Consider the following 57671-nt stretch of genomic DNA (forward strand, 5'->3'; position numbering starts at 1 on the left):
CAAATAAAGTGATTGCGCAAATTCCACAAGCTTCAAAGGAGGAAGTGGAAGAAACCATAGAGATGGCGCATCAAAAAAGAACAGCGATGGCTCGTTTGACTGCCTACGAGCGTGCAGAAATATTAGAAGAGCTTGTTCTATTATTTAAGGAAAATCGACAAAAAGCTGCTGAAATCATTTCTTTAGAATCAGCGAAACCATTGAAATTCTCACTAGGTGAAATTGACCGTACGATTGAGACATATAAATTCGCGGCTGAGGAAGCAAAACGCTTAACAGGTGAAATGATTCCGATGGACGCAGCTAAAAACGGGGCTAACCGATTCGGTTATACAATCGAGGAACCGATTGGCGTAATTGGTGCCATTACACCATTTAATTTTCCACAAAATTTAGTAGCACATAAAGTGGGACCAGCGATTGCCTCTGGAAACCCGATTGTATTAAAACCAGCATCGCAAACACCATTATCTGCTCTATTTCTTGCTGAACTCCTTGACCAAACTTCTTTACCTAAGGGTGCATTTAACGTAGTTACTGGCAGTGGTCGTATTGTCGGAGATGCCCTTGTCGAGAATCCGCTTGTGAAAATGATTACTTTCACTGGTAGCCCAGCCGTTGGTATTGGTATTCGCAATAAAGCAGGACTAAAGAAAGTTGCTTTAGAACTCGGCTCTAATGCAGGACTGATTATTGATAGAAACGTAGACTTAGAAGAAATCGTAGCTAAATGTGTAACAGGTGCCTTTTCTAACCAAGGGCAAGTCTGTATTTCTCTGCAACGCACTTACGTACTAGAAGAGATTTTTCCTGCGTTCGTTGAAAAGTTTGCCGAAGCTACTCAGGCATTAACAATCGGAGATCCAATGCATGCAACAACTGACCTATCAGCGATGATTCATCCAGCTGAACAGGAGCGAGCATTGAGTTGGGTTGATGAAGCAGTCTCCTTAGGAGCAGAGATTATTACAGGCGGAAAAATTGAAAATGGCGTATTTTTACCAACCATCTTAACGAATGTCGATGCGACTGCAAAGGTTTCTTGCCAAGAAGTGTTTGCCCCTATTGTTATTGTTAACCGTATCTCTTCAATTGAAGATGGTATTATTGCAATCAATGATTCTGACTATGGTTTGCAGGCTGGTATTTTCACTAATGATATTCAAACTGCCTTCCATGCTTCTAAAGCACTTGAAGTGGGCGGCGTGATGATTAATGATATTCCGACCTATCGTGTAGACCAAATGCCATATGGCGGAGTGAAAGAAAGCGGTACGGGCAAAGAAGGTTTGAAATACGCGATTCACGAAATGACTGAAACTAAATTAATTGTTTGGAACCAAAATTAATTAGAGGAGTGACCATCATGTCTGAGAAAATCACCTTTACACCTATAAGCTACACAGGCTGGGATGCTCTTTCCCACCTCGTTGAAGAAGTAGAAAAGTTTAACGTTAAAAAAATCCTTGTGATTACTGACCCTTTTTTAAAAGAAATTGGCTTAACGGATAAAGTGACGCATCCACTTAATGAGGCAGGATATATCACTGATGTTTACACTGATGTTGTTCCTGAACCACCACTTGCCGTTGGGGAAAAACTGGTCTCCTATACGCGCGAACACGCTTTTGATATGGTCATCGGCATCGGTGGCGGAAGTGCACTTGACTTAACAAAATTAGCTGGCGTTATCGCTGTTCATGAAGGTGATGTAGCTGATTATTTAAATCTAACCGGCACAAAATCGATTACAAAAAAAGGATTACCGAGTATCTTAATTCCAACTACATCTGGAACAGGATCAGAAGTAACAAATATCTCCGTCCTTTCATTGGAAACAACAAAAGATGTCGTCACGCATGATTATTTACTTGCAGATGTAGCTATTGTTGACCCAGCACTCACAATGTCTCTTCCTGCAAAGGTAACAGCTGCTACTGGGATCGATGCCCTTACACATGCGATTGAAGCATATGTGTCTAAAAATGCTAGCCCAGTCACGGACGCTTTAGCACTACAGGCCATTCGCCTAATCAGTCAATCCATCCGCACAGCTGTTCATCATGGCGACAATAAACAAGCACGCATTGACTTGAGCTATGGTAGTTATTTAGCTGGTATTGCTTTCTTTAACGCAGGTGTAGCTGGGGTTCATGCACTTGCTTATCCATTAGGCGGGCAATTCCATATTGCCCATGGTGATTCAAACGCTGTTCTTCTGCCATATGTGATGGGCTATATTCGTTCTGCATGTGAAAAAAGGATGAAGGATATTCTCGATACAATGGGCTTTAGCTCTACCCATCTTTCACAAGAAGAAGCTTCCCACCGTTGTGTAAAAGAATTAAAACGCTTAGTCGAAGATGTTGGCATCCCGACTTCTTTAAAAGGCTTTAACATTGGCCATAATGCACTTGATTCGTTAACAGAAGATGCGACAAAACAAACTCGTTTACTCGCGCGAAGTCCAATGGAATTGTGTAAAGAGGATATATATACAATTTATGAAGCCGCCTTTGAGGGTAAAGTAGTTGATCAAACGCTAGTAAAAGCATGATGATAAAAAGGGGTGCAATTAAATTACTTGCATCCCTTTTTTATTAGATAAGAAAGTATAAAATTTTTCAATGAGTTTTCATGTCTAGCTCCAGGCGCCATCGGCTCGAGGTCATAAGCCGATAGGCAGGCGCCTTGCGCTTTTCTTATTAATCTGTTTTCAATTCATAATGAGCTACTCGATTCTCTTTAAATGTAATGATTAGCCATTCACTATCAATACTAATGATACTCCTTTCATTACCCAAATAATAAACGATGTTATTGTCACTCTTAAAATACGTGTTTTCTGTTGGTGTTCCTAGTTTTTCAATTACTTCGTTATAATGTCTATTTTTTAAATCATACGTATTTAACAAATCGTCTATCATTCCCACTCGTTTGTGTGGATTATTTCTCCAATCCATTTCATTAAATTTGGCATGAACGCCATTAAAAACTAGTAGGCTAATCAATGCGATTGGCAATACCAATGCTAAAGAAAACAACCAAAGTTGCTTGGGCTTCTCCCTCCTATTTGGACGTAAGCGTTTTATCGCAAACCACACACATAAAAAATACAATACACTTGGTAAAATGGCATATAGCACCGTATGAAGATTCATATTAACATCAGCCAGCGAAAACAAAATGAACAGTAGAAGATTAACCATCAAGTACAATATCGTTACGATAACTAGAAGAGGTAAAACTGCTTGAGTGAACTTCATAAATTAGAATAAGCTCCTTTTATTCATTTGGTATTATTATACATTCATTTAAGTTGATATTGGTAGTTATCTAGAGTGATTGTTTTCACACGGTCAGGGGAGGCGAACATGGCATTCTGGTGGCTATTAAAATTATTCTCCTAGAAGGCAGTGACTGCTCCTTTGCGGCGCTCTTTAATTACATTCAACTGTCAGTGTCAAGCTAGCGATGTACATATTTGATTATTTCAGTAAGTACAAAATGAAATATATGATGTGGGGTTTTATGGGAGTTGCCAACACATCTTGGCGGGTTTTCATCTTTTGTGTACGCATTTTCCTTTTGCCTATACATCTTGGCAGTTATCTCATGAAAGTGTACCATTCCTTGATTATGTCAGGTGATTCTCGTTTCTATGCTCCCCCCATCCCCCATTGATGGATTTCCTTTAAACAATGATTTCTTCTTTTGTAAATTTTTCACATGACAGGATTCTATCAAAAATAGCTTGATTGCCTTAATCCTTCACCGATAAAGTTATTATAAATTTCCGAAAATGATTGACTTCTACTCTAGGTAATTATACACTGAATGAGAATGATTATCGTTATTAAATTACTACATACGATTGTCACAGTTTAATAGAAGAGAAGGGGAAAAAAATGAAAGCAAAGAAGTCGTTCTTATTACTACTATTACTTGTATCTACCGCCATGTTTGCCTTAATTGGTTGCTCAAATAATGAATCAACCGCTTCTGAAGATGAAAAAGATAAAGAGGCGGAAACAACTACAGATCAATCATCCGAAACAGAATATCCAATTACGATTGAACATGCTTTTGGTGAAACAGTGATAGAAGAAAAACCTGAAAGAGTAGCAACAATTCAATGGGCGAACCATGATGTTGTACTAGCCCTTGGCGTTGAGCCTGTCGGTTTTTCTGCAGCAAACTATGGTGTAGAAGATGGTAGTGGCTTACTTCCATGGACTACGAAGAAACTTGAAGAACTTGATATTAAAGATCCTAATATTTATCAAGATACAGATGGTCTTGATTTTGAAGCGATTGCAGACTCCAACCCTGATGTTATCCTTGCTGGTTACTCTGGAATTACACAAGAAGATTACGATTTATTAACACAAATTGCACCAGTTGTCGCATATCCAACTACTCCTTGGACAACAACATGGCGTGAACAAGTGCTTCTTAATGCCAAAGGGATGGGTATGGAGAAAGAAGGAGAACAACTCATTAAAGATACAGAGGATTTAGTTGCGGAAAAAGTTGCAGAGTATCCTGAATTAAAGGGGAAAAAAGTAGTTTGGGCTAACTTCTCAGCAAACGATTTGTCTCAGTTCCACCTCTATACACCTGCTGATCCACGTGTGGCATTCCTAAAGGAAATGGGATTAGAAACACCTGAGAGTATTACCAATCTAATCCAAGATGAAAATGCATTCTCTTTATCTTTAAGTGCTGAAAATGCTGATGTACTTAATGATGCTGATATTATCATCGGTTATAATGATGAAAGCACATATGACGCAGTAAAAGCAGACGCTCGTCTTGGCAAAATTAAAGCTATAGAAAGAGGATCGGTTGTCTTTATTGGTAACAACACACCACTTGCAGCTTCCGGGAACCCTAACCCGCTTTCTATCGAATATACAATCGATGAATACTTAGAATTAATCGCAGATGCGGTTGAGAAAGTTGATGAATAATTTAATTGAAAAGCAAGTCCCAAAAAGGCATCTACCAAAGCATTTGATAATTGTGCTCGTCGCATCTATCATTCTACTATGCTTATGTGTTGTTGCCTCTTTGGCATTTGGCGCAAGGTTTGTATCATGGAATGAGTTACTTACCGGTCTATTTCACCCAGAAATAGAATCATTTAGTTCAAGTGTTGTGCAAGAACGCATCCCTCGTACGATTTTTAGTTTATTATGCGGTGCTGCTCTTGGTGTTTCCGGTGCACTCATGCAATCTGTAACAAGAAATCCAATTGCTGACCCTAGTATTCTTGGCGTAAATACAGGGGCAGCGCTTTTTGTCGTCTGTGGGATAGCTTTTTTTCAAATTAGCAGTGCAGCTGAATATATTTGGTTTGCGATTGTTGGAGCTATGCTAACAGCGATTTTTGTATATGGAATTGGTTCAATGGGGAGTTCAGGTGCGACCCCACTTAAGCTCGTCTTAGCTGGGGCAGCAACAAGTGCCGCTCTCTCTTCCCTCGTTAGTGCCATTATGCTATCTCGTACATATGTCATGGATCAATTTAGATTTTGGCAAGTAGGTAGTGTAGGATCTGCTAACTGGAACTTAATCCTCACTTTTTTACCTTTTTTAGTTGCAGGGATTTTGCTTGCGATCATGACTGCTTCTGCTTTGAATGCATTAGCACTCGGTGACGAAGTGGCTACCGGACAAGGTGTCAGAACCGGTATGATTCGTTTAATCGCTGCATTTGCAGGGGTCATTTTATGTGGTGCCGCAACTGCGCTAGCCGGTCCAATTGGCTTTGTCGGTTTATTAGCGATGCATTTGATGCGACTCATTCTAGGTGCTGATCTTAGATTCACCATTCCCATGTCGGCAATATCAGGTGCAGTCATTTTAACAATCGCAGATATCGCTGGTCGTATCATCGGTAGCCCAGGGGAGTTAGAAGCTGGAGTTGTTACAGCCTTTATTGGAGCGCCTTTATTAATATTTTTAGCGATTAGAATGAAGGTGCGTTCACTATGAGACATCCATTATTAACCGTTATTAAACAAGGACGAATAAAAAGAAGACAGCGCTGGTTACTGATTAATAGCATACTCTTTGCTACAGCCTTAGCATTATGCTGTGCCATGCTCATGTTTGGTAACTCCTATTATCCGCCACAAGAGATTTGGAGTGCACTAACAGGGAATGCTGCTGGCGGTGCTTCCTTTGCCGTCAATACAATCCGTTTCCCGAGAATGTTAGCTGGTTTTTTTGCTGGTATTGCTTTCGGCATAGCAGGGAATACATTTCAAACGATGCTAAGGAACCCGCTTGCTAACCCCGATATTCTGGGTATTACTGCTGGTTCAAGTGTGGCTGCTCTAATTTGTATTCTTATTTTCCATACAAGTAACACGGTCGTATCTATTGCATCTGTCATTGCCGGATTATTAACGGTTTTCCTTATTTTTATTTTATCTAAAGGAAAATCTTTTTCCATCGGACGATTAATACTAGTCGGTATTGGTATTCAAGCTATGTTGAGTGCAGCCATTTCTTTTCTATTAATGCGAGGGGCGCAAGAAGATATACCTACTGCCTTACGATGGTTAAACGGCAGCTTGAATGGTGCTCAGCTAGATTCAACGATTCCATTAATGATTACTGTCATCCTATGCGCGCCTATTGTTGCCATTTTGGGTAGACAGCTCGGCATTCTTGAATTAGGTGAAGAATCGGCGACATCGCTCGGACTCAATACGAATCAAACAAGAATACTCCTTGTACTAACTTCGGTTGCCATGCTAGCCATTGCCACCGCAACGACCGGACCGATTGCTTTCGTTGCCTTTTTAGCTGGACCGATTGCCAAAAGACTAGTTGGTGTCGGGTATTCTAATGTCATTCCTGCAGGTCTCGTTGGTGTGAATCTTGTTTTAGCAGCTGACTTGATTGGTCAGTTTGCTTTTACAACTAGATATCCTGTTGGTATTATTACTGGATTACTCGGGGCACCATATCTAATTTACTTACTTATCCGTATGAATCGAAAGGGTAGTTTATAATGAAAACAATACACCAATTTGAAACGAAGGAAGTCATAGCCGGTTATGATCAGAAAACGATTCTCCATGGGTTGGATGTGGAGATTCCAAGCAATAAAATAAATGTCATTATCGGGGCAAATGCTTGTGGAAAATCGACTTTGTTAAAAACGATGGCGAGGCTAATCAAACCACAGTCCGGTCAGGTTATTCTTGATGGGAAATCAATTGATCAAATTCCACCGAAGCAACTCGCTCGGGTACTCGGTATTTTACCACAGTCCCCTATTGTTCCAGAGGGAATTACAGTAACTGATCTCGTTGGTAGAGGGCGTTATCCTCACCAGAAAATGTTCAGTGGTTGGTCTAAGAAGGATTATGAAGCGGTAGCTGAAGCAATGGAAATTATGAATATCGTAGAACTTGCCGATCGTAATATTGACGAACTATCTGGTGGTCAGAGACAACGAGTATGGATCGCCATGGCACTGACACAACAAACAGATATTTTATTTTTAGACGAGCCGACTACGTTTTTGGACATTGCCTATCAAGTAGAAATTTTAGATTTATTAACCGATCTCAATCGTAAATACGGGACAACTATCGTCATGGTTTTGCATGACATTAACTTATCTGCACGTTACGCAGATTACATTTTCGCATTAGAAAAAGGGCAGCTCATCGCAGAAGGTGAACCTTCTCAAGTCATCACAACTGATCTTGTGAAACAAGTCTTTGGTCTAGATTGCACTGTCATCAATGACCCTGTCTCCCTCTCACCTATGGTTGTACCTAGGGGCAGATACCATGTACAAGTAAATGAATCGTTATAAGAACAAGAAACTCGCTTCTGTAAAATGAGCGAGTTTCTTTTTTTTACAGTAAATAACACCTTCCTGTATTTGCTAATATCATTGATAAATGGTATGATGAATATAATTATTTTTGTTCGGTGTAAAATTGAGAGAGAGGAAATCTCTTCTAAGGAATTTTTTGTCTTAAAATCGTATGTTTGAACAAGGGTAGTAATACATTTGTGGTAACCCCACAACAGGAGACGATAACATGGAAACAGGTACAGTAAAATGGTTTAACGCAGAAAAAGGTTTTGGATTTATCGAGCAAGAAGGCGGAGAAGATGTATTCGTACATTTCAGCGCAATTCAAAGCGAAGGCTTCAAATCTTTAGACGAAGGTCAAAAAGTTACATTTGACATCGAACAAGGTCAACGTGGTCTTCAAGCAGCTAACGTTAACAAAGCATAATTACTATAGAAAAAAAGACTCCATCTAGGAGTCTTTTTTTCATTAACGGTAAGGACACATTATCTTCACTAATGAAAGGGATTGAGATTATGAGCGTAGAAATGTTTCGTATCGGGGAAATGGTAAATATAAAAAGGACGAAAGAGCAAGTGATTATATCAAAAAGCCAGTATGTAAAAAATATGAAAAGATACTCTTATGTCGTTAATAAATATCCTGGTACATTTTTCTTTGAAGAAGAATTGATAAAGCGCGAAAAGAATTAAGTTCTTGCATCTGTAATCAGTGATTCTATTTTTATGCTAAAATTATAGTATCAATCAATTTTGGAGAGATGTTCGATGATCAGTAAAGTAAAGGATAAAACAGTTTACCAATCACTAGTGGATACGTCTACTAAATTATTTGAGTTGTTAACTAAAAACTTAGATGTCAATTCTGCATATATAGCCAAAAAAGTAGGCAATAAAATGACTGTTATTAATTCCTATAATAAAGTGGAATTTATCATACCAGACGATATTGCTGTTGATTATCAAGAATCGAATTGCAAACTTGTATTAGAAAATAATGAACCTGTGAAAACCGTGATGAATTTAATGGCTAATGAAGAAACAAAAAAGCGAAAAATCACCGATGAGCTTGGTGTGAAAGCCTTTATTGGGGTTCCGTTAAATCGCACAGATGGATCAAACTTCGGCACGCTCTGTTTAATGGATAAAGATGAAAAAAACTTTACCAATGAACAAGTGGAAATGGTCCAGTCCATTGCCGATGTCCTCTCCTATATTATTGAACTCGATGACCTTTATGAAGATATTGATTTACTCAGCGTACCCATTATTCCGATATCAAAAGGGATTGCTATCTTGGCACTACAAGGCAACGTCAACGATAAAAGGGAAAGAAAAATTCTTGAAGATACATTAAATTATACATTAAGCCATAAAATTTCTTCTTTTCTCATTGACTTATCTGAAATGCAAATCTCTAATTATGAATTTTCTGATGCACTTAATCGATTAGTCTCGGCTCTTAAACTTATGGGCGTGAAGGTAATGCTTTCTGGTATTCCAACAGCACTTGCTAGCTCAACAAGAATGAGAGACCAATTCCAATATCTAGAAGTAACATTTGTCAGAAGTATTGAAGATGGACTAAAAAAATTAGGTTATCAAATTGTGGAACGTGAAGAAGAGCAGTAACTCCTACTGCTCTTCTTCACGTTCCCATGTCTTAACCTTCCTATTAGACGAAAGTCTCCTCTTCTCTCTTTGACAGCATAGTCATTCCCGCTTTTATAAGCTAAATATCTCCATACCTCTTTAATGGCCTTGTTTAGAATCTACCTCTTCCTACTAACCTTCCTTGTGCGAATCAATCAAATGGTTAAAAAGTAGTTTAAGTGTACAAGCACTAAATGCATCCTTTGCATAAAACTATTAGAAAAGGAGGTATTTTCATATGGTAAAAATATATATCGATCCTGGTCATGGTGGTACTGACCCTGGAGCAGTAGGTAATGGTTTACAGGAAAAGAACCTTACACTACAAATAGCTACAAAGGTAAGAGATTTATTATTAGGATATAGTAATGCTGAGGTACGAATGAGTCGAACAGGTGACCAAACCGTTTCTCTTGCCCAAAGGACAAACGATGCCAACGCTTGGGGGGCCAATTACTTCTTATCCATTCATATTAATGCCGGTGGCGGTACTGGCTATGAGGATTATATCTATCCTGGATCCGGCACACCTACAACAACCTATCAAAATATCATCCATGAAGAAATAATGAAAGTCGTTAACTACGCCGATCGTGGCAGAAAGCAAGCCAATTTTCACGTATTAAGAGAAAGCAATATGCCTGCTATTTTAACAGAGAACGGTTTTATTGACACAGTTGCTGATGCCAACAAATTAAAACAAGCGTCATTTATTCAAGCCATTGCCCAGGGACATGTAAATGGACTCGTACGTGCCTTCAACCTGGTTCCATCAGGAGGAGCTATCTATCATACAGTTGTCAGCGGAGATACTGTCTACGCCTTATCTCAAAGGTATGGAAGCACAATTGCACAAATTCGAAGCTGGAATGGATTAGACGCTAATTATACGATTTATCCTGGGCAAGTTTTGCGGGTGAAATAAAGCAACTATTTTATATTAAAAGTTAAAGTCGGGCTGCCCCTTAAACATAACAAGCCCGACTTCCTCTTTCGAATATAAACTTTCTTATGCTTTCTGACTTTCTTTCCATTGTACAATCGATTTAGCTAACTTTTTTGGCGTATTTTTAAAAGCGTCTATTGTGCTCCCAGCTAAATGTGCAGTAATTGTTACATTATCAAGATCTAAAAACGGACTAGCCTCTCCTAAAGGTTCATGGTCAAAAGTATCAATCGCTGCACCAGCAATTTGTTTCTCATTTAATGCTCGAATAAGATCTTCTTCACATACTAGTCCTGATCTAGCTGTATTGATAAGAACAGCAGTACTTTTCATCATCGCTAACTGTTCATACCCGATAAGATGCTTCGTTTCCTCCGTTAATCTCCCATGTAGAGTCACAACATCTGAATCTGACAATATAGTTTCTAAATCTACTTGTTCAAAAGCCGTTTCCCCCTGAAAATAGGGATCATAGAAAATAATTCTAGTATCAAACCCACTTAGAAATTTGCCAACAAGTTGCCCAATATGACCATAGCCAATGATTCCTATTGTTCTATCTTCTAATTCTGGTACGAAATCAGCATTACTAAAATCTTTGCGCCAATCTCCTTGTTTTAAGGCAGCATGTGAACGGGCAATATTTCGAATTTCAGATAGAATCATCCCCACCGTAAATTCAGCTACACTTCTTGCATTTCTACCGGGTGTATTAATCACTTCTACCCCTCTTGCTTTAGCCTCATTAATGTGAATATTTTCTACACCTCCACGTAAAACCCCTATCAATTTAAGATTTGTGGCTTTCTCGATCACTTTTTGACCAATTGGTGCAAATTGTGTAATAATCACCTCATACTGATCGATATCGTCATATAAGTTTTCTGGTAAACATACTGCTTCACTACCTTGTTGCTCAATAGCAAGATTATCCTTTTGCAACGCTTCTAAATTCTCATGTCGCCATTCTCGAATCGCCAGCTCGATACCGTTATCTATTAAAGTTTTTAATCCTTGTTCCATCATTTCCTTCGTAATAAATAAATCCGCAATTGCTAAGCATTTCATCTGTGCTTCTCTCCTTATCTCATTAACATTCCACCAGTAGCATCAACTGTCGCCCCGGTCATATACTTAGATTTTTCTGATACTAAAAAAGCTGCAATATCTGCCATTTCTTCTGGTTTTGCTACTCTCCCAACTGGAATTCGATTGACATAATAATCACCTTTTTGCTGCAAGGAATCTTTAATCATATCGGTTTCTACAATACCGAGTGCCAAGTTATTAACTGTAATATCATCCTTTGCATGTTCTCTAGCAAGTGAAATCGCAAACGCAATCATCCCAGACTTACTAGCTGCATAGTGTGAATGACCTGTTGTTGAGCCATAAAACGCTGCCTGTGACGTAATATTGAGGATACGACCACTTTTCTTATGAAATAAACAGTGTTTTATAAACCCTTGTGAAGTTAGAAACACACTATCAAGATTAATTCCGATTGTCTTCTGCCATTCTTGTAAGGACATATCTTTAATATAATTGGTTGGCCATACTGCAGCATTATTCACTAAAATATCAATCGATTCCTCTATCCGTTCACTTGCCTTTTCCATTAACTCTGCTACTGCTTTCTCATTCGAAAGGTCGAGTTGAATGGCCACTGATTTTTGTCCATATCCTTGTATCTCTTTAACTACTGCCTCTGCTTGTTCTCTGTTCCCTTGGTAAGTAAGGACCACATTCGCCCCCTCTTTACCGATGGTTCTAGCAATCTCTTTGCCTACGCCACGAGAGGCGCCGGTCACAACAGCTGTTTTTCCTCTTAAGCCTAAATCCATTCTTATATCCCTACCTTCCATACCTCTTCCATTTTCGCTAGTGTCTGTTTATATTGTTGATATTTTTTTTCATAGATTGCCTTGTTCTCAGGGCGAGGTTGAATAATACGATTCACTTTCACCATTGCTTCAGCCGCTTCTTTAATTGATTCGTAGTCCCCATTCATAACGGCTGCACACATCGCAGTTCCCAGCGTTCCATGTTCTTTTACTTCAACAATTTCTAATGGTATTTGCAAGCTATCAGCAAATATCTGTAACCACACATCAGATTTTGTCACACCGCCAGCTATTCTAGAGGCTTCAGGTTTTTCAATATATTTTAATAATCTTTCAATATGATAGATATGTCCAAAAACAATCCCCTCATAAACAGCTTGAATAAAATGTTTCTTTTCATGCCAACTATTCATTCCAATAAAGCATGATGTCGCATGTGGCACTGTATTCGAACCGAATAAAAACGGAAAGAATACAAGCTGACTCTCCTCTGGTGTCGTTTCTTCCACCAACTCATTGCAAATATCATAAATCGATTGTCCTGTCAGTGCACATTGTTGTTTTTCCTCTATCATAAAATGATCAATAAACCACTCCAGGTTACTTGCTGAGGTTGGGCTTGCTTCCGTGGTTAGCCAATAGTCATCCAAGCAGTAAATCGATGTCATAAATAGTTCACAATCAATAACTGGTTTTTTCGTAATATATTCATTTATACTCCATGTACCTGCAACAATCGCTAATCGGTCTTCTTTTACCAAACCAGAGGCAACTGCCGAAGCTGCAATATCAAAAATCCCACCTGCTACAGGCGTCCCTTCCTGTAACCCTGTCATTTCAGCAATCTCTTTAGTAATGGCCCCACAATAATCTGTTGACTGTTTAAGTGGTGGCAATTTATCAATGAGATCGTCGATACCAAAAAAGGATAATAATTGTTGATCATAACAGCGGTCACGGACATTTAACAAATTTGTTCCTGAGACATCTGTTAGTTCTAAAAAAGCTTCGCCCGTTAATTTAAAACGTACATAATCTTTCACTGTAAATATATAATCTGCTTCTTCTATAACAGATGGTTGGTAATCCTTTAACCATCGCAGTAATGCTACAGGCTGACCCGCCCAAACAGATTGCATTGTCTTTGGTAGCACCTTTTCTTCAAAATTACTATCGCCGTACCATTCTTCTATATATTTCTTGGCACGATTATCTGTTGAGATAATCCCGTTATATACTGGCTCTCCTTTTTTATCTGAAAGATATAAACCATTCCCATGTCCAGTAATCGCAAGACCAACAATTTTACTTGTATCAATTGAACAATGATTAATTAACTCTCGAATGACTGCTAGATTCGCTTCCCATAACTCATACATATCACGCTCTGTATGATAGGGTTTTGGCATAATCATTTTTGTCTTCTTAGATGCTATGCCAACTTCTTTGCCACCCAAAGTATATAATGCTGCTTTTGTGATCGTACCTCCATTATCGATTCCCATAATATACTTCTCCATTGTTCTACCCCCTAAGATAATAATCCAGCAATCTTAATAATTATCCACCCTAACGGTGTGGTCGCTCCCCCAACAAGATTAGCAAGCTCGGTCTCTTTATGAAAACTACTAGGTAAAGCGACATTAGATAGGTTAGCAGCTTCTGTAAATCCAGCAGCTATATCGGTCCCTATATAGAGCACTAATGTCATAATCGCTATTCCGGTTATATATAATCTCACCATATTTTGTTTAAGGTAGGGCGCACACATGGCAAACAGAAATGAAAGCGATGCCAAATCAGTGAATGGCAATAAACGATTACCTGGTAAAATAACAGCAAGTAATAATGTCGTTGGTATCATTAGTAAACCCGTAGCTAACACCGACGGTCTTGCAATCAATAATGCCGTGTCCATCGCAATATAAAACTCTCGATCTGGGAACCTTCTTTTTAAAAACGTCTCGGCAGCTTCTCTAATAATATTTAATCCTTCAACAAGCACATCGACCATTTTAGGTAGTAGAACCATTACTGCCGCAACCGTTATACCAAGAGTCAGGACAGCAGCTACATCGAAACCAGCTAAAATCCCCAATAATGTTCCAATTAATGCGCCCAATGTCATGGGCTCTCCAAATATCCCAAACTTCTTTGTAACCGTTTCAGGATCTGCCTTTACATCCCTTAAACCTGGAATTCTTTCTATGATCCAATTAATCGCTATACCTACAGGAACAAAAATGGCTGTGGTCCCATGCGGAAATGAAATCCCTTTTAATTGATAATCTTCTTGTATACGTGAAGCCGTCTTATCAGCGATATAGAGTGTTACCAGAAAATGGACAATCGATGCTATAACTCCTAACCAAATATTCCCTGATAGAGTGTAAACAATTGCACCAACAATCATAAAAATCCAAAAATTAAAGATATCAATATTCACTGTTTTTGTTGCCTTCAAGAAAAGCAAAATTATATTTACTAGTATAAGCCCAAAAACAGCGAATGGCACTATTGGTGACCCCCAACCAATTGCTGCAGCTACTGGCCAGCCTGGGTCTATAATCGTTAAGTTCAAATTAAAACGCTCAACCATAGATTCTGCTGCTGGTCCAATGCTTTCAAGCAATAAGGTAATAATGAGATTAATACCCACAAAACCAATCCCAACTAGCATGGCTGCTTTAAACGCTTTACCAATAGGTACCCTAAAGCATAGTGCCAATAGAAAGAAAATAATCGGCATCATGACAGATGGACCTAAATCAATAACCCAATTTATAAGCTCCATAACGCTCCCCCTAAACTTTTTTTAAATAAAAAATCCCCCACAAAGAAACGGTACTAGACATACCAATTCCTTATGGGGGTTATTTCTCATGGACACTGAACCCTCAAATCTATTTTGTTGTCAAAATAACCATAAAGAAGATTGACTAGTTGTTACAGCCAAAAAGCCAGCTTTAAAAACAGAATCAAGTTGTTCTTTTTGATCAATAAATCCACCTGCCAACAAAGGTGTATGTGGTAAAACCTCTCTAATACGTTTAATATACTGTGTTGCAAATGGACCTGGTAAGACTTCTACTGCATCGAATTGCGATCCATTTAAAGCACTGAGAGATTGTTCAAAAGAACGTGAATCCAATAGAAAAATTCGATAGATTGCTATTAATCCTATCTTCCTCGCTTGTTGAAGTACACGCTGATTAGGTGAAATGACCCCATCCACTTTAAATAAATCCTTCAACCACTTTACTCCTTTTGCATCCTTTGTTAACCCTTCGACTAAATCAATATGAACAAGTACCTTTTTATTATGTTCATGGCATCTTTTTGTTAATTGACCTAAGTTCCCAATATGAACATCAGATAACAATATAAATGGTGACTGACTCTTTAAAGCATCATCTAAATATTTTAACTGTCGAATGGATGGGATAACTGTTTTTTCATTAAACATATGACACCTTCTATTTTTTGATAATTTTATCGTAAAACGCTTACATAATAGTGTCAATCTGTTTTACTTCAAGTCTATGATCCTATCTTTGGCTTAATGCCTTATAATCCTGATAGGCATCGGCAACAGTGCCACCTTTATGAATAATCGTATGGAGTGCCGCTATAGCAGCAACAGGATGATCATTTTGCGTTACGTTTCTCCCTACCGCTACTCCTTTCGCTCCCACACTCATACAATGATGAACAAATTCAAGATATTCTTGAAAATCATTTGTTTTAGGCCCGCCTAATGCTAATACAGGCCGTTTAGCAGCTTGAATAATTAACTGATCATCTTTTGTACCAGTAAATCTAGTTTTTATAATATCTGCACCTAGTTCCGTTCCTAGTCTAGCAGCAGTAGCAATAACGTCAGGACTTTTGGAAGCCTCATTTGTTACAGCATAACCATAAGGTAATGTTTCACACATATAAGGCATCTGCCAGTGATCTGCTTCTTTCGCTAATTTCAAAGCAATATCATGAGCTACTTCCTCATTTTCAGCACCAGGGAAAGTCATAGAAATGACCCCATCTGCTCCTAAGCGCACTGCATCTTCAACTGAAAAAGCAGCTTGTGTATACGGTACACTTGGATCATAAATTTTACTCGACATATCCACTCGCAAAAGCATCCCTACATCTGGAAACTCTTCCTCATAGATATTGGCCATTCCGTAAGTAACTAATATGGCATCTAAACCTTGGTTTACCATTTGAGGTAACACATGAATGGCCCTATCAATCCCCTCTGTTTTGTTAGAAAAGTAATAGCCATCTAGGGCAAGCACTAATGCTTTACCGTCTTCAGCAAATATTCGACGCATTCTTCTCTTCTTAGACATCCAATCTCTCCTTTTCAAATAAAAAAGACCTCATAAATACCCATTAACTAAACATTAGCTAATGTATTTATGAGGTCTCACGTCAACACATGACCGTAATTTTTTATATATTTTGTTTTAACATATTTATATTATCAGAAAAAACAATAAGTAGTCAAAGTTAATTTTCATTTATTAATTATTTACATCTAAAGTCTTTTATATTAATATTGTTATCGAAAACCGATATCGTTATTAGAAAACAAAGGGAGTCCTTATGGTTGGAAAACAATAAGATATTAAGAAAGTTATTTTTGGGCTTTATCCATATTCATATTTTACATCATGCCAAAGAGCATCCCATATATGGAAGCTGGATGTTAGACGAATTAAGAGAACATGGTTATACCATTAGTGCAGGTACACTATACCCTATATTCCACGGAATGGAAGCTGATGGTTTGTTGCTAAAAGAAGACCAATTGGTAGATGGGAAAATAAGAAAATATTATCGCATTACTGAAAAAGGTGAAGCTATTTTAATTGAAGCAAGAGCAAAGGCCTATGAATTATTCAAAGAAATTAAAGAGTAAAGGAGTCCTGCATGCAATACTTTAAAAAACTACTTGAGATTTTCATTGTATCAACAAGACTTGGTTTCACTTCTTTTGGAGGACCAGTCGCACATTTAGGTTATTTTCATCAGGAATATGTTCGAAAAAGAAAATGGATGGACGAAAAAAGTTATGCTGATCTCGTAGCATTAAGTCAATTTCTACCTGGCCCTGCAAGCAGTCAAGTCGGAATTGGCATTGGTGTCATGAGAGGTGGCGTTTTAGGTGGGATTGTATCTTTTATTGGCTTTACAATGCCCTCAGTCATTGCTCTTATTTTATTCGCTTACTTTGCTCAACAGCTTGGTCTAGTGGAATTTGGCATCATCCAAGGGTTGAAAATAGTTGCTGTAGTCATTGTTGCTCATGCCATTTTAGGGATGGCTAAGAGTTTAACCCCTGACTTGACTAGAAAATCAATCGCTTTATTCGCGCTTTTAATCACCTTACTTATTCCCCATAACCTATCGCAGATTGGGGTCATTCTGGTAGCTGGATTGCTTGGTTATTTTATGTTTAGTAAAAAAGAGGAGCATGACGGTTTATCATTACAAGTACCATTATCAAAGAAAGTAGGATTGGTTTGTTTAAGTTTATTTTTCGGGCTTTTAACCATCCTTCCGATTTTAAACAGTATAATTTCAAGTACTTGGCTAAGTATGGTTGACAGTTTCTACCGGGCTGGGGCATTGGTATTTGGAGGAGGACATGTAGTTCTTCCCTTATTAGAAAGAGAATTTGTTCCTACTGGATTCATTAGTGAGGAAGCCTTTTTATCTGGTTATGCCGCTGCGCAGGCTGTGCCTGGTCCACTATTTACCTTCGCAGCATTTATTGGCGCTGATATGAATGGTTGGTTAGGAGGCATGATTGCAACATTTTCTATCTTTTTACCTGCCATACTACTTATCTTTGGTGTCTTACCTTTTTGGCATGCATTAAGGAAGAATCATCACATAAGAGGAGCATTTATTGCCATTAACGCTGCTGTTGTTGGAATACTAATATCAGCCTTTTATATGCCCATATGGACGAGTGCTATTATTACGCCATTAGATTTTTCCTTAGCAGCTATATTATTCTTTATGTTGGTTTATTGGAAACTCCCCCCGTGGCTCATTGTTTTAGCTGGCGCAATAGGGGGAGTATTGATAGAAATGACTTGAACACCTTTAAGCCGTTATTATAAAATAACGGTTTACTTTATTTTTGCTTCATCTTCAATTGATTTTCTAGCTCCGTTACACGATGCTCTAGTTTCTGCCTTTCATCAAGCTCCATTCTTAATTTCTCCTCCATCAATTCTCCGTTTTTTAAATACCTTTTTATGACCTTACTCGCTGCTACAAATACAATGATCAGTAAGGTAGGAATGATAAGAACAAATGTCAATATTATGATTCCATTCACCAATGAAAACATATCCCCAAACCCCATGGCTTCTACTCCCAACTAAATGAAAATCTTATTGCTTAATTAGTATATAGGACACATTTTCCTATAGCCACTCTTTATGTACCTAAATATATAAGAAACAACTAATAGCATAAACTGAAACTTCAGCTAATAAAAATTTGTTTCCATATTCATTAACTTTTATTCCACCAAATAAGTTAACAGTAACACACGTACCTCATCGTACATCCTATATTCATCTAAAAAATGAGGATAATCTCTCATTACCCGTTTTAAAAACTCATATGTAGGGAACTGCTCAAAAAAGTCGGATGTCAATAATGATACTTGCCTTTGTGAAAGCTGATCTTGGCGGTTATTGGCAACGTAACTTAGACTACCTGCTATATTCATCCAGTATGTATGTAAATCTACAGATAAATCCTCTAATGGATACGAATCACCAAAATCATTATAGATCTTTGTTAAGTCTTCAAATGGCATGGGATGATATAGATTTTCCCTTTTTTCCATTAACTGTTCGAATATTGTTTGTTTATTGATATACCCACCACCGATTAGACGCTATTTGTTAAAACAGGGATAATAAAGGTTTCTATCGAGAGCTACTCTTCCCAGTATCAAAAGAACCACTGATAAAAGAAAAAACCCCCAATAACAATGATTATGAGTAACAATACATCTTTCCAACCCATCCCACTTACATCAGGGGACGGACTCTGACTTTTATTGATGCTATCATTTAGCGTAACTGTGGGTTGGTTCTCTTCCTTTTTCTTTCTATCTTCTGATGGCATTCATACACCCCTTTTTGTTTCGGACTGTAGGGAAAAGCAATAGATAGCTATATTTACTGCATTTTCCCTTTTTTCCTCTATTATTCTCGATCCCTTGCAGCTTGTGTATCACGAATATTCTTTTGCACTGCGACACTTGCAAATAAGCTAAGGACAAAAGCCATCGCATAAAATCCCTTTTCACTTAGAATAATACTACCAGCGTTATATAACCCAATGGCCATTAATGAAACGGCGACAATTAAAGCGAACCAACTGATCCCGTAATAAATACCCGTCACAGAAATACCATCTTCCTTGTCTCTTACCGCCTTTTGTAAAGAAACAGCGGCATACAATCCAAATATTAGAACAGCAAAATAATAGCCCTTCTCATTGAGTTCCATTGCAGCATTAAATAGACCAATTATATAAGCAGTCACACCTACTAATAGGGCTGCCCATGAAGCACCTTTAAAAGCTGCTGATGGTTCCCCTTCTTTTCTTTCTTCTTTCCCTTTATTACTAGTCTTTTTCGCCTTTTCTACCATCAACTCTTCATCACTCGACAATATAACTTCCACCTTTCTTAACTCCACCACATGGCTAACACAAAAGTTGACCAGCTTGACATGATGAAGCTTATAATAACTACCACTCCAAGAATCTCCAAGTATTTTACCTTCATTTTATGTTTAATTACTCTGTAAAATGTTATCGCAATCGCTAGCATATAAAATAAATAACTGCTTATCGTTACGATTGCTAAAAAAGTGAGTGGATAAACATTAGGCAAAATGGCATGAAGGGAATAAGCAAAATCTTGACCAAAAATGGCCAATACCGAGCCAAGAAGTAAACAAATGATCACAATCATCTTATACCTCATTTTGTTTAATTTAGTGTAATTATACACTTTTCAAGCTCGTTTAGAAACGTTTATTTATGAAAAATCTAATTTTTGAGAATAAATACCTAAAAAGAGTTGGTTCGTAAACTCGAACCAACTCTTCTTTTATCCTTTATTCAGTTTTAAATTAGCTTCCTTTATGAACAAATTCACCTTAAAGATCGTTTTAAACATCAAGTAACCTACCATTGCACCCATCGTATTGAGGATAATATCATCAATATCAAACTGGCCGACCTGCAAGAAAAACTGTAGAAGCTCAATAGAAAAACTCGCAGTAATGGCCGTGATGGTTACGACTGAAAAAAGACGACAATGTTTAAAAAGCACCGGGAGCAATAATCCTAATGGCAGAAAAATAAGGATATTTCCAATTGTGTTAGTGATAATAATATCCAAATTAAAGCGATCAGCACCTAAAAGATAGGTGATTGTCGTTTTAAAAGGAATAATATTTACATTCATGCCCCATTCAGATAAATTAAAGTTAAAAAAACTCATTTGTTCTTCTCTTGATAAAAAATAAAAATTATCTACATAACCATTAGCGTAATTCATTACTCTCTCCAAGAGCCGACCGATAATTAACTGCCATAAGACGACTAGCGTAAACAATGAAAACAGCAACCAGCTACTCACTTTATAGAGCCGATAGAATGGGAAGATAGATTGATTATAACCATGTGCAATACTTTTCTGATTGCCAAAATCAGCTAGAGCCAACTGTACGGCCTCTTTTTCACTCTTGCCATTTTGCCTATGTTCTTGTTTCAGTAAAAAAATATGGTCTTTCATTTCATCAATGATCTCTTGTTTTTCAACATGATCACAATCAATTGTATTTACAATTTGGTTGATATAGGATTCAATCTCTTTGTCCACTTGAGCCCCTCCGTTGTTACGTTAATCAAATCATTTACTTTTTGCCACTCGCCTAGTTTCCTACTTAATTCTGTTTTTCCCCCGTTTGTTAATTGATAATACTTCCTTCGACCACCAAGCTGTGAATCTTCCCAATACGCTTCAATCCAGCCATTCTTCTCCAGCCTCTTTAAAGCCGGATACAATGTCCCTTCACTCATGTTATACAACTCATGACTGTTTTCCTTTAAGCTCTTCACCATCTCATATCCGTACATATTTTTTTTAGATAATAATGAAAGCAATAAAATATCAATACTACCCTTCATGATTTCTTTGTCCATTCTGTTTCTCCTTTATTTGGAAAGTCTCTAACTATATTGTAATGCGATGTACATCGTATTACAAGGTAATTTGTACAATTATTGACTTTATGGACTGAACATACACATTTTTTCAAACTTTAAAAACATTATCATGTAAAACAAGGAAATATTTGTTATTATTTTTGTAGTAGAAGAATCTTTTATTCTGCCTTTATAAGAATTTAAGAATGGAGAGAAAGTGTGCTTAAAATTCTACAAATGATCTTATCTATTCTCGCTTTAATTACCATTACATATATTTTCATAACGGAAGATTTCACATTGCAGCCATTGTCGTTACTGCTATTAGGGTTGATGTTACTTATTATGACTATTACTCTATTTCAACAAGGTCATAAAGGGATCGCTTTATTTTGCGCCATTGTGATGTTCATATATATGATTGTTTTCATACAAAATATCGTTTATAGGGGTATACTATGGAATTAATATACGTTTTTATTATTTTTCTTATTCTATTTCTCATAAGTGCTGTGCTTAATATTCTGTTGAAAATGACAAGAAAAAGAGACTGGCTGATTACTTTATTTATTAGTGTTTTTTTAAGCATTATTATTTACGGGGTGCAACAATAGATTTGAAAATGGAGGGATATGGCCGAAATGGATGATACAAAGGAACGCCTCATACAGGAAAGTGAACAACATTTCCACTCATTAATGAAACTGATTGAATCTGTTCCTGTAAGAAAAAGAAGCCTTTCTATCGAGACAGCTGAGCGGGATAAAAATTTTCGTGATATTCTTATGCACCTATATGAATGGCATGCGATGTTGGAACGCTGGTATAGAGAAGGCATGGCTGGAGATACACCATCCATGCCGGCACCCGGGTATAAGTGGCGAGATATTCAACCGCTTAATCAACAAATTTGGGAAAACTACCAAGATATGAAACTCAACCAAGCAATCATGAAATGTAAATTAAGCCATGAGCGAATCATGAACATTATCAGGACCCATACCACTGAAGAAATCATAACCAAAAAGCATTACAAATGGACAAAAACAAGCAATCTATATAGCTATTTTGCTGCGAATACATCCAAGCACTACTTGTGGGCAATGGGGAAATGCGAAAAGATTATTGTTGAAATCAATGCAATGAATTTGGTGGTAGACAAGGTGTGAATAGCTCTTAGATGACCGGTTTATCACTTTTAGCTCATTATTCTCCTTATCAATTGTGGAGGTTTCTTCTTTTGCACCACTCTCAGTTCAACTTTCTCTCTCGAATGCGTGATTCGCATTTTGCAACGTCCTCTAATCAGTGTAGAGATAAAATAAAGTCTCTTTTAAAAAATAGTTTTTTAAATATTTTCCTTCTACTCATGGAGCAGGTTAGTTGAACAAGGATATTTTTAGCCAAGAGAGAATATAAATTTTAGTAGGAAAATAGATATGTTTTGGTAAGAGGTATTCATTGAAAAGAGCGCCCAGGAATTAATAGTGTGGAATCAAAATGGATCGTCAGCTCTTTTTCGTCTTGGGGCAGGGTGCTTTAACCAAAAGAAAAACTAAAAAGAGTTTGGAGGAAAGATAAGGAAATGGAATTCGCGTCTCTATCATCAATTATTGTAGCAATTATCTTTATATCCATATCAGTCTTTCAAATATTACTTTCACTTGGTTATCCATTAGGTGAATACGCAATGGGTGGCTATTATAAGGTTTTACCCCAAAAATTACGTATTGTGAGTGTAATAAATGCCATAATTCTCTTATTTATGGGCTTTGTTTTTCTGCAACATACAGGTGTCTTGAATGGGTTTAGTTCTTTACCTACAAACATATTAGTATGGGTTATTACCCTATTCCTCGGTTTTAATACAATAGCAAACCTAATATCTCGAAGCAAGAAAGAAAGGCTTATTATGACACCATTATCAGGTATTACTTTTATATTATGTTTATTTGTTACTTTATCATGAGGATAGAAATGAAGGTCGAAAATTAATCTGTTGCTAAGGTAACGGAGCAGGTTCGGTAAATGTTATGATAGTAACTTAATCTAATTCTATCAATCTAACACAAGGTGATAAAAAAAGGAGAAATGACAAATGAATTCAACGCTGCCATGCATCTAAAGTTGACGCCTTGCAATAAAAATAATGCGCCCTAAATCGATATCTAGAACGCATTTATATAATAATAAAAGAGTTATAAATCTTTATCCTGTTTTTCAATAAGAAAAGTAATAGGGACGAATAATAAAAATGCCATCAATAGTAATGTTCCTCCAATAATAAAAAGTACCATCACAAAAATGTCATTTAAATTAAATGGATTTAGGTTGTACATCCACATCCCTATAGTCAATCCGAAGGCCCCTATCATTCCCAAAATACTGTGGATAGAAACAAGCTTTTTATACTTAATTGTATATACACGATAAAAAATTCCCCATGCAAAGACAGATAGCCATCCTACTAGCAGAATATGTGCATGAATGGGCCTTAATGAATAATCCATATTCCCAGACATTTGAGAGCCAATGAATGTGCCTATTATTCCAAATATCGCAGCGAAACGAATTAATCGAATACTCCATATTTGTTCCATTTCTTCATTCTCCCTTATTTTTTTTTGTTTTTAGTAAAATTGTAAACGCTGTTCCTTCGCCCTCCGTACTGTCGACTGTAATTTTCCCTTCATGCAAATCGAGAATTTGCTTAACTATAGCCAGCCCTAGTCCTGTCCCATCTTTTCTTCTTGCTGAGTCAACACGATAAAAGCGATCAAAAACCTGACTGATAGCTTCAACATTCATCCCAATACCTGTATCTTTAATAATAATTGTAATCAGAGAATCTGTTTGAGAAAGGTTAATTAAAATACTCCCCCCATGAACATTATATTTTATCGCATTTGTAAGCAGGTTGTCCCAAACATTAATCATCAGTTCAGGGTCCGCTCTAAAATAAAGAGGGGGAAGCTTATAAGATATATCAATTTCTTTTTCTTCTAACCTCCATTGATATCTACGTATCGTTTGTATAAGCTGTTTATCTAATCGGACGTTCGAAAGCTTAATAGGATAAGATCTTTGATCAAGCGATGTTAAAAGCAACAGTTGCTTAGTAAGATTTGAAAGGCGCTTAGATTCGTCGTTAATAATTTGCAGATATTCGTTACGCTCCCTTTCTGTTAACTTATTCCCTTTCAAAATTTCTGCATATCCCTGAATATTCATCAATGGTGATTGGAAATCATGCGATACATTATTGATGAAGGCTTTTCGGGCTTCATCATTATGTTTCAATTGTGTTTGCATCCTGATGAAGCTGTCTATCAACTGGCCAATCTCGTCGTTTCTTTTAATTTTTAAAGAGTAATGGAAGTTCTCTTGTGCTACTTCTTTTACCGCTTCAGTTAACTTTGTTATTGGTTGTATAAGGTATTTAGCAAACCAAATCATCCCACTAATACTTACAAAAGCAACAGCAACAATGAAACCCATGAGAATCATGTGAATATCAGAAAAAAGCAGCTTGTTATCGGGGCGTAGGAATAGACCATATTGTTGTCCATTCTTGGTTAAGGGCACACCTACAGTATTTTTTAATTCATTTGAAAAATGACCCATCATGAAAAATTGATTTGAGAAATTATTCATTCCATGATAAATCTCATTATTATTAAGCACTTTTAAGGCTTCTTCAGGGAGTTCCTTGTCAGAAAAAGGTTGGCCAAAATAGTACTCTTCACCCGATTCACTTAGCACATAAATCTGATATCCCAGGTTAGAAAGTGATTCTAAATAAGGCTTAAAAGAGGTGCTCGAGGAATGCATTTTCTCAATTCCCGAAGCGATTTCTTCTGCAATCTCTACATTTTGCTGATCAACTTTATCTTTTGTCGAAGTCATGTAAACCCAATTGGCTAATAAAAACCCAATTATGATACTTATAGTTAAAATGACAATTGTGGCAAAGATGAATTTTCTATAAAGCGTCTTCATTGTATGACCTTAAGCTTATAGCCAATTCCTCGTATCGTTTGAATTTCCACCAATGATTGATTTCTTTTTAATCGTTCTCGGATGCGATTGATATGGGTATTAAGTGTTTGTTCGCTGCCTTCATATTCCAATCCCCACGCTTGCTCGATTAGAGCAGCACGAGGTGTAATTTTATTTACACGTGAAGCAAGGAGACTGAGTAGTTCAAACTCCTTTAACGGTAGAAGAATGGTTTGTTGATTAATCATTACCTCGAAGCTTCGACGATCCATCATTAAATTCCCCACTTTAATCACAGTTTCCATAGCCCGTTGCGTACGCCGTAATATGACAGCAACACGGAACAATAATTCTTTCACTTCGAATGGCTTAACAATATAATCTTCCGAACCGGATAGGAAGCCTTTTTCCTTATCATCCAGTTGATCCTTCGCAGTTAGTAGGATGACTGGGATAAGAAAGTCTTCTGATAACAGCTTGGTCAATTCAAATCCATTCATCCCTGGCATCATGACGTCAACAATAGCTAAATCAACTATCGAATCTTCTAAAAAAGATAGTGCTTCTTCAGCGTGATTAGCCCGATATACATGATAGCCCTCTCGGCTTAAGTGTATAGAAACTAGTTGTTGAATGTAGATATCATCATCTACAACAAGTATTTTCATAAAGAGACCCTCCTTAAAGTTATTATACAAAGAAGAATCTCTTTGTAGTCTACTGATCATTGTGAGAAGGATTTTTTTCTTTCTCAAATAACAGCATTAAAGCTGGTAGTAGCATTCCGCGAACAAGGAATGTATCTATCAGAATCCCAATTGCTACTATGAATCCAAAAACAAACAGATCCGCAATGGGCATAGTTGTTAAAGCAGAAAAAGTAGCGGCCAAAATAATACCGGCGGATGAAATGACTCCTCCTGTATTTCGTATTGAGATTTCAAGTGCCTTTTTTACTCGATGTGTTTTCCTTTCTTCAATAAAACGTGAAACAAGAATGATGTTATAATCTATTCCTAATGCTACGAGGAAGATAAAAGCATAAATTGGGACACGAGTACTTAATGCCTCATAGCCAAACAGGGTATCTATGAGAAATATCCCGAGGCCTAAAGCTGAGACGTAGGAAAGTAAGATTGTTGCCATCATATAAATTGGCATCTTAATGGAACGTGTAAGAACGAATAATAACGCTAATATTAGTAAAGTTTCTAAAATAACAATCTTAATAAGATCATTGTTATTAATTGCTCGCTCATCTACTAACTTGGCAGTAACTCCACTAATATAGGCTTCTCCATCCACTGAAAGGTCCTTAAGAATCTCAGGTGTTTGATCCTGTAATTCCTGAATAAAGTCAATGGCTTCTGTAGAATAGGGACTGATAGACAAAGCTACATTCAATTTTATGGCGCTTGTATCATCATTTATTGCAGTCAATCGGACAGCTGCAACTTCGTCAAAGGTATACAGTTCTTCAATAATTGCCGTTTGCTCTTCTTGTGTCAGAGCTTCATCACTATCAATCAGAAATATGGAAGGAGCCAGCTCTCCTTTGTCATATTTTGTTTCAACAATTTCATATCCTACTCTCGAAGGAAGGTCTTCTGGGAAGTTTTTCACTGTGTCAAATTCATAATTAAGATTTATGACATTCAAAGCAGTGATCATCATAAATAAGGCAACGAATACACCGGATAAGACGGGTTTATTAACAACAAATTTTGCAATTGGGCCCCAAATACCATGTTTCACTTCTTTTTCCATCTTGAATTTCGGCACCTTTGGCCAGAATGCTCTACGGCCAAACAACGTAAATAAAGCTGGAACTAACGTAATTGATGCCAGCATAATAATGAACATTGCTATCCCGAAAATAGGAGCAAAGTTTTGATAATCACGAAAATCAGCGAAGAATAAAATGAGCATCGCAGCTAAAACTGTTCCACCTGCAAAGAATACAGGTTCTCCAGTTGCATGCATCGCATATTTCATCGCCTCGTACTTACTTTCATATTTGTTAAGTTCCTCACGGTAACGAGAGAAAACAAATAATGAATAATCAATGACAGCTGCAAACAACAAGATGCTCATAATTGAAGTCGTTGAGTTATTAATCTCAAGGCCCGCTGCACCCATTAAGGCCACACTTTGATTTACTACCTGGTAAACAATAATTGTAGCGAGTAAAGGAATAAAGGCAAGTAATGGTGAGCGATAGATGACAATAAGCAATATTAAAATAATGACAATTGTAGCAATAAGTAAGACAAAATCAGCTTGTTCGAACAATTTAACCGTATCTCCCGCAATTCCTGCCGGGCCTGTGATGTAAAAGGAAGTGCTTTCAAGATTTTTAGCAATATGATTACCAATTTCAGAAGCTTGTTCATTGATTTGCGAATATTCGTCATTACCAAGCCCTTGTTCTAGCTCCATTGGAACAATTAAAGTTGAACCATCTTCAGAGATAAAGGTATTCAACGCTTGTGGCTGGAGTTGGTTAATATTGAGAATTGATTCGACCCCATTAATTTCTTCAGCTAGTATGCCATCTAAAATCTGTTTAGATTCGTCGATATTTATGTCTCCATTTTCATTATGAAATACAAGTATTCCTGGTGTTCCTTGCTCATTTGGGAAAATGTCTTCTACTTTTTTTTCAGCGATGATGGATTTCGCTTCATCAGGCAGAGACTGGAAATTTGTTACTTTAAAATCACCAAGATTTGGTCCAGCACTTAATCCAACCATTAGTACTAACCAAGCAATAATCGTTATCCACATTCCTCGCTTAGTTGAAACCCAATTTGTAATAGGATATAGCAGTTTGTTCACAATCAAACCTCCTTAAAGCATTCGAATGTAATCATACTTAAGGAATATAAACTTAAAATTAACTTTTGGTTACAAGAATCAATGGAATAGATATTTTTGTTTATCTAAAGGGACGGTTAATTGAGAAGGTACATGATTATTGATGTTGAATAATAATATAAAGAAATTATATGGGAAAGGACAATTTTGTAATGTGTACGAAACGTACTACATATACACCTAATGCATTAATACGATATATGCTAACATATAAAAAACAGTGAACTTTGGGGGCACACCACCACGGATTAAAATTATATAGACCATCAAGGACATATTGTGAAACAGTGCTTTTAAAAAGGAGTTGGATAAAATGGATAAAAACAAAGATACAGAAATAAAGCGCTCTTCAAAAGCAGAACACATTCTACTTCAGATCAATAGTAAAACGAAGCTAGGCGACTTACGAAAGATCGCGAAGGATATTAAAAAAGATCACGAACTAGCTATGGAACTTTGGTCAACCGAAGAGTTTTTGCCTAGACTATTAGCAATCTTAATTATGGACAAAAAACTTCTTTCTCAAGATGTGCTAAATAAGCTTGATAAGGATATGCAGACTCACACTTTTGATGAGCGAAATAACTTAATGGATTGGTTAATGGCTAATCAGCTCACCAAAGACAAGAAGAAAATTGCATTGATGGAGTCATGGAAAAATAGTCCTTCTGCTCTTCAAAGGCGAGCTTTCTGGTATTATCAAGGGCGATTGAGATGGACTGGACAAACACCGCCTGATAACACCGCAGACTTGCTATCTGCATTAGAAGCTAATATTATGCAGGAGGAACCGGAAGTTCAATGGGCTATGAATTTCACCGCAGGCTGGATAGGCGTTTATGATGAAAAGAATCGTACACGTTGTATGAATCTTGGTGAGAAAACGGGTCTTTACAAAGATGAAAAGGTAGCAAAAGGTTGTACTCCCAGCTATTTGCCACTGTTCATTGCGATTGAAGTTGACAAACGAAAAAAATAATTAGTTACCACAGGGTTCATGCATTTGTGAACGTTGGAATACGAATTTGTTGCTTCAATATTAAATTATTTTATTATCAAGTAACCAATCAGCCAATCTTATTTTATATCAAAAGCAATGATTACTCTTGCTAGCGCGATATGTCACACTGAAATTTGTTCTCCTCCTTTTACTGACCCCATCACACATCTAGAACGATAGCTCCATACAAAAAAAACCCCCACAAATTCCTGTGAGGGGTATCTTTCATTTCTATCCATTATTCAGCTTGATACTTACCTAAGAATTCCTTCACTTTATCAGCATCGGCTTTTAGTTCATTGCCAGTATCTACTAGAGGACTTACTGTAGATGAGGCTTTGATTTTATTACCTTGGTAGTAGTCGATGATTTCCTCTTGGTTGATAGAGTAAAGTACGGCTCTTCTTAGATCGGCACTTTCAGATACGGCACGACCTTCTGTATTAAATAGAAGGTATGATACAGCATTACTTGGAATGCTTTGTAATTGTAGTTTGCTATCGCCTTCTACCGTCTCATATTTATTTTCTGGTACGCTGTATTGAATATGTGTTTCTCCGTTACGTAAGGCAGAAAGTGAGCTATCAATATCGGCAATGAAACGAACATTTACTTGATTAATATTTGGTTCATTTTCAGTATCCGTCATATAACCTGGGTTTTTGTAGAATACAGCTTCATAATCATTTTTATGAGATAAGATGTATGGGCCACTAGCATATAACGTATTGTCATAGCTATCGCCTTCAGTTACTGTGTTTTGGTCACCATAAGCGATGTCCTTGTTTACATCAAAGTCTTCCACTTTATACGTGTTGATTGATTCGACTTGTTCTTTTGATACAATACCTGCAGATTGGTGCGCAAGGTAGTTTAATACTTGTGGGAATGGTTCTGTAGTTGTTACTTTCACCACTTGGTATTTACCTGCTGCGTTATCTGCTGCATCATCTTCAGCAACTAACTCGGCAATCTTTGTATCTAATCCTTCTTCAAGTGCTGCTTTAACAGTTCCCTCGCCACCTGAAGTTTGTACTTTCTCTAATTCTGAAACATCTGTCACAACTTCAGCTGTCTCAATATGCTCATGTAAGCTATATGTGCGGTGATCTGGTACAGAATTTTTATCCTTCGCACGTTCTAGTGAGAAGACAACATCCTCTGCACCAACAAGGTCATCTGTTTCTTCTGCTTTTTTATCAGTAACTTTGGCAAAATTAACGTCATCTCTTAATAAGAAATAATACTCAGAATTGCCATCTGCAATACTAAAATTACGAGATAGGGAACCATCAGCCGTCACAACATCATCATCTGTTAAGTTTACAAGGCGAATATACATATTCGAATTCAACATATTAATAGAACCATCGTTCCCTTTAATTGGGTCAAGGGAAGTCAGTGTTGAAAGTGTTTGCGATAATACGAGTGGATCTGATTCTCTCTTCGCTTCATCTTGGAAATCAATCGTTTCCCATGCTAAAGAGCGCGATTTAGAAAGGCGAACAGAATCTGGTACTAACACATCTTTATTCAATGCTTGTGTTTTGTAAGAGCTATATAATGGTGCAATATAAGCTTTATCAAATACAAGTTTTTCCTCAAATTCCTTATATGTTTTTGCGTATTCTTCTGGTGTTTCAGTACTTGCTTTATCTATTAACTCATCAATCTCTTTATCAGCCATAATGCTGTAATCTCCACCGCTAATAAACAATGAACGCACAGCGTAATCTGGGTTTCCTGTTACAGTCGTCCAACTTGATAAAGCAACATCATAGTTTCCTGCATCTTGTTGTGCTTTAAAGCTACCATAGTCAGGTTGGATGTTTAATTTTACATCAAAACCGTTTTTCGTTAATTGGTCACGAACAATGTTCATGTCCTCTTCACTACTGCTCATGCCCAGAATCTCTATTGTTGGCTTAGAGCCATCACCACTACCTGAACCTTCATTCTCAACATCAGATTTTGTATTCACACATCCTGTTAGAATCAATGTAAATATTAACAAGAATGATAGTACCGCCTTTTTCATCTGCTTTCCCCCCTGAAAGTCTTTTATTTATTAATCAAGCTTAGGGTCAAGCGCATCACGCAACCCGTCCCCAAGAAAGTTAAACGATAAAACTAATGCAATAATAGCAATACCAGGATAAATCGCTAAGTAGGAATGTGATTCTAGATAAGCACTACCTACTTTTAAGATATTACCCCACTCCGGTATATGCGGCTCAATTCCTAATCCTAAGTAACTTAAACTACTTGTAGCAATTACTGCTCCTCCAATTGTTAACGTTGCCTTTACAATCATTGGTGCCATACTATTTGGGACAATTTGTTTAAAAATAATCGATAGATTACTTGCTCCGAGCGCACGAGCCGACATAACATATTCCATATTAGAAATCATCAGCACATTTGCTCGCATCGTTCTTGCATACGTTGGAATTGAACCAACACTTAAGGCAATCACTAGTGTCGTTGTGCTTGCCCCGAAAGCTGCGATGATGACGATCGCAAGTAAAATACCTGGAATAGCATATAATACATCGAGTAATCGCATTAAAATATTATCCGTGCGTTTCCCGTAATAACCAGAAATAGCACCTAGAATCCCACCAACCACAAACGGAATGAAGGTCGATAAAACCCCTACAATCAGAGATATCCTGGCCCCAAAGACAATGCGTGAGAACACATCGCGACCAAAATTATCTGTACCTAAAGGATAGGCAAGACTTGGCATTTGTAATGTAGCACCATAATTATTATCAACCGCCATACCATAATCGAAGGTCCAATAACTGCAAATCGATAAGGTGAAAATAAACAGAATGAAAAATAATCCTAGCATCGCTGTCATATTACTCGCAATTTTCTCCCACATCGCATACCATTTAGCAACAGTAGATGGCGTTTTGCTGAGCACTTCTAATAGCATAAATAAACCTAAGGCAAGGGCAAATAAATTACCGGTTAAAGAAGTAAGTATTAATAGGATTCCTACATACAACTTCCATTTCGATGATTGTCCGTTATCTTTTATTACTAAAAGGAGTACAACCAACTGAAAAACGAAAATGGCCAGTAACAAAAACATACCCATAAGGAATGTATTAGCTACGTAAGGTTTAAACAAGTTTAATGAAGATACCGCAATCACGTAGAATTGCGTCATCAACATAAACATAGTAAATAAGTATTGTGGGCTTTTTTTCTTTTTAATAAGACCAAATGCAAAAGCGGCTGTGAAAATATTACCGACCAATACACTTAATAGTTGGATATAACCCCAAATTCTTGTCGACGAGCGTATAACGCCATCTCTTTTCAAATCCCGCTTCACTTGGTAAGCAATAAAAGCTTGAATGAAAGAGAAAACGGCATAAGCAATAAATAATGAAAAGAAAACTGGCTTGATTGCCCCTGTTGAAAAATCAATACCTGCAAGCAAAAAGATCAGCGTTAAGGCAATAGAGACAACAAGGGCAAAGTTGGCCTGCGCATATTCAGATGTCGCCTTTAAGGCGAATTTTTTTAACAAGCTATCTTTATGAGTAGACATGCTGCACCTACTTTTAATATTGTTTCATTTTTGAACGAATTCTTGGATCGATAAATGCATATAAAATATCAATCAATAAGTTCACTAATGAGATTGTAATGGCAATGTATACAACACCGCCCATAATAGCGGGAATATCAGGGATAAATTGTTTATCAACAATATAACTTCCAATTCCACTAATATTAAAAACTTTTTCTGTAACAGCAGCTCCACCGAGCATACCGCCAAACATTAAACCAATTACAGTAATAATTGGTATCAAAGCATTTCCAAAAGCATGGCGCCAAAGTATTCGGCGTTCATTAAGACCTTTTGCTCTTGCTGTAATAATATAATCTTCATGGATGACTTCTAGCGTAGATGAGCGAGTCATCCGAGCAATGGAAGCCATTAAACCGGTTCCCAGGACAACCGCTGGCATGATAATCGAAAGCAAATTACCTGGTGTAAAAGTAGCCGGCAGCCACTGTAACTCAATCGAAAATGTTAAAATAAAGATTAAACCTTGCCAAAAATTCGGAATCGATAACCCAATTAAAGCTACGAACATAAGCGTATAATCTAAAAAAGTATTTGACCTTGTAGCGGAAATGATTCCAATAGGAATGGCAATAACAATCGCTAAAATTAAGGCAATAAACGTTAGTAATAATGTAATTGGAATTTTTCTAGCGATGGCATCCACAACATTTTCATTTCCGGCAAAAGAAGCACCTAAATCAAATGTGAAAATACCTTGAATTGCTTGCCATAATTGAATCCAATACGGTTGATCTAACCCGTAAATTTGGTTAAATGTCGCGATCTGTTCCTTTGTAGCCGTTACTCCCAAAATATTGGCAGCTGGATCAAACGGTGAAATATACAAAATCGTAAACACAAAAAAAGCGACCCCAACAATAACAAATAGGGTGGAAACAAGCCTTTCAAAAATATACTTTATATACGGATTCATATACAAGAAAAGGAGGATATAGAACAATAATCCAGGTATGAACGTTAGAACAACAAATACTGGATGTTCTAATAATGATCGCATGATACTTGCAAAAGTTAATTGATCATCTCCTCGCTGCGCTAATTCCTCCTGAACTTTATCCTCTACTACCTGAAGAAACTCATCTTCTGCTCTCTTTTCAGCCACTTGTTTCATTTTCAACTCATCTATCTTTTGCTGAAAGAACGTTTGCTTTCGCCTTTGCTGTTCTATATGCTTCGTAATTAATTTTTCCTTTAAACCGGCTTCTGTGCATGCTTGATGGAGCTCACGCCATAACCGCTGATAAGCGTCATCTTTTCTCTTTATTAGGTAAATAATGAAGCTAATCACATAAACTGGTAATCCTATAATCAACATCACCCATTTTAAAAATGGGTATTGGTTCATTTTCCCAAAGGTTTGACTGAGTGTCGAAAGCACATTAGGAACGCTAGATGAATGTCTCTGTGGCGCATTATTGACTGTATTCATTCATCCGTTCACCCCCTTTAGTCCCGATAATTCCTAGTTGTATACTATATTTTAATTCTAGTATAATATGACTGTCAATATTGTTCGAGAGTAAACATCAAAGTTTGGTAGGTGGAGAATGTGGAACCGTTATTAAAAATAGAAAATTTACAAGTATCCTTTATGTCTCGAGAGAAGGAATTTGAAGCTGTCAAAGGTGTCAGCTTTACTGTCAATAAAGGAGAAACATTAGGCATTGTCGGTGAATCAGGCAGTGGCAAGAGTGTCACTGCCCGCTCGATTATGAGACTGCTCCCGTCTCCTCCTTCCCTTTTAAAAGACGGCGAGATTATGTTTCTCGGTAAAGATTTGGTCAATGCAAGTGATCAAGAAATGGAAGCAATTAGAGGGAAAGATATTAGCATGATCTTCCAAGATCCAATGACCTCGTTGAATCCGACGATGCGTATTGGTCAACAATTAACTGAAACGATGCTAAAACATACAAAAGGACTAGGTAAAACACAAGCAAAGGCTGAAGCCATTGAGCTTTTAAGATTAGTAGGGATTCCAAAGCCAGAAGTTCGTTTTGCCCAATACCCACATGAGTTTTCTGGCGGGATGCGGCAACGGGCAATGATTGCTATCGCTCTTGCTTGTCGTCCTAAGCTACTCATCGCTGACGAACCAACAACAGCACTTGATGTAACCATACAAGCGCAAATACTGAACCTAATGAAGCATATGCAAGAAAAATTTGGTACTGCGATTATTTTAATCACCCATGACCTTGGCGTTGTTGCTGGCATGTGTGACCGTGTTGTCGTAATGAAGGACGGGGAAATCGTTGAAAAAGGCACAACCGAAGAAATCTTTGAGCATGCCACTCACCCTTATACATTACGATTACTCAACGCTTTACCAAAGCTTCATGAGAAAAAGAAAGCAAAACCAGCACCGCGTATTAGTGAAGAGATCAATGCAAAAGAACCCCTTCTCGAAGTAAAAGCATTGAAACAACACTTCGATTTAGGCAAAGGCCAAGTGTTGAAGGCTGTTGATGATATTAGCTTCTATATTAAACCTGGTGAAACACTTGGTCTTGTCGGAGAGTCTGGTTCAGGAAAGTCCACCACCGGGCGTGCGATTTTAAGATTAAATGAACCAACTGCTGGTGAAGTGTTGTACCAGGGTATTCCTGTGAATCAACTAACAGCAAAGGAAATGAAGATGATGCGCAGACATATGCAAATGATTTTTCAAGATCCTTATGCTTCATTAAATCCGCGCTTTAAAGTAATTGATATCATCGGTCAAGCACTAGATATTCATAAGCTCGTAAAAAATAAGCAAGAACGCCGGAAACGCGTAGAAGAGTTACTAGAAATGGTGGGTTTGGAGAAGGAACATGCAATGCGTTATCCCCATGAATTTTCAGGGGGACAAAGGCAGCGAATTGGGATTGCCCGCGCACTTGCCGTCGAACCAAAATTCATCGTCTGTGATGAACCACTCTCTGCACTAGACGTATCCATCCAAGCGCAAATCGTTAAATTACTTGAAGACTTACAGCAAAAGCTTGGATTGACTTACCTATTTATTGCCCACGACCTCTCCATGGTTAAACATATTAGTGACCGTGTAGCCGTCATGTTCGGGGGAAAAATCGTCGAACTCGCAGAAAGTGAAGAACTCTATGCTAACCCGCAGCACCCATATACAAAATCGCTACTCGCTGCCATCCCAATCCCTGACCCAGCGATTGAACGGCAGAAGAAACGCGAAACTTTGTCCGCACAAGAAGAGCGACGTGAGGAATATCAACTCGATAATGCTGAACTTGTGGAAGTAACGCCTGGGCATTGGGTTGCTCAGCCGAAGGTAACAGTGGGAATATAAAAGAAAAGCCGGCCATTCATTTTCGGTCGGCTTTTCTTATAGGGGATTCTCTAGTAGACAAAATAGATAAGAATAGTAGTAATCATGCCGACCCAAACACTCAACAAAATACAATAACCCATTATATGGCGAATATGCAGACCAACAACACTTAATATAGGTAGAGCCCAAAAGGGTTGAATGAGATTCGTCCAACCATCTCCCCAACCGACAGCCATTGCAGTGATGGCATGATTTACTCCTAGTTGTGCTCCTGCCGCTACTTGTAATGGACCTTGTAATGCCCATTGTCCCCCACCAGACGGGGCGAGTAGGTTCACCGCGCCTGCAGTCCAATAAGTAAAAACACCAAAAGTATCTGATGTGGCCACATTGGTTATCCAATTGATAATAGACTCGGCTATCCCTGAGCTACCGAGTACCGCAATAATGCCAGCATAGAACGGAAATTGCAAAATAATCGGTGATATCGATGAGGCCGCATCCTTAAACGCTTCTGCATATTGAGTAAGCGACTGATGAAATAATAAACCTAAAGATAGAAACGCAAGATTAATAATATTTAAATCTAAATCTCTACCATTCCAAAATGAAACTAGTAAATAAATGAGTCCAATCAAACCTGTTACCGTCCCCCAAACCTTCGATCGCTCTAACTTCATAGCCGGACTATCTATTTTCTGTTCCTTTTGTCGAGAAGTTACCTTTTTTTCTTTTTCTACAAAAGGAATAATGTCTTTTTTTGGTGCCATTAATATGATGAATAGTGGCATCGTTATCACTAAGGCAATAAGAATCGTCATTGTACCTGGATGAAATATTGTCTCGGAAGTTGGAATGACACCAATAACACTTTGAAGAAAATGACCTTCTGTTGCCACTGATAATCCAATTGAACTCGATAAACCAGCTGTGTACAATACCGTGGGTGCATATGCAGCTGCTACCAGTAATGGAAAATGCGCCTGCTGATTTCTTTTACCAACCTCTCGGGCGATGATTGCACCGACAATGACCGCCAATCCCCAGTTAATATAATAGGCAAATGAGGATACGAGAAAGGTGAGAATATAAGCTTGATTTGCACTTTTGGCTAATGATGCTACACGGCTGAGAAAACGTTGGATAAAAGGGACTTTAGCTAATGCCATTCCCGTCATTAATAATAAAACCATTTGCATAGTAAAGGTTAAATAAGTCCAAAAACCATCACCGAAAGACTCCACAATCACCAATGGCTCACTTGGATTCATGATTAAAGCAAGACCCATCATGAGTAACATCAGAATAACAGCAATGACAAAGGCATCCGGTAAAAATCTCTCAACCATTTTTGAAAAACGGTGTGCTAATCGATTCATTCACTACCCCCCCTAACATGCTCGTCAGCACTAGGCTGTAGTACATGGTATGAACGAGAGAAAAGGGATATACGCTTTATTTTCTCAAAAGTTTGTCCAAACTCTATTTGGTTACAAAACTTTAATTATGTAACACACTTAAGAATCTTTCACATGCTCTAATGTAATAGTTAACATGGCGAACTTTCTCCTTTATAATATAAGAAAAAGTAGGAAAGGATGATTTTGATTGCCCATTATGAAACCTCTATACCCTCCCCAACAATTCCGTTTTCTTCTTGCACTCCATGCTCGAAAGGAATTATCGTCAGACCACCTTCAACACCTACAAGCAATGAAAAAGGAGCAGATGGTGAAATACGTTGGACAACCCTCTTAAGCGAACTGCCAGATGACATTCCCATTCTTTATGATCTCAATTTAGAGATTAACCAATCCATTATTCAATTGGATGCTCTTTGTATTCTGCAGAATAAAATAGTTATTTTCGAAATTAAAAATTTCAGTGGAAATTATACACTGGTTGGTGACCAATGGCTTAGTCCTTCAAAAAAGAAATGAAAAGTCCACTCATCCAAATCAAACGAATGAACCACTCATTCACCAGTTTCTTAAGAGGTACCAGCTCCCCATTCCCTTTGAATACCAACTCATATTCGTTAATCCCAAATTTATTTTATATGGTGCAAAACCAAATGAAAGTATCATTTTTCCTGGACAAATTCCTCCATACCTTGACTCATTAAAAAAACAAACTATCTCTCCAACATTACTTCACACTAAAATCATCGAGACATTATTAAACAACCACAAAAACAAACTAAACATGCTTGTTAAACCAGAATATCATTATGAAGAATTAGCGAAGGGTGTGTTTTGTAATAAGTGTTGTGGGAGGATGGAGCGAGTGAGTAAAAAAACTTTTTTATGCAAGAAATGCTCCCATTCAGGATTCGTAAATGACATCATCTTAAACAATATTAAAGACTATTCAATCCTATTTCCTGAAAGGAAAATTAAAACATTAGATATATACGATTGGATTGGGAAGCAAGTAAGCACTGCCATTATTCATAGAATTTTGCAGAAAAACTCTAAAAGATTCGGAAATGGCCGAGCAACCTATTACGAACTCATAAATAGCTATTTTTAACCGTACCTCAGGTCATGAAATTCCTTGATTAAACAAGAGACTAAACACTTTTTTGACGATTTGGGGCAAAGCCATAACTAATGACCGAAGAAAGAAAAGTCGTGGCTCTACCTTTTTTTCCCGGCTTATCTTTTCTTTCTCAACGAGATTAGGCGCGATTTCTCCCTTTGCCCTACTTATCTTTTCTTTCTCAACCAGATTAGGCGCGATTTCTCCTTTTTCCCTACTTATCTTTTCTTTTCCTAACAGATTAGGCGCGATTTCACCCTTTCCACTAATTATCTTTTCTTTCTCAACCAGATTAGTCGCGATTCTACTCTTTTCCCTACTTATCTTTTCTTTCACAACGAGATTAGTCGCGATTCTTCCTTTTTCCCTACTTATCTTTTCTTTCTCATCCAGATTAGTCGCGATTCTTTCTTTTACCCTACTTATCTTTTCCTTCACAACTAGATTAGTCGCGATTCTTCCCTTTACCCTACTTATCTTTTCCTTCCCAACGAGATTAGTCGCGACTCTCTCTTTTCCTCTACTTTTCTTTCCCATCCAGATCAGTCGCGACTATTCCTTTTTTAGATGAAACGACTCGCAGTCATTCTATTTTCAAAAAAATTAGCTTTCTTACTAGAAATAGAGGGAGTGCTTCCAATGAAGACTCACTCCCTCTCTCCCATTACACAATAAATATCGGTTTAGCCTGCTTCAATTTCCCTGCCACAGTTTCAAGTGGTTTGCCAGTGTGTACATCTAGAACGGTTGATGCTTCATTAAACCAACAGTCCGGTGCCGCTGCACCCCAGAATGTTTGGCGGCGCTTGTCGTTGAGCTCCCAACGGATTGGTTTGAAGTCGGGGTCGCTCGTTAAATAATCGCCATTGTATAGCTCGATACGGTGGCCATCTGGGTCTCTTAAATAAAGGAAAAAGGCATTGGATAAGCCGTGTCTTGCTGGGCCACGTTCAATATTTTCTGCATAACCTAGTGCTGCTAGCACATCACAACCATGAATTAGGCTCATCGGATCACTGAGCCAATAGGCGACGTGATGTACACGAGGGCCTTCCCCATTCATAAAGGCGACATCATGGACGGATGGTTTTCGATGAATCCAGGCTGCCCAGATTTTATCCTCTTCAGTTGCCGTGTATTCTGAACAAGAGAAACCGAGTTCTTTTGTATAAAAATCATAAGCGGCTTCCACATCAGAGACCATATTATTGAAATGGTCAATCCGTTGGGCCTTTGCGCCTTGATATAAATCGTAGCGTTGTAATAGGCGCTCAACTGTATCCATTTTCGCAAAAAATTCTAACGGGATTCCTGAGACATCTTGTACCCGTAAAGCCCTGCCAATGGCATGCTGGCTCCCCTCTTCTAACCACTTTGTCTTCATACCGTGCTTTTCAAACATAGCTGCCAATGCATCTAAATCAGCATCTGACCTTACTTTATAGCTTGTGACTTCAACATGTGGTGCGTCTGCTTTCTTCAACACTAGACTATGATGAACATGTTCCTCTAAGCCTCTTAAATAAATCGTATTTTCATCCGATTCGGTTTCTACTAAACCAAGCCCTTTGATATAAAAATCACGTGATCGTTCTAAATCGGTCACATGTATAATCGCTCTAGCCGTGCGAATAATATCAAAATCTACACTCATCACGCGCTCCCCCTTAAACGTTTAAAAACTTTGAATTGGACGCTTTGCCTAAAAAGTCTTGTACTCTGGCCTTTAGCTCATCCTTCGCTTGATAATGATCAAAGTAGGTCATCCCCATACGGATAGGATCGCCGAAGAAGTAGTATTCATAATGCATTTGCCTACTGCCAAATGCACTCATCGTGATATCCCAAGCCAACCTAAATAGTTGAACTCTCTCGTAACCTTCTAGATTCTTCCCTTGTAATCCACGGTGAATAATATTACCAATTTCTTCATTTTGAAAATCAGCTTGTGTTGGAATTCCCATTAATCCTGATGCACCTAGTACACGCAGAATTTCTATGAGACGAGGATAAACTCTTGGGTACCAGTTACGTGCAGCATCGAGTGCCTCGTAATCAGGTGTCATGGTCCCCCACTTATCGAGCTTTGCATTATGTTCAGCACGGTACATATGAGATTTCATCGTTTCAAGTGCCAACATGATTTCTGTTCCTTTGTCTTTCACATGTTGGAAACTATCAATACCAATGGCATCCATCATCGACAAAGCTACTCCAAGTAAAAATTCTGTTTTAATGATATTTTTTGAAACGACTTGGTGCGACATATGCACGACCGCATTTGTTTCGCGGAAGGTGCGGTTACAAATTGATGAATTCCCGCACACAAATACACGCTCCCACGGAACAAATACATTTTCAAATGAAACAATCGCATCTCCTTCTTCAAAACGGGAGCTAAGTGGATGGTCATAACCATTTCTCCCATAATCGAATGATTCCCTACTAATAAACTTCAATCCTGGGGTATTATTCGGAATGGCGAACGCTAAAGAATACGGATCATCCAATTCACCTGCTTTTTTCACAGTCGATGGAAATACAAGAATTTCATCAGTGATACCGCCTTGCGTTGCTAATAAACGGATACCATCCACATATATCCCTTCATCTGTTTTCTTCACTAAATGGAGGGCGACATTGGCATTCTTCTGTTCATGTTGTGCCTTAGCCCTGTTCACTTGTGGATGAATCAATGTATGTGTCAAACTAATATCATTTTCCCTAGCAAATTCGTAATACTTACGTGCGTTTTCTGCGAACATCGGATCTGCTTCAGCAAATAATTCATTTGATACACCCATGGCCATCACTTCTGCATTCAAGTAATCGGGGGAGCGCCCCATCATACCGCCTGATGTAAGGGCCCACTCTTGAATGGCTTCTCGTCTTTTTATTACATCTTCAATCGTTTTTGGTTGCAACCAAGTCATTCCTACTTGTTCACCTGTTGTTGGTGACGTGTAAAGCATTTTTCCCGGTTTTTCAAACTGCAAATCGTATAGGTTCGCCATTGATTTCACGACACCTTTTAAACCGGGATGTGTTGTTACATCTTGCACTCTTTCGCCGTGCAAATAAATATTATTGCTCGCCTTTTTTAGTCGCTCGATATATTGCTTTCCATTCTTTGCCCCCATCTATTCCCCTCCTTATTTTTTCTTACCGAATTGTGGAATATGGTGATCACTGATGGCGACATGAATGACCTTAGGTTCTGTGTAAAATTCGAAAATGGCATAATGTCCACCTTCTCGTCCGATACCACTCGCCTTCGTTCCACCAAACGGAATTCGTAAATCCCGTGTGTTTTGCGAATTTATCCAAATCATGCCTGCCTCTACAGCTTGGGCCACACGATGACCACGCTTAATATCATTCGTCCAAACGAAGCCAGCTAAGCCATATTTCACGTCGTTTGCCACTTTGATGACCTCTTCTTCTGTTTCAAATTCAATCACAGCCATCACTGGTCCGAAGATTTCTTCCTGGCAAACTTTCATATCATTCGTCGCGTTTAATAATAAAGTTGGTGGAACATAATTACCGGCAGAGAATGCTGCTGGCACATCCCCTTGGAAAACGTCACAGCCTTCTTCTCCCGCGATTTCAATATATTTTTTCACTTTATTATAATGGGCTGTTTCAATCAGCGGGCCAAGTTCAGTGGCCTTATCCATGGGATCACCAACGACGATATTCTTCACCCGCTCTTTAAGTGCTGCAACGAACTTTTCTTTAATATTTTTGTGCAAAAACACGCGGGAGTTCGATGTACAGCGTTCACCGTTAAAGGAGAATATCCCCCAAACAGCTGCATCAAGGGCGCGATCTAAATCGGCATCCTCAAAAACAATCAACGGTGATTTCCCGCCTAATTCCATTGAGGTTTTCTTCAACGTATCGGCAGCATTTTTAATAATGGTCGAACCAGTCGTTGTTTCACCCGTAAATGAAATCGCTTCCACATCAGGATGACGAACAAGTGCATCTCCGGCCGTTTCCCCGAAACCATGGACAATATTGAATACCCCTTTCGGCAAACCTGCTTTTTGTATCACTTCAGCCAGTTTATTTGCCGTTAAAGGAGATAGCTCCGCAGGTTTAAGGACGACCGTATTCCCTGTCGCTAAAGCAGGGGCCACCTTCCATGTTTCTAACATAAACGGCGCATTCCACGGAGTAATTAACCCCACCACCCCAAGCGGTTTATAGATTGTGTAATTGATAAATTCATCGTCCACTTGATAAGCTTCACCATGCAAGGTCGATTCAACCATTTTCGCGTAAAATCGGAAGTTCATCGCTGCACGTGCCGCTTGTTTTTTCGTTTGACTGATTGGTAACCCTGTATCAATCGCTTCTAATCTCGCAATCTCTTCCGCTTCTTCATCAATAAGGTCAGCGATGCGGTTAATATAAACCATCCGCTCTGAGATTTTCATCGTTTTCCAAATTGTCTCGAAAGCTGTCTTCGCACTCTCAACTGCAACATTAATATCTTCCTTATCGCCTTCAGCTACAAGATTAATTGTTTCATTTGTAAAGGGACTTAGATTGGCAAATGTTTTCTTTGAAACACTATCAACAAATTCACCATTGATAAATAAGGATACATCCTCAACTGCAAAATTTTGCTTTGATTGATTCGTCTCAGTCACATGATTAGTCATATTGTTTCACTCCTTGTTTAAATCACTTTACTTCTGCACGACACCGCCAGGAAGGTCCACATAATGTTTTAAGACTTCTGCAATTTCATCTTGCAAGCTCTGCGTAGGTAAATCCATCGGCAGTCTAAGTACCGGCTTAATTTTGCCCATTTGACCAAGTGCTGCTTTTAATGGTGCAGGATTCGTATCTTTGAACAAAACATCATTCAACTGCATGAGTTCGTAATGCAAGTTTTGCGATCGTTCTACATCGCCAGCTTTCCATGCATCATAAATCGCTGCCACCTTATCTGGGACAATATTTGCTGTTGCGCTAATATGTCCTGCGCCACCAATGGCCAGCATCGGATAACATAACAGTTCAATTCCTGAATAAAGTAAGAAGTCACGACCGCAATTCAGAAGTACACGATTCACATGTTCGAAGTCCTTATTCGATTCTTTTACACCAATAATATTTGGACAATCTTTACTTAACTTCGCAAGTGTTTCCACATGCATATTTGTGCCTGTTCGACCTGGGATGTTATAAACGATGAGGGGGAGATCTGGTACAGATTCAGCGACAAGTTTAAAGTGCTTATATAGCGCATGTTGCGAAGGTTTATTATAATAAGGAACGATGATAAGGGCAGCATCTGCACCCATCTCCGCTGCTCTTTTCGTTAAGTACAATGTTTCCTGATGGTTTGTTGAGCCTGTACCTGGTACAAATGGTACTCTTCCGTTAATTGTTTCTTTCGCCACTTCCATCACTTTCAATCGTTCATCGATTGTTAATGAACTTGGTTCTCCAGTTGTTCCTGTAACAGAAATACCATGACTTCCGCTTTCAATATGCCAATGGATGAGCTTTTTAAATGATTCAAAGTCTATCGATTCATCTTCATGAAATGGTGTAATAATCGGTGCGATCGAACCTCTTAATCTTTGTTTTACTTCAGCAAACTTCGTCATTTACAAACACTCCTTCTTTAAAGTTATTTCTGAAATTTTTGAATATTTTTATTGTAAGCTCTTTCATTTGCAGTTTAACATGTGTTAGATTATATAAAAAATATTGTTTTTGTTTGTTTTGGATATAAAAAAAGTATCGTTTCAAGGAGGGACAATATGGACATAAAGCAGCTGCAATACTTTTGTACAATTGTTCAGGAAGGACAAATCACACGCGCAGCAAAGAAGTTACATATGGCACAACCCCCACTTAGCCACCAACTAAAACAACTAGAAGAAGAACTCGACGTTAAATTATTCGATCGCATTGGTAGGAAGATGGAACTGACCAAATCAGGTAGCGTCCTTTATGATCGTGCCTTGCAAATATTATCTGAGTTAGATGAAGCTAAAAACGAAGTCAAAGAAACAAATGAAGGAGTGAAAGGAAAGCTTTCAATTGGTGCGAGCAAATCATGTTTCGCCTTTTTACCAGACCGCCTACGGGCGTTTCGTGAAAAATACCCTCTCGTTACTTTTCAGTTAAGAGAAGGCGATACTTACTACATTGGCGAGCTGTTGAAAAATCGCGAAATCGAACTAGCTGTCACTCGCCTTCCACTAGAGATGGATGATATTGAGATGATTCGCTTTCCGACAGAACCTTACGTACTTGTCATTCCAGAATCATGGCAACAACATATCCACAACAAGACCTCCATCAAAATGATAGATATCAAAAACTTCCCATTACTCTTACTCCATCGCATCAATGGCAAAGGTCAATTCGAAATCGTCACAAATGAATGCCGACGTCACGGCTTCGAACCGAAAGTGATTTTGGAGTGCCCTGATGCCTCTATGCTTTTATCTCTTGTTACTGCTGGGGTTGGTGCAACAATAGTACCTAAATCTACATTGCAATCCTATTATGCAGATAAAGCGATTGTCATAGAGCTAGAAGATGCAACCATCCAATCGGAATCGGCCATTATTTGGTTGAAAAATCGTTACCTCTCCAAAAGTGCCCGTCGGATGATAGAGACCTTTCAAACAAACGTTTGATTGAATATTTTCTAACAGCAATTAGAAGAGAACACCTTCTAAAGTGAAGTTTGGTATATTATGTTTTTTTGTATGTCTGACTCGATTCCCTCTCTTACCACTAGATTTGAAGTAATCAAAAGACAAATTTCAGAGATTTCAAATATAAAAAAGGATAGATTTTACCGTAATGGGTGATTCCACTTGGCCCATTAGGATATTTTGTAGAAAAGGATGCAATTTATTTTACATTATTTGAAATATTTAAAATAATAAATTATGATTTAATCATTATTTTGTTAAAGGAGTGTTGATCACATTGATGAAAGCAATGATGAGATATAATGGACAATTCTTTTTACAAGAGGTTTATGTCGATTCTACTAAACAACTAATAACCCGAGGAGAAGAGACAACCCCAATTGAACAGCTTGTCGTCCATCCTCCAGTATCTGGAACGATTTACGGAACATTACTTAATTACAAAGGTGAGTTAGAAGCAATTGGTTCAGCTGTTTATGAATGCCCTTACCAACAACCACCGAAAGCACCCATTCTTTATATCAAACCAGTCAATACAATCAATTACCATCAAGCGAGCATTCCTATGCCAAAAGAAGAAGATACCTTACAAATAGGCGCTGCCCTTGCAGTAGTCATCGGTAAAAAAGCAAGCAAAGTACCAAAAGATGAAGTACAAAATTACATTTTGGGCTACACAATTGCTAATGATGTCAGTATTCCACATAGCAGTGTTTACCGTCCTGCCATCAAAGAAAAAGCGCAAGATGGATTCTGCCCAATCGGTCCATGGATTGTTGATCAAAAAGAGGTGGCGAATCCTGACGACTTAGACATTACCGTCCATATCAACGGAGAGTTAAAGCAACAGCAAACAACTAGAAACTTAATCCGCCCCGTCGCTGAGCTGATCGCAGAGGTTACTTCCTTTATGACCTTATTTGAAGGCGATACATTACTAGTCGGTGTACCAGAAAGCCCGCCACTTGCTCGTAATGGGGATATTGTCAGAATAACGATTGCTGGCATCGGCTCACTTGAAAACCAAGTTGTTATCACAAAACAACAAGTAAAGGAGAATACGATATGAAAACCGCACGTGTCGCCTATAAAGGGAATATCCATGAGGCAATAGAATGGTACGGTAAGCTACAATTAGATACGGGCGCCATCGTTTCAGAGGATGATGTTGTTTGGCTCCCTCCAATTGTGCCACAAACGATTTTTGCATTAGGACTCAACTACGCCGATCATGCGGCAGAGCTTTCTTTTAACGCACCGAAAGAGCCCCTCGTTTTTTTAAAAGGACCTAATACACTTATCGGCCATAACGGGGAAACTTTCCGCCCTGCCGATGTTACCTATATGCATTATGAATGTGAATTAGCAGTTGTCATTGGTCAATCTGGTAAAAATATTCAAGAAAAGGATGCTTATAACTATGTCGCTGGATATACTGTGGCCAATGATTACGCCATCCGCGATTATTTGGAAAACTACTATCGCCCGAACCTACGTGTGAAAAATCGTGATACATTGACACCCATCGGCCCCTGGTTTGTCAGTGCAGATGAGATAAAAAATCCAATGAATCTCACTTTACGCACCTATGTAAATGACAGTGTCGTCCAAGAAGGAACAACGAAAGATATGATTTTTAGTATTCCAAAGCTCATCGCCTATTTAAGCAGTTTCATGACACTCAATAAAAACGATATCATTCTCACTGGGACACCAAAAGGTTCAGTCGATACGAAAGTGGGCGACACGGTCATCACTGAAATCGAAGGCATCGGCCGACTCAAGAACACCATTATAAGCGAACCTGTCTATCAGTGAAAGGAGGATTTTCATGCCACATTTCATTATTGAATATACGAGCAACATCAAAAGCGCTGCACATATTCCCGCCTTATTAGAGAAAGCGAACAAAATCCTCATCAGTAAATCGCCTACTTTTCCAATAGGTGGGATCCGTTCAAGGGCCATTGAACTAGAAGACTATTATATTGCAGATGGTCAGGCAGACGATGCCTTCGTTCATGCAACACTCAAAATCGGCTCCGGACGAAGTGAGCAGGTAAAGGCATCTGTATGTGACGAACTCTTTACTATGATGAAGGATCACTTCAAGGAACTATATAATCAACGCTATTTTGCTTTATCAATGGAACTGTATGAATTTAGCGAAGCTGGTACGTATAAGTGGAATAATATTCATGGTCGGTTTAAACAGCAACCGAGATAGGCATTATTATGAGGACAAAGAAAAAATATCAATTAAAACAACAAAATATTTAGTACACCAAAAAGCTTGGATTTCATAGCTTTTTGGTGTCTTTAATAAGTTGTTCTACATTTAAAGCAAAGGGTTTAGATTTTATTTACTCTCATTTAATTGTGTACTTAAATAAGAGTTCCCCATTATTAGGGTCCCTTTCATTCATACATTCGAACCCAATACTTTCGTATAAGCGATAGGCCGTTTTATTTTCATCAATGATACTTAAATATATCACGTTTACCCCATATTCTTTTGACACGATATCAATAAGTTTCTTCATCGCAGTTTTCCCATAGCCTTTGCCTTGATAGTTTTCATCGATCATTATTCTATCAATCCAAGTCTCTTTATTAGGACCAAAAGAACCGTACATAGCAAATCCGATCATTTCTTCATCCAAATATATAGCTACTGGATGCCACTCTCGATGGGCATTCGCTTCATTTAAACATTCATCTACGGTTTCAATGAACTTTTCTTGTCCAGACTTTAATTTTATATTTCTAACGTTGTATTCATTTGTAACATCTATATCTTTAAAATGCAGTTTACTCATGTATAAATTAATCCTCCAACACTTAAATCTAATTTTTAAAATTTACTTCCGTATGTTGAAATCTTACCATAAGTATCACAAACCTTTGTATTTTCTCACCTGACATCCCCATCACTATTCAAATAGTACCCTCATTTACAGGTTGCTATTTTAAGTCTGCAAATATCACTTCATCTCATTCTCAGGGAATTTACTATGGTGTTTTAAACAACTGGATTCGTAGGTAGTACAAACTCTTCAATTGCCATATAATTTAAATATTCCGTATTTTTTAAGGAGTTGAGAATTATGCAATTACAAAATAATAAGATTGGCTGGCTTGAAGGGATTATTGAGGCCATTCATGATGGGATTCTGGTAATCGATCACGTTGGTGTGGTGCAATTAATAAATGAGGAGTATACACATATTACAGGTGTCAGTGCAGAACAGATAGTAGGAAAGCTATTACAAGAGGTACGACCAGGAGCACTTCTGCCCACTGTTTTAAAAGACGGCTTGGCACGAGAAGGTGTATTCCGAAAAGAAATGACAATGGAATATGTTGTTGATATGGCTCCCATTTGGGATCAAGGGAAAATCATTGGTGCCGTTTCTGTTTGTAAAAGTATTCCTGAAGTTTATCGGTTAAATAAAGAGCTGAAAAAAAGTCGTAAACGAGTCACTATGCTTGAGAGAGCCGTTGGTAGAATTCATCAGGCAAAATACACCTTTGCAAATATTATCGGTAGTGATGTGCAATTAAAGCAGACGATAGAACAAGCCAAAAGAACCGCACAAACAGATATGAATATTTTATTATCCGGTGAATCTGGTACTGGCAAAGAGCTTTTCGCACAGGCCATCCATAATGAAAGTAAAAGACGTGTAGCACCCTTTGTTCCAGTTAATTGCGCTGCTATCCCAAGCTCCTTATTAGAAAGCGAGCTTTTTGGCTATGAGGAGGGAGCTTTTACTGACTCTAACCGCGACGGAAAGATTGGGTTATTTGAGCTTGCCAATCACGGCACGCTATTTCTCGATGAAATCGGTGATATGTCATTTGAGCTTCAGGCCAAGCTTTTGCGGGTCTTACAAGAGGGCTCTTTTAGAAAAATTGGTGGTCTCGAGGAACAAACGGTTGATGTTCGAGTAATTGCAGCAACGAATAAAGAATTACAAAGCATGGTAGAAAAAGAACGATTCCGTGAAGATCTTTTTTATCGAATTAATACGGTTCATTTAACCATACCTCCTCTTAGGGAAAGAAGAAATGATATTACAGAAATCATCGCCTTTTTATTAAAAAATGAAGCAGACATTACTTTTGATCCAGAAACCATATTTATCCTCCAACACTACCATTGGCCAGGGAATATCAGAGAACTGAAGAACGCGATTCAATACGCCATTAGTATGTGTGATCATCAAGTCATTCGCCAGGAACATCTACCTGACACAATAAAGAAAGCGTTTAATGCAACTCAACAACAATCAATAACGCTCCAGCCACTAGAAAAGATACTAAATGACACAGAGAGAACAGCCATACAAAGTGTACTTAATCAAACAGGAACGACAGTGAAAGGAAAAAAGAAAGCGGCAAAAATCTTAGGTATATCACTTGCTTCCTTATATAACAAATTAACTAAATATCATATTTAAGCCTGCTTTCTAAGGAATTAGAAATCATCATCTCATTTCTAATTTTCTAGAAACTAAGCCATCACCTGTATAGAAGGACTTCTTAGACCTTCATGTTTCTAATTCTTTAGAAATGACAATTTATCATTTTAAAAAATCCCTTTCCTATCAAGGCTTATTTTTTGGCATAAATCATGCATAACGAAATGTAAGCGCTTAATACAGTTAAGGAGGTTTTTATTTGTTATCCATCATGGGGTTCTTAACCATCGCAATTTTTCTTTATTTAATTTTATCGAAAAAAGTGTCTGTAATTGTCGCTTTAATATTAGTCCCCGTTTTCTTTGGGCTTTTCACAACTGACTTGAACAGTCTCGGCGCGATGATTCTTGAAGGGGTCACTTCAGTTGCACCAACAGGGATTATGCTTGCTTTTGCCATTCTTTTCTTTGGTCTCATGAGTAAAGCAGGCCTTTTCGATCCCATTATTTCTAGAATATTAAAGCTTGTAAAAGGGGATCCGTTAAAAATTGTCATCGGTACAGCCATTATTGGAATGGTCACACATTTAGATGGCTCGGGTGCTTCTACATTCCTTATCACGATTCCTGCTTTACTTCCTTTATACGAACGTTTAGGAATGAGCCGACTTGTGCTCGCAGGTGTGGTGGCCCTTAGTGCTGGGACAATGAATATCGTTCCATGGGGTGGTCCAACTGCACGCGCATCAAGCGCACTTGGTATAGATACGGCAACATTATTCAATCCCCTGATTCCCGCTATGATCGCTGGGCTTATTTGGGTGCTATTTGTTAGTTATTACTTTGGTAAGAAGGAAAGGAATCGCATCGGTATTCAGAACTTTCAATATGATTTTAATCAGGAATTAAGTGAAGAGGAAAAAAAGGCAAGAAGACCTAAACTTCTTTGGCTCAACTTACTTCTTACTATTTTAACCATTGTTGCATTAGTAAAGGTATGGCTCCCTCTCCCAGTTGTTTTCATGGTCGCCTTCGCCCTTGCATTAGTTATAAATTATCCGAACCCAAAAGAACAGCAAGAACGAATTACCGAACAGGCTACAGGGATGGTTACAGTAGTTTCAATTATTTTTGCAGCAGGTATCTTCACTGGTGTTCTTTCAGGCACAGGCATGATTGAAGCAATGGCCAATACACTTGTATCTATTATTCCTGAGAGCACGGGTTCCTTTATGGGCCTAATAGTTGCGGTTACAAGCATGCCTCTCAGCCTCGTCTTTACACCAGATGCTTATTATTTCGGTGTTTTGCCAGTTCTGAGTGAAACAGCCGCCAACTACGGGGTAGCCGCTGAAAATATTGGTCGTGCAGCTATATTAGGGCAGATGACAACTGGATTCCCTCTCAGTCCATTAACTGCCGCTACCTTTTTGCTACTAGGATTAGCCAGAGTAGAGTTAGCTGATCATCAACGATTTATTTTCATCTGGGCTTTTGGCACAACCATTGTAATGACAATTGTTGCTCTTATTACCGGTGCAATTGCCATCTAATTATATATAAAAAGGAGTGTTCAACTTGCTTCGAATTGGATCAGGAGCAGGATTTGCGGGTGACCGTATTGATCCTGCCATCTCTTTAATAGAAAATGCACAACTTGACTACCTAGTATTAGAAGGATTAGCAGAGCGAACCATTGCGCTATCTCAAAAACAGAAACAGAAGGATGCCAACAAAGGGTATAACGAATATCTCGAAGACAGAGTTCGCCCACTACTCCCTTCTCTTTTAAAAAATAGAGTCAAACTTATCACAAATATGGGGGCGGCTAATCCAATTGCCGCAGCAAAAACTATTTTACAAATGGCTCGAGATTTAAACCTTACATGTAAAGTTGCAGCGGTTTCAGGCGACGATGTCTTAAACGATTTAAACTTTCATCAATTCGAAACAGAAAATGGAGAAAATTTAATGACATTTGAACCCATTGTTTCGGCTAATGCCTACCTTGGCATTGAAGCGATCTTACCTGCTTTAGAAGCAGATGTAGATGTGATTATTACAGGTAGAGTGGCTGACCCTTCGCTTTTTTTAGCGCCACTCGTCCATCACTTTCAATGGAATCAAAATGACTTTGACTTGATGGGGCAAGGGACTTTAATTGGACATTTACTTGAATGTGCAGGGCAAGTGACAGGTGGATATTTTGCTGACCCTGGCCTGAAAGAAGTAAATAACCTAGCAGATCTTGGATTCCCCTTCGCCATCGTAGCTGAAGATGGCAAGGCGATAATTACAAAACTCCCTAATAGTGGTGGTGTCGTCAATACTCAAACAGTAAAAGAGCAATTACTTTATGAGGTGCATGACCCAAGTCAGTACTATACCCCTGATTGTATTGCGAATTTTAGTACAACACAAATGGAAGAAATAAAACCAAACGAAGTGCTTGTTTGGGGAGCTACAGGTAAAAGAAAACCAGATACACTGAAAGTATCTATCGGTTACCATGCAGGTTACCTTGGAGAAGGTATGATTTCTTATGCCGGATCAACTGCCGTCAATCGCGCCAAACTGGCAGAATGGGTGATAAACGAGAGATTACGTGCCAATGTACCTCAATTACGAACAGACCTAATCGGCTTAACGGCTCTTCATCATACAACTTATACTCACACAACACCTTACGAAGTCACTGTGAGAGCTGCCGCTTTATGTAAAGAAGAGCAGACAGCCAAAATGATTGGACATGAAGTTGAAGCACTCTATACAAACGGACCTGCTGGAGGGGGCGGGGCACGAAAAAAAACAGAAGAAGTGATAGGAATCGTTTCTACCTTTATTGATCGCTCAGCAATTACAATTCATACTGAAATAATGGAGTGATAAGATGGCAACAGTTAAATTATTGCACATTGCACATAGTCGAACAGGGGATAAAGGGGATACACTGAACTTCTCCCTCATCCCCTATAACGAAAAAGATTACGCTTCTATCGCCGAACAGGTGACAAGTGAGAAAGTGAAAGACCATTTACAAGCAATCATCAAGGGCGAAGTAATCAGATATGACCTCCCCAACTTACATGCTTTTAATTTCGTTTGCACAAATGCTCTTCTCGGTGGTGTGACGACTTCCATCGCATGGGATGCTCACGGAAAAAGCATCAGTAGTGCCCTATTAGAAATGGAAATAAATATTTAAATGAAAGAGTTAGAAACGACTGTTTCTAACTCTTTTTCGCATAAGAGATTACTCTGGTTTCTTTACAACAACCTTCCCGTTTTCATCTAACAACGGTGTAAGTCCACTTCCGCCTGTACTTGCCCATGTATGAACATAATGGACCCCGGTTTCACGATCAACGAGGATAGAAAGCAGCCCTGATGAGTAACTTTCTTTCAATATTTCTACAAAACGGGTCTCTCTTTTTTTAAACACATCAACACTCCTTACAAAAATTCATTATCATCGTATTTAGTAAGATGATTGACCATAATACAAAGCATACTGATAAAAGTATTTGTAATAGTAAGTGGAAGTATTTCATTTTAGGAGAACAAATTTATACCAGACATGATTAAAATTCCAATAACAAGTGCCTGTGCTATGATAGCAATGGTTGCCCATAAACTGACATAGCTTTTCTTTGCTCCTCCTGCTAAGCCGATTGCTGCCGAAATATGAAATCCCCATAGAAGACCTGCTAAAGAAACGCCAGGTACACCATATTTTTCAAAATATTTCTTTGCTTTCATCATGCGTTTACTTGGTTCTTTCTCCTTTTTCTTTCCTTTCATCAATTTTGACCTCAGCGCATTGATCACCCAGATAAAAGCCATGACTGAAACCCAGTTCCCTAGTATCGCTACTAAAATAACAGGGATTCCAGGAAATCCTAAAAGAAACCCAAATGGAATGGCACCGTATGATTCAAAAAATGGGATGAGCGATAAAACAAAAATACTTAGTAACTGTAGAAATAAATTATCTTCTAGTGCCGGCATTAAATTCAAATAGAATTCTTGTATGTCTTGCATCATTTCTCCCCTCTCATGTTTGCCTACTTTTAGTATGAAGGATAATCCCTTCTATATCAGCAACTTCTGCACGAAAGGAGGGAAATTCATTCCGAGTGGAGACGATTTATGCCTCAATGGAGACCTTTTTTTCCCTTTTCTTTATGAGGAATAGCAAAGCAATGCCACCCCAAATGAATGGCACAATCATAAACTTCAATCCAGAGGTAAAGTCATCATTTTCAATCAGAGTAAGACCACGTTCGATATGATAATTGGGAAAAAGAATCGTTAACTTATTCAGGAGCGAAGAATAAACAAATCCTTCTATTAAGAAATAAACAATCATAATTGGCCATCCATATAAACTTACATCGATTGTATTTTTTGCATATTCAGCGATAGCAGTCCCTATTAAAAGCCACATACTGAAAATTGGGATGGTAAATATACTGGCCATCAGTATTTGCGCTAAACTATAGCCATAAATAATCATACCAATAGTGAACAAAAGATAAGACATACTATAGGTAACGATGGATTTAGCTAAGAAAATATTTATTCGCCTTATCTTCATCAAACGATATAATATGCCTGTCCCCTGCTCTTTTTCTTCAACCATTAAGTTCCCTTGTGTATACATTGTCACCAATATACTAATAAAACTAAGTAATGAAGTCATGCCTTTGAAAAAGGTAATCTGTTCATTTGAAAAGGTGATGGTCAAATTATTTAATACATAAATAAAAAAAATCATTGCGAAGGCAGTGAAAAAGAGTAATAATACTTGCCCATTAAAGCGCAAATCTTTTAGTTCCCTTATCATTAAAACCTTAATTTGCTGTACATTCATGCGAATCACCCCTTTTACCAGTTCAACAGTTCTTTTAACTCCCCATATCGTGATTTGGATAAAGGAACCGTCTTTTCATTTTCCAATGTGAGGCTATAACTATTCTTACTCCATACCACAACTTCCCTAACACGCTGCAAATTAACTAAGTAGGAGCGATGACAGCGAAAAAAACCGTAAATATGTAATCTCGTTTCAATGTCCTTCATTGAAACAGTTGATATAAACTCTTCATTATTCACATGGAGAATGGTTTGTCTATCTCGCGTTTCCACAAAATCAATCTCTAATGGATCAAATAGAATAAATTTATCGTCTGATTTAGCTGATATTTTCTCGAATCTTTGTTGGTAAATCGTTTCGTCCTCTGTGCCACTAGCTTCCTTTTCCTCAACTTCTTCTTCAGCTTCCTCTTTATATTCAAGCCGCTGTAGTCCTCTATCTGTCAATCGGAATACTTTTGTCCCTATACGAATGCTCTCTTCTAAAGAGGATGTAAGAATAATAATGAAACTATCCTTTTTCAACAATTCATTAAGAATACGATTCAATACCTGCTTCGATTGGAGATCAATGTGATAAGTAGGTTCTTGAAAAATATAAATGGTCGTAGGTTGAATCAAACTGCGTGCAAATTGTAATCGTTTTTTCTCTGAGAATGTTAGTCCTTTGTTTTTCTTATTACGGACTTCATTTAATTCAGCAAGCGCTAAAATCCTCTCTATATCTACTCTTACACCATACAAGTCACACCAAAAACGAATCGTTTGCTCGGGGGTTAAACGTTTATATTCGCCCATATTCGTCCGGTAAAAGAATAAATCCTCTGCCCCACGGAGAACACTGTCTGTGAGACGGATTTCATTTGTCATATAACTTCTATCTTCCTCCATTAAGGATAAAAATGCATGCATATACTCCATGTCTGCTTGAATCGCAACCACATCTTTTTTTTCAATGGTCAATTGTATAGAAGGCAAGACAACTGTATTGCCAGCCACCTTCCCAAAACCTTCAAAAATTAATGACATATACACTCTTCTCCTTCTGAACCTATTTATTATGACGGATTTCTAGAAGTGGTACCTTCATAATGAACGAAAAAGAGGAAAAAGCAAACGAAAAGGGAGCAAATCTTGGTTAAACTCATCCTTTTATTATTTACGCCTCAACGAGTGGTCATTCATTTTATCCCGGTGTATAAAAACTGATACTTTATTGTATTGAAGGAAATTATAAGGAATGAACTGTTTTTTCATCTTGATGAAAGCTGTGAGACATACTGGTCGTCTAAAGGGGAGTACGCGATCATTCAGCCGAAAATTCACCATAATATGATTGGAGAAGTAGGGAAATTTTGACTCCTTCCGGGAAAGAATAAAAATGGGGTACAGAAGATTGCTAATATTATAACGATCAAGAGAGAAAAGGGACATTTTGAAATACCATGTGGCAAGATTGATTTACTATCTCACCACATTTGATTAAGGAAATAAACAATATTTAAAAATAACCGTTAATTGTTCCCAGGTCTCAGCTTCGCGAACGCTGACTCCCTACAATTAGAACCTGATAGTGGCTATGGATTAGCTAGAGAAACGTGGTTACTTTTCTCACAGCCTTCCCCGGGGAAATATTACGTAAGAAAATCCAATGATTAAGAATTGTTTCATTATATTTTAAGAGGAATATTGCGATATGCGCGACTACCTCAATCACACCCCCCTATTTAGTCGCGTACTCATAAACTCCTTCAAAGCTACTTTGAGAGTTTCCCTCCTCTCTTCAACAAAATTCTCCATTTCCAATCATTTTCCGGGAAATAAGATAAGCATTCGACTAGAAACAATTATTTTCCGTAAGATAAGAAGCAAGAAATTAAATATATTTCACACATCATGTGCAAAAAGAAAAAACGCCTTAGGGAATCAGGAAAAATATGGTAATCACAACTTTGATTGCGACAAAAGTAACCGTTGTTGTTCCGTTTCTTCTCTTCAGTCAAACCGACTAATCCCATACCTCTCAATCGGAATTGAAGTTTCCTTATCAATTATTAACTCCGTAATTAATGTGCCTATAAGCGGTGATAGGGTTACACCACTGTGGGTAGCTGCTACATATAGGTTCTCTATATTAGGAACGGCACCAATGATAGGAAATCCATCTTCCGGCATGGCACGTATGCCAGAGAAAGCACGAACAATTTTTGCTTTTTTAATGGCTGGCACATAACGGATGGCCATATTGGCTGTTTCTTGCATTACATTAAGTGTGGTGGAGCGATCAAATCCTTTATTTTCCATGGAATACCCCATCAAAACCTCACCATTATTTGCTTGTCTAAGACCGCTCACTGTATGATTCAGAAAAGGTTTAAGCGGTTCGGAAACTAAAATTTGTCCCCTTACTTGATTCATTGGAATATGAACATCAATCATTTTCCCCAATTCTCTGGACCATGTTCCCCCAGCTAGAATAAGCCTTTTACATCGATAAGTGTCCTTCGTTGTTGCTACGATAAACCCACCATTGATTTTCTGAAGGTCATGAACAGGGTTATACGTTGAGTATTGCACTCCTTTTCTTTTAGCTGCTCTCATATACATATCTATGAGTCGAAAAGGATTTACATTTCCATCTATGGAGCTATAGGTGGCTCCTTCGACATCCGGATTCATGAATGGCTCTTTTTCCAATACCTCTTCTTTTGATAATACTTTAATATCTATGCCAATTTCTTTATATGCTTCTGCTAGTTTCATTGCCTTCACTCTATCCTTTTCATGAAAAAATGGTGATAGTCCGCCTGTT

At 38.0% G+C, this 57671-nt stretch carries 60 protein-coding genes (2 of these 60 only partly in view); 27 read left to right on the forward strand and 33 right to left on the reverse strand.

Translation table 11 applies throughout. From position 1 onward, the window contains the following. Together MKY26_RS14975 and MKY26_RS14980 are read left to right on the forward strand one after the other, a co-directional pair. Nucleotides 1-1349, forward strand: partial view of an aldehyde dehydrogenase family protein gene (locus tag MKY26_RS14975; RefSeq protein WP_340976627.1) — the 3' portion only. It extends 73 nt beyond the left edge of the window; 1349 of the gene's 1422 nt are visible here — the last part of the coding sequence; its start codon lies beyond the left edge, outside the window; the stop codon is at nt 1347-1349. A 17-nt stretch (nt 1350-1366) separates the two neighbouring features. Continuing rightward, nucleotides 1367-2557: an iron-containing alcohol dehydrogenase gene (locus MKY26_RS14980; protein WP_341098010.1), complete on the forward strand. Its 1191-nt coding sequence runs from the start codon at nt 1367-1369 to the stop codon at nt 2555-2557. Nucleotides 2558-2705: 148 nt separating this feature from the next. Here the strand turns inward: MKY26_RS14980 and MKY26_RS14985 are convergent, their stop codons facing one another. Beyond that, entirely contained in the window at nt 2706-3266 is a 561-nt protein-coding gene (locus MKY26_RS14985; RefSeq protein ID WP_322909751.1) for a hypothetical protein, read from the reverse strand. A gap of 642 nt (nt 3267-3908) precedes the next feature. Here MKY26_RS14985 and MKY26_RS14990 point away from each other — a divergent pair. From MKY26_RS14990 to MKY26_RS15025, 8 genes are all read left to right on the forward strand, one after another. Next, complete coding sequence (locus tag MKY26_RS14990; RefSeq protein WP_307316036.1) at nt 3909-4973, forward strand: ABC transporter substrate-binding protein; 1065 nt, start codon at nt 3909-3911, stop codon at nt 4971-4973. After that, complete coding sequence (locus MKY26_RS14995; RefSeq protein ID WP_307316040.1) at nt 4966-6000, forward strand: FecCD family ABC transporter permease; 1035 nt, start codon at nt 4966-4968, stop codon at nt 5998-6000. Before MKY26_RS14990 ends, MKY26_RS14995 begins: the two co-directional genes overlap by 8 nt. After that, nucleotides 5997-7028 carry a FecCD family ABC transporter permease gene (locus MKY26_RS15000; RefSeq protein ID WP_251162210.1) on the forward strand — a complete coding sequence of 344 codons (1032 nt, stop codon included), beginning with the start codon at nt 5997-5999 and terminating at the stop codon, nt 7026-7028. The genes MKY26_RS14995 and MKY26_RS15000 overlap by 4 nt, the downstream gene beginning before the upstream one ends. Beyond that, nucleotides 7028-7843, forward strand: coding sequence for an ABC transporter ATP-binding protein (locus tag MKY26_RS15005; RefSeq protein WP_341098013.1), 816 nt, complete (start codon nt 7028-7030; stop codon nt 7841-7843). Before MKY26_RS15000 ends, MKY26_RS15005 begins: the two co-directional genes overlap by 1 nt. A gap of 232 nt (nt 7844-8075) precedes the next feature. Next, on the forward strand, nt 8076-8276 hold the full coding sequence (locus MKY26_RS15010; protein WP_095371726.1) for a cold-shock protein: 201 nt from the start codon (nt 8076-8078) through the stop codon (nt 8274-8276). Between the two features lie 89 nt (nt 8277-8365). After that, complete coding sequence (locus MKY26_RS15015; protein WP_341098017.1) at nt 8366-8542, forward strand: hypothetical protein; 177 nt, start codon at nt 8366-8368, stop codon at nt 8540-8542. Between the two features lie 75 nt (nt 8543-8617). Beyond that, nucleotides 8618-9481 carry a GAF domain-containing protein gene (locus tag MKY26_RS15020; protein ID WP_341098018.1) on the forward strand — a complete coding sequence of 288 codons (864 nt, stop codon included), beginning with the start codon at nt 8618-8620 and terminating at the stop codon, nt 9479-9481. A gap of 259 nt (nt 9482-9740) precedes the next feature. Then, a complete protein-coding gene (locus MKY26_RS15025) occupies nt 9741-10427 on the forward strand; it encodes an N-acetylmuramoyl-L-alanine amidase (RefSeq protein WP_340976636.1) in 687 nt (228 codons plus the stop codon). 84 nt (nt 10428-10511) lie between these two features. On the opposite strand, the gene MKY26_RS15030 is transcribed toward MKY26_RS15025, so the two are convergent. From MKY26_RS15030 to MKY26_RS15055, 6 genes are all read right to left on the reverse strand, one after another. Beyond that, complete coding sequence (locus MKY26_RS15030; RefSeq protein ID WP_307316051.1) at nt 10512-11516, reverse strand: 2-hydroxyacid dehydrogenase; 1005 nt, start codon at nt 11514-11516, stop codon at nt 10512-10514. A 14-nt stretch (nt 11517-11530) separates the two neighbouring features. Further along, the gene (locus MKY26_RS15035) at nt 11531-12313 is read right to left on the reverse strand and encodes an SDR family NAD(P)-dependent oxidoreductase (RefSeq protein WP_341098021.1); all 783 of its coding nucleotides are present in this window, start codon (nt 12311-12313) and stop codon (nt 11531-11533) included. After that, nucleotides 12295-13812, reverse strand: coding sequence for an FGGY-family carbohydrate kinase (locus tag MKY26_RS15040; protein ID WP_340976638.1), 1518 nt, complete (start codon nt 13810-13812; stop codon nt 12295-12297). The genes MKY26_RS15035 and MKY26_RS15040 overlap by 19 nt, the downstream gene beginning before the upstream one ends. Before the next feature lie 11 nt (nt 13813-13823). After that, nucleotides 13824-15086: a PTS galactitol transporter subunit IIC gene (locus MKY26_RS15045; protein ID WP_095371720.1), complete on the reverse strand. Its 1263-nt coding sequence runs from the start codon at nt 15084-15086 to the stop codon at nt 13824-13826. A gap of 120 nt (nt 15087-15206) precedes the next feature. Next, nucleotides 15207-15758 (reverse strand): glycerol-3-phosphate responsive antiterminator, encoded by a 552-nt coding sequence (locus MKY26_RS15050; protein ID WP_095371719.1) that lies wholly within the window; start codon nt 15756-15758, stop codon nt 15207-15209. A gap of 82 nt (nt 15759-15840) precedes the next feature. Next, nucleotides 15841-16644, reverse strand: a complete 804-nt coding sequence (locus MKY26_RS15055; protein ID WP_340976640.1) for a class I fructose-bisphosphate aldolase — start codon at nt 16642-16644, stop codon at nt 15841-15843. A gap of 260 nt (nt 16645-16904) precedes the next feature. Here MKY26_RS15055 and MKY26_RS15060 point away from each other — a divergent pair, with 260 nt between their 5' ends. Together MKY26_RS15060 and chrA are read left to right on the forward strand one after the other, a co-directional pair. Continuing rightward, nucleotides 16905-17216 carry a PadR family transcriptional regulator gene (locus MKY26_RS15060; protein ID WP_180316920.1) on the forward strand — a complete coding sequence of 104 codons (312 nt, stop codon included), beginning with the start codon at nt 16905-16907 and terminating at the stop codon, nt 17214-17216. 11 nt (nt 17217-17227) lie between these two features. Then, nucleotides 17228-18403, forward strand: a complete 1176-nt coding sequence (gene chrA / locus MKY26_RS15065; RefSeq protein ID WP_340976641.1) for a chromate efflux transporter — start codon at nt 17228-17230, stop codon at nt 18401-18403. A gap of 37 nt (nt 18404-18440) precedes the next feature. On the opposite strand, the gene MKY26_RS15070 is transcribed toward chrA, so the two are convergent. The 7 genes from MKY26_RS15070 to MKY26_RS15100 all read right to left on the reverse strand — a co-directional run bounded on the left by MKY26_RS15070 (nt 18441) and on the right by MKY26_RS15100 (nt 21544). Then, a complete protein-coding gene (locus MKY26_RS15070; protein ID WP_095371716.1) occupies nt 18441-18674 on the reverse strand; it encodes a hypothetical protein in 234 nt (77 codons plus the stop codon). Nucleotides 18675-18833: 159 nt separating this feature from the next. Continuing rightward, on the reverse strand, nt 18834-19166 hold the full coding sequence (locus MKY26_RS15075; protein ID WP_328198222.1) for a YxiJ family protein: 333 nt from the start codon (nt 19164-19166) through the stop codon (nt 18834-18836). Nucleotides 19167-19273: 107 nt separating this feature from the next. After that, complete coding sequence (locus MKY26_RS15080; RefSeq protein WP_307316069.1) at nt 19274-19450, reverse strand: DUF6366 family protein; 177 nt, start codon at nt 19448-19450, stop codon at nt 19274-19276. An 80-nt stretch (nt 19451-19530) separates the two neighbouring features. After that, on the reverse strand, nt 19531-19980 hold the full coding sequence (gene yiaA / locus MKY26_RS15085) for an inner membrane protein YiaA (protein WP_412728603.1): 450 nt from the start codon (nt 19978-19980) through the stop codon (nt 19531-19533). 38 nt (nt 19981-20018) lie between these two features. Then, nucleotides 20019-20306 (reverse strand): hypothetical protein, encoded by a 288-nt coding sequence (locus MKY26_RS15090; RefSeq protein WP_307316074.1) that lies wholly within the window; start codon nt 20304-20306, stop codon nt 20019-20021. 138 nt (nt 20307-20444) lie between these two features. After that, complete coding sequence (locus MKY26_RS15095; RefSeq protein WP_341098023.1) at nt 20445-21221, reverse strand: VanZ family protein; 777 nt, start codon at nt 21219-21221, stop codon at nt 20445-20447. Then, nucleotides 21182-21544: a PadR family transcriptional regulator gene (locus tag MKY26_RS15100; RefSeq protein WP_307316080.1), complete on the reverse strand. Its 363-nt coding sequence runs from the start codon at nt 21542-21544 to the stop codon at nt 21182-21184. Before MKY26_RS15100 ends, MKY26_RS15095 begins: the two co-directional genes overlap by 40 nt. A 222-nt stretch (nt 21545-21766) precedes the next feature. On the opposite strand from MKY26_RS15100, the gene MKY26_RS15105 reads away from it, so the two are divergent. The 4 genes from MKY26_RS15105 to MKY26_RS15120 all read left to right on the forward strand — a co-directional run bounded on the left by MKY26_RS15105 (nt 21767) and on the right by MKY26_RS15120 (nt 23516). Next, nucleotides 21767-22015, forward strand: a complete 249-nt coding sequence (locus MKY26_RS15105; protein WP_289434757.1) for a hypothetical protein — start codon at nt 21767-21769, stop codon at nt 22013-22015. After that, nucleotides 22006-22161, forward strand: coding sequence for a hypothetical protein (locus MKY26_RS15110; RefSeq protein ID WP_180316918.1), 156 nt, complete (start codon nt 22006-22008; stop codon nt 22159-22161). The genes MKY26_RS15105 and MKY26_RS15110 overlap by 10 nt, the downstream gene beginning before the upstream one ends. Before the next feature lie 27 nt (nt 22162-22188). Next, complete coding sequence (locus tag MKY26_RS15115) at nt 22189-22716, forward strand: ClbS/DfsB family four-helix bundle protein (protein WP_307316087.1); 528 nt, start codon at nt 22189-22191, stop codon at nt 22714-22716. A gap of 416 nt (nt 22717-23132) precedes the next feature. Next, nucleotides 23133-23516 (forward strand): hypothetical protein, encoded by a 384-nt coding sequence (locus tag MKY26_RS15120; RefSeq protein ID WP_307316088.1) that lies wholly within the window; start codon nt 23133-23135, stop codon nt 23514-23516. Between the two features lie 229 nt (nt 23517-23745). Here the strand turns inward: MKY26_RS15120 and MKY26_RS15125 are convergent, their stop codons facing one another. The 4 genes from MKY26_RS15125 to MKY26_RS15140 are packed head-to-tail and all read right to left on the reverse strand — an operon-like array spanning nt 23746 to nt 28384. Continuing rightward, nucleotides 23746-24147, reverse strand: a complete 402-nt coding sequence (locus MKY26_RS15125; protein WP_307316089.1) for a hypothetical protein — start codon at nt 24145-24147, stop codon at nt 23746-23748. Between the two features lie 4 nt (nt 24148-24151). Continuing rightward, nucleotides 24152-25546: a sensor histidine kinase gene (locus MKY26_RS15130; RefSeq protein ID WP_307316090.1), complete on the reverse strand. Its 1395-nt coding sequence runs from the start codon at nt 25544-25546 to the stop codon at nt 24152-24154. Further along, nucleotides 25543-26214, reverse strand: a complete 672-nt coding sequence (locus MKY26_RS15135) for a response regulator transcription factor (protein WP_307316091.1) — start codon at nt 26212-26214, stop codon at nt 25543-25545. Before MKY26_RS15135 ends, MKY26_RS15130 begins: the two co-directional genes overlap by 4 nt. Nucleotides 26215-26263: 49 nt before the next feature. Further along, nucleotides 26264-28384, reverse strand: coding sequence for an MMPL family transporter (locus MKY26_RS15140; RefSeq protein WP_322909760.1), 2121 nt, complete (start codon nt 28382-28384; stop codon nt 26264-26266). A 352-nt stretch (nt 28385-28736) separates the two neighbouring features. Here MKY26_RS15140 and MKY26_RS15145 point away from each other — a divergent pair, with 352 nt between their 5' ends. Further along, nucleotides 28737-29402 carry a DNA alkylation repair protein gene (locus MKY26_RS15145; protein WP_341098024.1) on the forward strand — a complete coding sequence of 222 codons (666 nt, stop codon included), beginning with the start codon at nt 28737-28739 and terminating at the stop codon, nt 29400-29402. A gap of 259 nt (nt 29403-29661) precedes the next feature. On the opposite strand, the gene MKY26_RS15150 is transcribed toward MKY26_RS15145, so the two are convergent. The 3 genes from MKY26_RS15150 to MKY26_RS15160 are packed head-to-tail and all read right to left on the reverse strand — an operon-like array spanning nt 29662 to nt 34465. Next, entirely contained in the window at nt 29662-31461 is a 1800-nt protein-coding gene (locus MKY26_RS15150) for an ABC transporter substrate-binding protein (protein WP_328198228.1), read from the reverse strand. A gap of 30 nt (nt 31462-31491) precedes the next feature. Continuing rightward, complete coding sequence (locus MKY26_RS15155; protein WP_341098025.1) at nt 31492-32991, reverse strand: ABC transporter permease; 1500 nt, start codon at nt 32989-32991, stop codon at nt 31492-31494. Nucleotides 32992-33004: 13 nt separating this feature from the next. Continuing rightward, entirely contained in the window at nt 33005-34465 is a 1461-nt protein-coding gene (locus MKY26_RS15160; protein WP_307316102.1) for an ABC transporter permease, read from the reverse strand. Between the two features lie 120 nt (nt 34466-34585). Here MKY26_RS15160 and MKY26_RS15165 point away from each other — a divergent pair, with 120 nt between their 5' ends. Next, complete coding sequence (locus MKY26_RS15165; protein WP_341098026.1) at nt 34586-36343, forward strand: ABC transporter ATP-binding protein; 1758 nt, start codon at nt 34586-34588, stop codon at nt 36341-36343. Nucleotides 36344-36393: 50 nt separating this feature from the next. Here the strand turns inward: MKY26_RS15165 and MKY26_RS15170 are convergent, their stop codons facing one another. Beyond that, nucleotides 36394-37704: a short-chain fatty acid transporter gene (locus MKY26_RS15170; RefSeq protein WP_445293126.1), complete on the reverse strand. Its 1311-nt coding sequence runs from the start codon at nt 37702-37704 to the stop codon at nt 36394-36396. 219 nt (nt 37705-37923) lie between these two features. On the opposite strand from MKY26_RS15170, the gene MKY26_RS15175 reads away from it, so the two are divergent. Further along, complete coding sequence (locus tag MKY26_RS15175; protein ID WP_341098028.1) at nt 37924-38265, forward strand: nuclease-related domain-containing protein; 342 nt, start codon at nt 37924-37926, stop codon at nt 38263-38265. 604 nt (nt 38266-38869) lie between these two features. Here MKY26_RS15175 and MKY26_RS15180 read toward each other — a convergent pair. The 5 genes from MKY26_RS15180 to hpaI all read right to left on the reverse strand — a co-directional run bounded on the left by MKY26_RS15180 (nt 38870) and on the right by hpaI (nt 44496). Then, nucleotides 38870-39403, reverse strand: coding sequence for a hypothetical protein (locus MKY26_RS15180; RefSeq protein WP_341098030.1), 534 nt, complete (start codon nt 39401-39403; stop codon nt 38870-38872). Nucleotides 39404-39530: 127 nt separating this feature from the next. Continuing rightward, the gene (hpaD, locus tag MKY26_RS15185; protein ID WP_341098032.1) at nt 39531-40520 is read right to left on the reverse strand and encodes a 3,4-dihydroxyphenylacetate 2,3-dioxygenase; all 990 of its coding nucleotides are present in this window, start codon (nt 40518-40520) and stop codon (nt 39531-39533) included. 13 nt (nt 40521-40533) lie between these two features. Next, the gene (gene hpaB, locus MKY26_RS15190; RefSeq protein WP_341098034.1) at nt 40534-42006 is read right to left on the reverse strand and encodes a 4-hydroxyphenylacetate 3-monooxygenase, oxygenase component; all 1473 of its coding nucleotides are present in this window, start codon (nt 42004-42006) and stop codon (nt 40534-40536) included. Between the two features lie 12 nt (nt 42007-42018). Continuing rightward, nucleotides 42019-43539: a 5-carboxymethyl-2-hydroxymuconate semialdehyde dehydrogenase gene (gene hpaE, locus MKY26_RS15195; RefSeq protein ID WP_340976668.1), complete on the reverse strand. Its 1521-nt coding sequence runs from the start codon at nt 43537-43539 to the stop codon at nt 42019-42021. Between the two features lie 27 nt (nt 43540-43566). Then, complete coding sequence (hpaI, locus tag MKY26_RS15200; RefSeq protein ID WP_341098035.1) at nt 43567-44496, reverse strand: 2,4-dihydroxyhept-2-ene-1,7-dioic acid aldolase; 930 nt, start codon at nt 44494-44496, stop codon at nt 43567-43569. A gap of 156 nt (nt 44497-44652) precedes the next feature. Here hpaI and MKY26_RS15205 point away from each other — a divergent pair, with 156 nt between their 5' ends. From MKY26_RS15205 to MKY26_RS15220, 4 genes are all read left to right on the forward strand, one after another. Further along, a complete protein-coding gene (locus MKY26_RS15205; protein ID WP_341057945.1) occupies nt 44653-45540 on the forward strand; it encodes a LysR family transcriptional regulator in 888 nt (295 codons plus the stop codon). 298 nt (nt 45541-45838) lie between these two features. Further along, nucleotides 45839-46630, forward strand: coding sequence for a fumarylacetoacetate hydrolase family protein (locus MKY26_RS15210; protein WP_445293127.1), 792 nt, complete (start codon nt 45839-45841; stop codon nt 46628-46630). Then, nucleotides 46627-47379 (forward strand): fumarylacetoacetate hydrolase family protein, encoded by a 753-nt coding sequence (locus tag MKY26_RS15215; RefSeq protein WP_251162244.1) that lies wholly within the window; start codon nt 46627-46629, stop codon nt 47377-47379. Before MKY26_RS15210 ends, MKY26_RS15215 begins: the two co-directional genes overlap by 4 nt. Before the next feature lie 13 nt (nt 47380-47392). Next, nucleotides 47393-47788 carry a 5-carboxymethyl-2-hydroxymuconate Delta-isomerase gene (locus MKY26_RS15220; RefSeq protein ID WP_322909769.1) on the forward strand — a complete coding sequence of 132 codons (396 nt, stop codon included), beginning with the start codon at nt 47393-47395 and terminating at the stop codon, nt 47786-47788. A gap of 142 nt (nt 47789-47930) precedes the next feature. Here MKY26_RS15220 and MKY26_RS15225 read toward each other — a convergent pair whose 3' ends face one another. Beyond that, complete coding sequence (locus tag MKY26_RS15225) at nt 47931-48380, reverse strand: GNAT family N-acetyltransferase (RefSeq protein ID WP_095371695.1); 450 nt, start codon at nt 48378-48380, stop codon at nt 47931-47933. 288 nt (nt 48381-48668) lie between these two features. On the opposite strand from MKY26_RS15225, the gene MKY26_RS15230 reads away from it, so the two are divergent. From MKY26_RS15230 to MKY26_RS15245, 4 genes are all read left to right on the forward strand, one after another. After that, the gene (locus tag MKY26_RS15230; RefSeq protein WP_322909770.1) at nt 48669-50024 is read left to right on the forward strand and encodes a sigma-54 interaction domain-containing protein; all 1356 of its coding nucleotides are present in this window, start codon (nt 48669-48671) and stop codon (nt 50022-50024) included. Nucleotides 50025-50244: 220 nt separating this feature from the next. Next, nucleotides 50245-51537: a CitMHS family transporter gene (locus MKY26_RS15235; protein ID WP_341098036.1), complete on the forward strand. Its 1293-nt coding sequence runs from the start codon at nt 50245-50247 to the stop codon at nt 51535-51537. Nucleotides 51538-51553: 16 nt separating this feature from the next. Beyond that, nucleotides 51554-52870: an acyclic terpene utilization AtuA family protein gene (locus MKY26_RS15240; protein WP_445293128.1), complete on the forward strand. Its 1317-nt coding sequence runs from the start codon at nt 51554-51556 to the stop codon at nt 52868-52870. A 4-nt stretch (nt 52871-52874) separates the two neighbouring features. Continuing rightward, the gene (locus MKY26_RS15245) at nt 52875-53189 is read left to right on the forward strand and encodes an AtuA-related protein (protein WP_095371691.1); all 315 of its coding nucleotides are present in this window, start codon (nt 52875-52877) and stop codon (nt 53187-53189) included. 48 nt (nt 53190-53237) lie between these two features. Here the strand turns inward: MKY26_RS15245 and MKY26_RS15250 are convergent, their stop codons facing one another. The 5 genes from MKY26_RS15250 to MKY26_RS15270 form a co-directional block, all read right to left on the reverse strand. After that, nucleotides 53238-53426, reverse strand: coding sequence for a DUF6440 family protein (locus MKY26_RS15250; RefSeq protein ID WP_095371690.1), 189 nt, complete (start codon nt 53424-53426; stop codon nt 53238-53240). Between the two features lie 110 nt (nt 53427-53536). Further along, nucleotides 53537-54028: a small multi-drug export protein gene (locus tag MKY26_RS15255; protein WP_095371689.1), complete on the reverse strand. Its 492-nt coding sequence runs from the start codon at nt 54026-54028 to the stop codon at nt 53537-53539. 103 nt (nt 54029-54131) lie between these two features. Beyond that, nucleotides 54132-54857, reverse strand: a complete 726-nt coding sequence (locus MKY26_RS15260; protein WP_341098037.1) for a hypothetical protein — start codon at nt 54855-54857, stop codon at nt 54132-54134. A gap of 14 nt (nt 54858-54871) precedes the next feature. Continuing rightward, nucleotides 54872-55888, reverse strand: a complete 1017-nt coding sequence (locus MKY26_RS15265; protein ID WP_341098039.1) for a LytTR family transcriptional regulator DNA-binding domain-containing protein — start codon at nt 55886-55888, stop codon at nt 54872-54874. 966 nt (nt 55889-56854) lie between these two features. Further along, nucleotides 56855-57671, reverse strand: the 3' portion of a protein-coding gene (locus MKY26_RS15270) for an NAD(P)/FAD-dependent oxidoreductase (protein WP_322909773.1). The gene runs 257 nt beyond the window's last position; only the last 817 of its 1074 coding nucleotides appear in the window; its start codon lies off the right edge, out of view; it ends in the stop codon at nt 56855-56857.

This window comes from Cytobacillus sp. FSL R7-0680, from assembly GCF_038009245.1.
In the GTDB taxonomy this organism is placed as follows: Bacteria; Bacillota; Bacilli; order Bacillales; family Cytobacillaceae; genus Cytobacillus; species Cytobacillus kochii.

What these genes read in the sequence shown, in the direction of transcription:
- MKY26_RS15215 (WP_251162244.1), top strand. Translation starts at nt 46,627, where the DNA reads ATGAAAACCGCACGTGTCGCCTATAAAGGGAATATCCATGAGGCAATA.
- MKY26_RS15045 (WP_095371720.1), bottom strand. Translation starts at nt 15,086, where the DNA reads ATGGAGCTTATAAATTGGGTTATTGATTTAGGTCCATCTGTCATGATG.
- MKY26_RS15110 (WP_180316918.1), top strand. Translation starts at nt 22,006, where the DNA reads ATGGAATTAATATACGTTTTTATTATTTTTCTTATTCTATTTCTCATA.
- MKY26_RS15220 (WP_322909769.1), top strand. Translation starts at nt 47,393, where the DNA reads ATGCCACATTTCATTATTGAATATACGAGCAACATCAAAAGCGCTGCA.
- MKY26_RS15180 (WP_341098030.1), bottom strand. Translation starts at nt 39,403, where the DNA reads ATGGGAAAGAAAAGTAGAGGAAAAGAGAGAGTCGCGACTAATCTCGTT.
- MKY26_RS15175 (WP_341098028.1), top strand. Translation starts at nt 37,924, where the DNA reads ATGATTTTGATTGCCCATTATGAAACCTCTATACCCTCCCCAACAATT.
- MKY26_RS15265 (WP_341098039.1), bottom strand. Translation starts at nt 55,888, where the DNA reads ATGTCATTAATTTTTGAAGGTTTTGGGAAGGTGGCTGGCAATACAGTT.
- MKY26_RS15160 (WP_307316102.1), bottom strand. Translation starts at nt 34,465, where the DNA reads ATGAATACAGTCAATAATGCGCCACAGAGACATTCATCTAGCGTTCCT.
- MKY26_RS15000 (WP_251162210.1), top strand. Translation starts at nt 5,997, where the DNA reads ATGAGACATCCATTATTAACCGTTATTAAACAAGGACGAATAAAAAGA.
- MKY26_RS15170 (WP_445293126.1), bottom strand. Translation starts at nt 37,704, where the DNA reads ATGAATCGATTAGCACACCGTTTTTCAAAAATGGTTGAGAGATTTTTA.
- MKY26_RS15080 (WP_307316069.1), bottom strand. Translation starts at nt 19,450, where the DNA reads ATGCCATCAGAAGATAGAAAGAAAAAGGAAGAGAACCAACCCACAGTT.
- MKY26_RS15020 (WP_341098018.1), top strand. Translation starts at nt 8,618, where the DNA reads ATGATCAGTAAAGTAAAGGATAAAACAGTTTACCAATCACTAGTGGAT.
- hpaI (WP_341098035.1), bottom strand. Translation starts at nt 44,496, where the DNA reads ATGACGAAGTTTGCTGAAGTAAAACAAAGATTAAGAGGTTCGATCGCA.
- hpaB (WP_341098034.1), bottom strand. Translation starts at nt 42,006, where the DNA reads ATGGGGGCAAAGAATGGAAAGCAATATATCGAGCGACTAAAAAAGGCG.
- MKY26_RS14985 (WP_322909751.1), bottom strand. Translation starts at nt 3,266, where the DNA reads ATGAAGTTCACTCAAGCAGTTTTACCTCTTCTAGTTATCGTAACGATA.
- MKY26_RS15100 (WP_307316080.1), bottom strand. Translation starts at nt 21,544, where the DNA reads ATGGACAAAGAAATCATGAAGGGTAGTATTGATATTTTATTGCTTTCA.
- MKY26_RS15155 (WP_341098025.1), bottom strand. Translation starts at nt 32,991, where the DNA reads ATGTCTACTCATAAAGATAGCTTGTTAAAAAAATTCGCCTTAAAGGCG.
- MKY26_RS15135 (WP_307316091.1), bottom strand. Translation starts at nt 26,214, where the DNA reads ATGAAAATACTTGTTGTAGATGATGATATCTACATTCAACAACTAGTT.
- MKY26_RS15040 (WP_340976638.1), bottom strand. Translation starts at nt 13,812, where the DNA reads ATGGAGAAGTATATTATGGGAATCGATAATGGAGGTACGATCACAAAA.
- MKY26_RS15010 (WP_095371726.1), top strand. Translation starts at nt 8,076, where the DNA reads ATGGAAACAGGTACAGTAAAATGGTTTAACGCAGAAAAAGGTTTTGGA.
- MKY26_RS15125 (WP_307316089.1), bottom strand. Translation starts at nt 24,147, where the DNA reads ATGGAACAAATATGGAGTATTCGATTAATTCGTTTCGCTGCGATATTT.
- MKY26_RS15150 (WP_328198228.1), bottom strand. Translation starts at nt 31,461, where the DNA reads ATGAAAAAGGCGGTACTATCATTCTTGTTAATATTTACATTGATTCTA.
- MKY26_RS14980 (WP_341098010.1), top strand. Translation starts at nt 1,367, where the DNA reads ATGTCTGAGAAAATCACCTTTACACCTATAAGCTACACAGGCTGGGAT.
- MKY26_RS15055 (WP_340976640.1), bottom strand. Translation starts at nt 16,644, where the DNA reads ATGTCTAAGAAGAGAAGAATGCGTCGAATATTTGCTGAAGACGGTAAA.
- MKY26_RS15070 (WP_095371716.1), bottom strand. Translation starts at nt 18,674, where the DNA reads ATGGGGTTTGGGGATATGTTTTCATTGGTGAATGGAATCATAATATTG.
- MKY26_RS15145 (WP_341098024.1), top strand. Translation starts at nt 28,737, where the DNA reads ATGGATAAAAACAAAGATACAGAAATAAAGCGCTCTTCAAAAGCAGAA.
- MKY26_RS15130 (WP_307316090.1), bottom strand. Translation starts at nt 25,546, where the DNA reads ATGAAGACGCTTTATAGAAAATTCATCTTTGCCACAATTGTCATTTTA.
- MKY26_RS15120 (WP_307316088.1), top strand. Translation starts at nt 23,133, where the DNA reads ATGGAATTCGCGTCTCTATCATCAATTATTGTAGCAATTATCTTTATA.
- hpaD (WP_341098032.1), bottom strand. Translation starts at nt 40,520, where the DNA reads ATGAGTGTAGATTTTGATATTATTCGCACGGCTAGAGCGATTATACAT.
- MKY26_RS15260 (WP_341098037.1), bottom strand. Translation starts at nt 54,857, where the DNA reads ATGAATGTACAGCAAATTAAGGTTTTAATGATAAGGGAACTAAAAGAT.
- MKY26_RS15015 (WP_341098017.1), top strand. Translation starts at nt 8,366, where the DNA reads ATGAGCGTAGAAATGTTTCGTATCGGGGAAATGGTAAATATAAAAAGG.
- MKY26_RS14990 (WP_307316036.1), top strand. Translation starts at nt 3,909, where the DNA reads ATGAAAGCAAAGAAGTCGTTCTTATTACTACTATTACTTGTATCTACC.
- hpaE (WP_340976668.1), bottom strand. Translation starts at nt 43,539, where the DNA reads ATGACTAATCATGTGACTGAGACGAATCAATCAAAGCAAAATTTTGCA.
- MKY26_RS15090 (WP_307316074.1), bottom strand. Translation starts at nt 20,306, where the DNA reads ATGATTGTGATCATTTGTTTACTTCTTGGCTCGGTATTGGCCATTTTT.
- MKY26_RS15255 (WP_095371689.1), bottom strand. Translation starts at nt 54,028, where the DNA reads ATGATGCAAGACATACAAGAATTCTATTTGAATTTAATGCCGGCACTA.
- chrA (WP_340976641.1), top strand. Translation starts at nt 17,228, where the DNA reads ATGCAATACTTTAAAAAACTACTTGAGATTTTCATTGTATCAACAAGA.
- MKY26_RS15225 (WP_095371695.1), bottom strand. Translation starts at nt 48,380, where the DNA reads ATGAGTAAACTGCATTTTAAAGATATAGATGTTACAAATGAATACAAC.
- MKY26_RS15115 (WP_307316087.1), top strand. Translation starts at nt 22,189, where the DNA reads ATGGATGATACAAAGGAACGCCTCATACAGGAAAGTGAACAACATTTC.
- MKY26_RS15205 (WP_341057945.1), top strand. Translation starts at nt 44,653, where the DNA reads ATGGACATAAAGCAGCTGCAATACTTTTGTACAATTGTTCAGGAAGGA.
- MKY26_RS15050 (WP_095371719.1), bottom strand. Translation starts at nt 15,758, where the DNA reads ATGTTTAATGAAAAAACAGTTATCCCATCCATTCGACAGTTAAAATAT.
- yiaA (WP_412728603.1), bottom strand. Translation starts at nt 19,980, where the DNA reads ATGGTAGAAAAGGCGAAAAAGACTAGTAATAAAGGGAAAGAAGAAAGA.
- MKY26_RS15005 (WP_341098013.1), top strand. Translation starts at nt 7,028, where the DNA reads ATGAAAACAATACACCAATTTGAAACGAAGGAAGTCATAGCCGGTTAT.
- MKY26_RS15245 (WP_095371691.1), top strand. Translation starts at nt 52,875, where the DNA reads ATGGCAACAGTTAAATTATTGCACATTGCACATAGTCGAACAGGGGAT.
- MKY26_RS15025 (WP_340976636.1), top strand. Translation starts at nt 9,741, where the DNA reads ATGGTAAAAATATATATCGATCCTGGTCATGGTGGTACTGACCCTGGA.
- MKY26_RS15075 (WP_328198222.1), bottom strand. Translation starts at nt 19,166, where the DNA reads ATGGAAAAAAGGGAAAATCTATATCATCCCATGCCATTTGAAGACTTA.
- MKY26_RS15230 (WP_322909770.1), top strand. Translation starts at nt 48,669, where the DNA reads ATGCAATTACAAAATAATAAGATTGGCTGGCTTGAAGGGATTATTGAG.
- MKY26_RS14995 (WP_307316040.1), top strand. Translation starts at nt 4,966, where the DNA reads ATGAATAATTTAATTGAAAAGCAAGTCCCAAAAAGGCATCTACCAAAG.
- MKY26_RS15030 (WP_307316051.1), bottom strand. Translation starts at nt 11,516, where the DNA reads ATGAAATGCTTAGCAATTGCGGATTTATTTATTACGAAGGAAATGATG.
- MKY26_RS15035 (WP_341098021.1), bottom strand. Translation starts at nt 12,313, where the DNA reads ATGGAAGGTAGGGATATAAGAATGGATTTAGGCTTAAGAGGAAAAACA.